42 protein-coding genes and 1 tRNA gene are annotated in these 48,861 nt (G+C 64.3%); 12 read left to right on the top strand and 31 right to left on the bottom strand.

Annotated elements, in window-relative coordinates; translation table 11 throughout:
- Nucleotides 1–171 precede the first annotated feature (171 nt).
- Both VIN30_RS10475 and VIN30_RS10470 read left to right on the top strand, forming a co-directional pair.
- A complete protein-coding gene (locus VIN30_RS10475) occupies nucleotides 172–552 on the top strand; it encodes a nucleotidyltransferase domain-containing protein (protein ID WP_326424344.1) in 381 nt (126 codons plus the stop codon).
- A complete protein-coding gene (locus VIN30_RS10470; protein ID WP_326424345.1) occupies nucleotides 545–997 on the top strand; it encodes a HEPN domain-containing protein in 453 nt (150 codons plus the stop codon). The genes VIN30_RS10475 and VIN30_RS10470 overlap by 8 nt, the downstream gene beginning before the upstream one ends.
- On the opposite strand, the gene VIN30_RS10465 is transcribed toward VIN30_RS10470, so the two are convergent.
- Nucleotides 973–1,158, bottom strand: coding sequence for a DUF4357 domain-containing protein (locus VIN30_RS10465; protein WP_338211419.1), 186 nt, complete (start codon nucleotides 1,156–1,158; stop codon nucleotides 973–975). The genes VIN30_RS10470 and VIN30_RS10465 overlap by 25 nt on opposite strands.
- Before the next feature lie 203 nt (nucleotides 1,159–1,361).
- On the opposite strand from VIN30_RS10465, the gene VIN30_RS10460 reads away from it, so the two are divergent.
- The gene (locus VIN30_RS10460) at nucleotides 1,362–1,766 is read left to right on the top strand and encodes a restriction endonuclease subunit S domain-containing protein (protein WP_338211416.1); all 405 of its coding nucleotides are present in this window, start codon (nucleotides 1,362–1,364) and stop codon (nucleotides 1,764–1,766) included.
- Here the strand turns inward: VIN30_RS10460 and VIN30_RS10455 are convergent.
- From VIN30_RS10455 to VIN30_RS10430, 6 genes are all read right to left on the bottom strand, one after another.
- Nucleotides 1,729–2,649, bottom strand: a complete 921-nt coding sequence (locus VIN30_RS10455) for a Fic family protein (protein ID WP_338211414.1) — start codon at nucleotides 2,647–2,649, stop codon at nucleotides 1,729–1,731. The two genes, VIN30_RS10460 and VIN30_RS10455, sit on opposite strands and share 38 nt — an antisense overlap.
- 235 nt (nucleotides 2,650–2,884) lie before the next feature.
- Nucleotides 2,885–5,521 (bottom strand): alanine--tRNA ligase, encoded by a 2,637-nt coding sequence (gene alaS / locus VIN30_RS10450; RefSeq protein WP_338211412.1) that lies wholly within the window; start codon nucleotides 5,519–5,521, stop codon nucleotides 2,885–2,887.
- A gap of 61 nt (nucleotides 5,522–5,582) precedes the next feature.
- Nucleotides 5,583–6,971, bottom strand: coding sequence for an AI-2E family transporter (locus VIN30_RS10445; protein ID WP_338211410.1), 1,389 nt, complete (start codon nucleotides 6,969–6,971; stop codon nucleotides 5,583–5,585).
- 31 nt (nucleotides 6,972–7,002) lie between these two features.
- On the bottom strand, nucleotides 7,003–7,851 hold the full coding sequence (locus tag VIN30_RS10440; RefSeq protein WP_338211408.1) for a DUF948 domain-containing protein: 849 nt from the start codon (nucleotides 7,849–7,851) through the stop codon (nucleotides 7,003–7,005).
- Nucleotides 7,852–7,979: 128 nt separating this feature from the next.
- A complete protein-coding gene (locus VIN30_RS10435) occupies nucleotides 7,980–9,290 on the bottom strand; it encodes a replication-associated recombination protein A (RefSeq protein WP_338211406.1) in 1,311 nt (436 codons plus the stop codon).
- 617 nt (nucleotides 9,291–9,907) lie between these two features.
- Entirely contained in the window at nucleotides 9,908–10,720 is an 813-nt protein-coding gene (locus tag VIN30_RS10430) for a UTP--glucose-1-phosphate uridylyltransferase (protein WP_338211404.1), read from the bottom strand.
- Between the two features lie 358 nt (nucleotides 10,721–11,078).
- Here VIN30_RS10430 and VIN30_RS10425 point away from each other — a divergent pair, with 358 nt between their 5' ends.
- Both VIN30_RS10425 and VIN30_RS10420 read left to right on the top strand, forming a co-directional pair.
- Nucleotides 11,079–12,062 (top strand): FAD:protein FMN transferase, encoded by a 984-nt coding sequence (locus VIN30_RS10425; protein WP_338211402.1) that lies wholly within the window; start codon nucleotides 11,079–11,081, stop codon nucleotides 12,060–12,062.
- A 300-nt stretch (nucleotides 12,063–12,362) separates the two neighbouring features.
- Nucleotides 12,363–13,292 carry a MarR family transcriptional regulator gene (locus VIN30_RS10420; protein WP_338211400.1) on the top strand — a complete coding sequence of 310 codons (930 nt, stop codon included), beginning with the start codon at nucleotides 12,363–12,365 and terminating at the stop codon, nucleotides 13,290–13,292.
- A gap of 42 nt (nucleotides 13,293–13,334) precedes the next feature.
- Here VIN30_RS10420 and VIN30_RS10415 read toward each other — a convergent pair whose 3' ends face one another.
- Genes VIN30_RS10415 through VIN30_RS10405 form a run of 3 tightly spaced genes read right to left on the bottom strand, consistent with a single transcriptional unit; the run spans nucleotide 13,335 to nucleotide 16,468 of the window.
- Nucleotides 13,335–14,096: a hypothetical protein gene (locus VIN30_RS10415; protein ID WP_338211398.1), complete on the bottom strand. Its 762-nt coding sequence runs from the start codon at nucleotides 14,094–14,096 to the stop codon at nucleotides 13,335–13,337.
- A gap of 1 nt (nucleotide 14,097) precedes the next feature.
- Nucleotides 14,098–15,939, bottom strand: a complete 1,842-nt coding sequence (locus VIN30_RS10410) for an FAD-dependent oxidoreductase (protein WP_326424363.1) — start codon at nucleotides 15,937–15,939, stop codon at nucleotides 14,098–14,100.
- Entirely contained in the window at nucleotides 15,932–16,468 is a 537-nt protein-coding gene (locus tag VIN30_RS10405) for an FMN-binding protein (RefSeq protein ID WP_326424364.1), read from the bottom strand. Before VIN30_RS10405 ends, VIN30_RS10410 begins: the two co-directional genes overlap by 8 nt.
- A 347-nt stretch (nucleotides 16,469–16,815) precedes the next feature.
- On the opposite strand from VIN30_RS10405, the gene VIN30_RS10400 reads away from it, so the two are divergent.
- The gene (locus VIN30_RS10400) at nucleotides 16,816–17,937 is read left to right on the top strand and encodes a DUF5692 family protein (protein ID WP_326424365.1); all 1,122 of its coding nucleotides are present in this window, start codon (nucleotides 16,816–16,818) and stop codon (nucleotides 17,935–17,937) included.
- 74 nt (nucleotides 17,938–18,011) lie between these two features.
- On the opposite strand, the gene VIN30_RS10395 is transcribed toward VIN30_RS10400, so the two are convergent.
- Complete coding sequence (locus VIN30_RS10395) at nucleotides 18,012–18,944, bottom strand: radical SAM protein (protein WP_338211395.1); 933 nt, start codon at nucleotides 18,942–18,944, stop codon at nucleotides 18,012–18,014.
- Between the two features lie 198 nt (nucleotides 18,945–19,142).
- Between VIN30_RS10395 and VIN30_RS10390 the strand changes: the two genes are divergently transcribed.
- Nucleotides 19,143–19,475 carry a winged helix-turn-helix transcriptional regulator gene (locus VIN30_RS10390; protein WP_338211393.1) on the top strand — a complete coding sequence of 111 codons (333 nt, stop codon included), beginning with the start codon at nucleotides 19,143–19,145 and terminating at the stop codon, nucleotides 19,473–19,475.
- Nucleotides 19,476–20,447: 972 nt separating this feature from the next.
- On the opposite strand, the gene VIN30_RS10385 is transcribed toward VIN30_RS10390, so the two are convergent.
- The 11 genes from VIN30_RS10385 to VIN30_RS10335 all read right to left on the bottom strand — a co-directional run bounded on the left by VIN30_RS10385 (nucleotide 20,448) and on the right by VIN30_RS10335 (nucleotide 31,487).
- Nucleotides 20,448–20,639 carry a CcmD family protein gene (locus VIN30_RS10385; protein WP_326424371.1) on the bottom strand — a complete coding sequence of 64 codons (192 nt, stop codon included), beginning with the start codon at nucleotides 20,637–20,639 and terminating at the stop codon, nucleotides 20,448–20,450.
- A gap of 151 nt (nucleotides 20,640–20,790) precedes the next feature.
- Nucleotides 20,791–21,558 (bottom strand): cytochrome c biogenesis protein CcsA, encoded by a 768-nt coding sequence (gene ccsA, locus VIN30_RS10380; protein ID WP_326424373.1) that lies wholly within the window; start codon nucleotides 21,556–21,558, stop codon nucleotides 20,791–20,793.
- A gap of 181 nt (nucleotides 21,559–21,739) precedes the next feature.
- Entirely contained in the window at nucleotides 21,740–22,420 is a 681-nt protein-coding gene (locus VIN30_RS10375) for a heme exporter protein CcmB (protein WP_326424374.1), read from the bottom strand.
- Nucleotides 22,421–22,618: 198 nt separating this feature from the next.
- Nucleotides 22,619–23,356, bottom strand: coding sequence for an ABC transporter ATP-binding protein (locus VIN30_RS10370; protein ID WP_338211389.1), 738 nt, complete (start codon nucleotides 23,354–23,356; stop codon nucleotides 22,619–22,621).
- On the bottom strand, nucleotides 23,337–25,637 hold the full coding sequence (locus VIN30_RS10365; RefSeq protein ID WP_338211387.1) for a heme lyase CcmF/NrfE family subunit: 2,301 nt from the start codon (nucleotides 25,635–25,637) through the stop codon (nucleotides 23,337–23,339). The genes VIN30_RS10370 and VIN30_RS10365 overlap by 20 nt, the downstream gene beginning before the upstream one ends.
- 3 nt (nucleotides 25,638–25,640) lie before the next feature.
- Nucleotides 25,641–26,306, bottom strand: coding sequence for a cytochrome c maturation protein CcmE domain-containing protein (locus tag VIN30_RS10360; RefSeq protein ID WP_326424378.1), 666 nt, complete (start codon nucleotides 26,304–26,306; stop codon nucleotides 25,641–25,643).
- A 216-nt stretch (nucleotides 26,307–26,522) separates the two neighbouring features.
- The gene (locus tag VIN30_RS10355) at nucleotides 26,523–27,425 is read right to left on the bottom strand and encodes a 4Fe-4S binding protein (protein WP_338211384.1); all 903 of its coding nucleotides are present in this window, start codon (nucleotides 27,423–27,425) and stop codon (nucleotides 26,523–26,525) included.
- 209 nt (nucleotides 27,426–27,634) lie between these two features.
- Nucleotides 27,635–27,886 carry a chaperone NapD gene (locus VIN30_RS10350; protein ID WP_326424380.1) on the bottom strand — a complete coding sequence of 84 codons (252 nt, stop codon included), beginning with the start codon at nucleotides 27,884–27,886 and terminating at the stop codon, nucleotides 27,635–27,637.
- 2 nt (nucleotides 27,887–27,888) lie between these two features.
- Nucleotides 27,889–28,221 carry a hypothetical protein gene (locus tag VIN30_RS10345; protein WP_338211382.1) on the bottom strand — a complete coding sequence of 111 codons (333 nt, stop codon included), beginning with the start codon at nucleotides 28,219–28,221 and terminating at the stop codon, nucleotides 27,889–27,891.
- Between the two features lie 9 nt (nucleotides 28,222–28,230).
- Entirely contained in the window at nucleotides 28,231–30,771 is a 2,541-nt protein-coding gene (locus VIN30_RS10340; RefSeq protein ID WP_338211380.1) for a molybdopterin-dependent oxidoreductase, read from the bottom strand.
- Nucleotides 30,772–30,866: 95 nt separating this feature from the next.
- Nucleotides 30,867–31,487 (bottom strand): 4Fe-4S dicluster domain-containing protein, encoded by a 621-nt coding sequence (locus tag VIN30_RS10335; protein WP_326424383.1) that lies wholly within the window; start codon nucleotides 31,485–31,487, stop codon nucleotides 30,867–30,869.
- Between the two features lie 249 nt (nucleotides 31,488–31,736).
- Here VIN30_RS10335 and pdxR point away from each other — a divergent pair, with 249 nt between their 5' ends.
- Nucleotides 31,737–33,134, top strand: coding sequence for a MocR-like pyridoxine biosynthesis transcription factor PdxR (gene pdxR, locus VIN30_RS10330; protein WP_338211377.1), 1,398 nt, complete (start codon nucleotides 31,737–31,739; stop codon nucleotides 33,132–33,134).
- Between the two features lie 3 nt (nucleotides 33,135–33,137).
- Here the strand turns inward: pdxR and VIN30_RS10325 are convergent, their stop codons facing one another.
- The 4 genes from VIN30_RS10325 to VIN30_RS10310 all read right to left on the bottom strand — a co-directional run bounded on the left by VIN30_RS10325 (nucleotide 33,138) and on the right by VIN30_RS10310 (nucleotide 35,164).
- Nucleotides 33,138–33,710 (bottom strand): 5-formyltetrahydrofolate cyclo-ligase, encoded by a 573-nt coding sequence (locus VIN30_RS10325; protein ID WP_338211375.1) that lies wholly within the window; start codon nucleotides 33,708–33,710, stop codon nucleotides 33,138–33,140.
- A gap of 79 nt (nucleotides 33,711–33,789) precedes the next feature.
- Nucleotides 33,790–33,865 (bottom strand) — tRNA-Ala (locus VIN30_RS10320).
- Nucleotides 33,866–33,933: 68 nt separating this feature from the next.
- Entirely contained in the window at nucleotides 33,934–34,260 is a 327-nt protein-coding gene (locus tag VIN30_RS10315) for a Veg family protein (protein ID WP_326424388.1), read from the bottom strand.
- A 151-nt stretch (nucleotides 34,261–34,411) separates the two neighbouring features.
- A complete protein-coding gene (locus tag VIN30_RS10310; RefSeq protein WP_326424389.1) occupies nucleotides 34,412–35,164 on the bottom strand; it encodes an SDR family NAD(P)-dependent oxidoreductase in 753 nt (250 codons plus the stop codon).
- A gap of 276 nt (nucleotides 35,165–35,440) precedes the next feature.
- Between VIN30_RS10310 and VIN30_RS10305 the strand changes: the two genes are divergently transcribed.
- The 3 genes from VIN30_RS10305 to VIN30_RS10295 all read left to right on the top strand — a co-directional run bounded on the left by VIN30_RS10305 (nucleotide 35,441) and on the right by VIN30_RS10295 (nucleotide 39,019).
- Complete coding sequence (locus tag VIN30_RS10305) at nucleotides 35,441–36,430, top strand: C-terminal binding protein (protein ID WP_326424391.1); 990 nt, start codon at nucleotides 35,441–35,443, stop codon at nucleotides 36,428–36,430.
- A 710-nt stretch (nucleotides 36,431–37,140) separates the two neighbouring features.
- Nucleotides 37,141–38,229, top strand: coding sequence for a hypothetical protein (locus tag VIN30_RS10300; RefSeq protein ID WP_338211371.1), 1,089 nt, complete (start codon nucleotides 37,141–37,143; stop codon nucleotides 38,227–38,229).
- Between the two features lie 337 nt (nucleotides 38,230–38,566).
- Entirely contained in the window at nucleotides 38,567–39,019 is a 453-nt protein-coding gene (locus tag VIN30_RS10295) for an NUDIX domain-containing protein (RefSeq protein ID WP_338211369.1), read from the top strand.
- Between the two features lie 351 nt (nucleotides 39,020–39,370).
- On the opposite strand, the gene VIN30_RS10290 is transcribed toward VIN30_RS10295, so the two are convergent.
- Together VIN30_RS10290 and VIN30_RS10285 are read right to left on the bottom strand one after the other, a co-directional pair.
- Nucleotides 39,371–40,051 (bottom strand): cytochrome c3 family protein, encoded by a 681-nt coding sequence (locus VIN30_RS10290; protein WP_338211367.1) that lies wholly within the window; start codon nucleotides 40,049–40,051, stop codon nucleotides 39,371–39,373.
- 132 nt (nucleotides 40,052–40,183) lie between these two features.
- The gene (locus tag VIN30_RS10285; protein WP_338211365.1) at nucleotides 40,184–41,854 is read right to left on the bottom strand and encodes an FAD-dependent oxidoreductase; all 1,671 of its coding nucleotides are present in this window, start codon (nucleotides 41,852–41,854) and stop codon (nucleotides 40,184–40,186) included.
- Nucleotides 41,855–42,200: 346 nt separating this feature from the next.
- On the opposite strand from VIN30_RS10285, the gene VIN30_RS10280 reads away from it, so the two are divergent.
- Entirely contained in the window at nucleotides 42,201–43,907 is a 1,707-nt protein-coding gene (locus VIN30_RS10280) for a LuxR C-terminal-related transcriptional regulator (RefSeq protein ID WP_338211363.1), read from the top strand.
- A 167-nt stretch (nucleotides 43,908–44,074) separates the two neighbouring features.
- Here VIN30_RS10280 and VIN30_RS10275 read toward each other — a convergent pair whose 3' ends face one another.
- The 3 genes from VIN30_RS10275 to recQ form a co-directional block, all read right to left on the bottom strand.
- Nucleotides 44,075–44,761 (bottom strand): peptidylprolyl isomerase, encoded by a 687-nt coding sequence (locus tag VIN30_RS10275; RefSeq protein ID WP_338211361.1) that lies wholly within the window; start codon nucleotides 44,759–44,761, stop codon nucleotides 44,075–44,077.
- Nucleotides 44,762–45,151: 390 nt separating this feature from the next.
- Complete coding sequence (locus VIN30_RS10270) at nucleotides 45,152–46,354, bottom strand: NADP-dependent isocitrate dehydrogenase (RefSeq protein WP_338211359.1); 1,203 nt, start codon at nucleotides 46,352–46,354, stop codon at nucleotides 45,152–45,154.
- Nucleotides 46,355–46,510: 156 nt separating this feature from the next.
- Complete coding sequence (gene recQ, locus VIN30_RS10265; RefSeq protein WP_338211356.1) at nucleotides 46,511–48,406, bottom strand: DNA helicase RecQ; 1,896 nt, start codon at nucleotides 48,404–48,406, stop codon at nucleotides 46,511–46,513.
- Between the last annotated feature and the right edge of the window lie 455 nt (nucleotides 48,407–48,861).

Raw genomic sequence — 48,861 nt, 5'->3', positions numbered from 1 at the left:
CTGTTCCGCATCTGGAAAGCCGACGCCAGATTGGGCATGCCCCACATCCCCCAGCTTACGCTGTTCCCAAGTTATTTTCTTCCCGCGCAACGGCTTGTGCACTATCGGGCTTCCCTAGACACAACACTGCCCTTTCCATGCTAGAATCTTCGAGAGACGAAAGGATGCCGGATGCCACGAAGCGCAGGAGCAAATACCAAGATCAATTCCGATGCCGCCAAGCTGCGCATCCCGGTAACTGTGCTTGAGTCAATGATAGACGCCATTACAGATGCGGTGCCCACTGACAGCATTTACATTTTCGGCAGTTACGCACGTCGCGAGGAGCGTCCTTCGAGTGATGTCGACATCATGGTCATTACCGAAAATGACAATGAGAGGCCCATCCGATATGCCACCAAGGCATCGATGTCAATCTCGCGGTTGATGTACGACGCCGGTTTCGACTACGATCTGCTGGCTCGCTTTCGTGATGACTATCTAGATCGTAAAATCCGCCGCACAACAGTGGACTACGCCATCGCCAACGAGGGCGTGAAGATCTATGGCTAAAGAGCTCCGCGGCCTTCTCTATGCAGCATCCGTAGATGTCGAGACCATCGATGCCCTCGCCTCGTTGGGAGTCGCGAGCTACGCAGAGAGCATCGGATACCATGCGCAGCAAGCTGCCGAGAAACTGGTGAAGTCGGTGTTCGAGAAGAACAACGAAGCTTTCCCTTTTACGCATAATATCTCGTCGTTGTTGAACCGAGCCAATGATTTGGGCTTCCTCGACTTCGACGACGAGACCCTCGAACAGGCCTCTTACCTCTCGAGCCTCATATCGCTTACACGTTATGCGGACGCGCCGGATTTTCAGGAGGGTGAAGCTTTGGATGCCATGCGCGCCTTCGAGGCCATCTCCCGGATGATTTCCGACAATGGGTATGAATCCCTTGCCTTGTCGCCCTGTAAGGACGAGCCCAAAGAGGGTCAGTCCGTCCGAGAGTCCCTGTAGACAAAGGAAAGCGTTCTTCCGCTTTCGTCCACCCATTCGGTCCATCCATTGCAGCTTCCGACAAGGACGAAAACGGCGGCAGCGCTCGGACTATCGAAATGCAGCGTGCAGCCGAGTTCGTGCAGCCCTTTCTCCGTCGGGGCAAGCTCGCCTGAATCAATGAGCTTGCGCCTCAGCGACTCCAGCTTGTTGTTGGGATTCCGCTTGGGAACAGCGTAAGCTGGGGGAGCTGTACGCCGTCAACAACGAGCGCAATGACGACTGCGCACTTGGTTACGACAGGACGTTGTCTATCGCCACGATGACCTTCAATGGAGGGAATGGGGCCTCCGATGCATCGCTTAGCAACTACAAGATAATCCGTGTGGGTGACATCGCGTTTGAGGGTCATACGAATAAAGAGCACGCTTTTGGCCGCTTCGTCCTCAATGACGCAGGTGACGGTCTTATGTCTCCTCGGTTTTCCTGCTTCAGGCCCATCGTGGAGCAGCGATTTGAATTCTGGAAGTATTTTATTCCGCATGAAAGAACGATGCGCCCTATCCTGGTGAACGCCACGAAGAGCGGGACCATGATGAATGAATTGGTCCCGAGCGATCTGGCTCAAGAGCCAATTCTGGTTCCAGATTTACCGGAGCAATCTCGCATCGGTGCCCTCTTCCAGAAGCTCGACTCGCTCATCACCCTTCATCAGCGTGAGTTAGATCGGCAAAGAGCCGGGCGCGTTTGCCTCAAGGACGAACATCGAACATCGACATCAGCCTCTTAAATGCGTCTTGCCCGTCCAGGCAGGTGTCCGTTAGATACCCCTTCTCCCGATCCCATTCGGAAAGGCCTCGGTAGTAGAACATCTTCTTAGAGTCCTCGATAATGAACGGAACAAGCTCAAAGCGCAGGCACTCCTTCAACACGATAAGCCTTCCGACCCTTCCATTCCCGTCCTGGAACGGGTGGATGCGCTCGAACTCGCAATGAAACCAGACGATATCGTCAATCGTAACGTCGACAATCTGGTCGTACTCGGAAAGCAGCGAACCCATACGGAAGGCAACCTCTTCCGGCTTGACCGTCTCGCGACCGCCGACCACGTTGGGCCGCCTCTTATAGTCCCCGACGGCAAACCATGCAAGCGTGGAATCCCTCGTGCCCTGCTTCAGCATGCGATGCAGCTGCTTGACGATGTCTTCAGTAAGCGGCTCCTCCGCTGTGTCGATGCAGTAATCTATGGCCCGGAAGTGATTGACCGTCTCAATAATGTCATCAACGGGAACGCCTTCGCCAACATCCACGGTGTTCGTCTCGAAGATCATTCTGGTTTGATCTTCACTGAGCCTGCTTCCCTCGATATGGTTGGAGTTGTAGGTCATCCGCACCTGAAGTTCGTGGTACAGGCCGCCTGAAATTTGGGCGTATTTCTCATCCCTGAGCGTTTGCAGCAAGTTATTGCTCGAAATAGCTCGGCACAACTCGCCTACTGGGCAGCAAAGGAAGGTCGCCATCCTTTCAAGAACACGGTCCGAGACTTTCTCCCCTCGACCAATCTTCGCCATGGTACGGGAAGAGATGCCCAGCTCCTTCGCCAATGCGGTCCTCGTCAGACCCCTCTCATTCAGTTTTTGCGACAAGCCGGAATACGAAATCACAATATTCACCTCATTCCTTTACTTTTTATAGCACAGTACGCTCCCAAGTAAAGGTTTCAGGGTGAAAAGGTAAAGTTTGCACAACGCAATCTGCAGGCCGAAGCCGTCTTCTCCTACCTCAAGCACAGGCTTTCTCATATTCTTTAAGATTTCCAGCCCGCACTGATAGGGAAAGGACGGCGCGGGGCCGTCCTTTCTTGGGGTCGTTTGGAATAATGCGAGGCGACCGGTACTCCTGGTGCCCCTACAGAATCATGTTGCGGGCGATTTCCAGGGCGTCGTCGATGCCGTCGGGGTTCTTACCGCCGGCCTGGGCCATGGTGGGCTTGCCGCCGCCACCGCCCTGGATGGCCGGGCCCATGGCCTTGATGATGACCCCAGCGTTGAACCCAGCGGCCACGGCCTCGTCGGTGCCGGCGGCCATGAGCACGGGCTTGCCGTCGTTCACCGCGGCCACCACCATCGCGCCCGGGGCGCTCATGCGGCTGCGGACGATATCCCACATGTTGCGCATCTGGCCGCCGTCGCGTACCTCGGTGCGGGCGATAATGACCGGGTAGCCCGCCGGCGCGTCCTGCACCTGGGCAAGCAGCGCGGCGAACATGTCGTCGCCCACCATCTCCTTGGCGCGCTTGGCCTTGGCGCGCATCTCCTTCATGGCCTTCTGATCGGCGGCCACGCGCTCGGACACGTCGAACATGGGCACGCGCAGGGTGCCGGCGGCCTCCTTCAGCTCGGCCTCCACCTTGTTCACGTAGGCGAGCGCGCCATAGCTTGTCACGGCCTCGATGCGGCGCACATTGGCGCCCACGCTCGACTCACTCGTGATCTTCAAAAAGCCGATCTCGGCGGTGTTGGACACATGGCAGCCGCCGCAGAGCTCGCGGCTGAAGTCGCCCGCCTCTACCACGCGAACCACATCGCCGTACTTCTCGCCGAACAGACCGGTGATACCGGCGGCGCGGGCCTCTTCCAGGGAAGTCTCGTAAATGGTGGTGGGCGTGGCGCTCATGATGTGCTCGTTGGCCTCGCGCTCCACGTCCGCCAGCTGCTCGGCCGTGCAGGCCTCGAAGTGGGTGAAGTCGAAGCGCAGACGATCGGGGCCCACGTAGGAGCCGGCCTGCTTCACGTGATCGCCCAGCACGCGGCGCAGGGCGGCGTGCAGGATGTGGGTGGCGGTGTGGTTGCGCTCGATGGCGGCGCGGCGGTTGGCGTCCACGCGGGCCACCACGGCATCGCCCTCGGCCAGACCGGCCTCATCGGCGCGCACGGCGTGCACCACGAGGCCCTTCTCGGGAGCCTTCGTGTCCAGCACGTAGATGTGCGCGTCCCCGTTCTCGATGACGCCGGTGTCGCCCACCTCGCCGCCCATCTCGGCGTAGAACGGCGTGGCGGCAAGCACCACCTCGCCGGACTGCCCGGCAGCCAGAGTGCCCACGCGCTCGCCGTCCACCACCACGGCCAGCACGCGCGTGGCGGCCGCGGTGGCGCTATAGCCCACGAAGTCGGTGGGGCCGAGCTCGCGCAGCAGGTCGGCGTAGATGCCGCCATAGGTGGACCAGGCGGCCTCGGCGTCCTTGGCACCGGCGGCGCGGGCGCGCTCGCGCTGGGCCTCCATGGCGGCCTCGAAGCCGGTCATGTCCACGGTGATGCCGCGGCCCTCGGCGATCTCCTGGGTCACTTCCACGGGGAAGCCGTAGGTGTCGTGCAGGGTGAAGGCCTCCTCACCCGAGAGCACGTTGCCCTCAAGGGCCGAAAGCGCATCTTCCAGATAGGCCTGGCCTTGGCGCAGGGTGGCGCCGAAGCGATCCTCCTCGGCCATGATGAGGCCGCGCTCCAGCTCGCGGTTCTCCACGATCTCGGGGTACACATCACCCATGAGGCGCACGATCTCATCCACATACTCGTTCAGGAAGTGGCCCTCGATGCCGATGAGCTGGGCCTTCATGATGGCGCGACGCAGCAGGCGGCGCAGCACGTAGCCGCGGCCCTCGTTGCCCGGCAGGATACCGTCGGCGATCATGAAGGTGACCGAGCGGGAGTGGTCGGCGATGATGCGCAGGGCCAGGTCCACCTCGGCGTCCTCGCCGTAGGTGTGGCCGGAAAGCCGCTCGCCCACGGCCACCAGGCTGCGCAGCACGTCGGTCTCGTAGTTGCTTTGCACGCCCTGCATGATGGCGGCCATACGTTCCAGGCCCATACCCGTGTCGATGTTCTTCTTGGGCAGCGGCAGAAGCGTGCCGTCCTCCTGGCCGTCGTACTGGGTGAACACGCAGTTCCAGTACTCCAGGAAGCGGTCGCAGTCGCAGCCCGGCGCGCAGTCGGGGCTGCCGCAGCCGAACGCGGGGCCCTGGTCGTAGTAGATCTCCGAGCAGGGTCCGCACGGGCCGGTGGGGCCGGCGCGCCAGAAGTTGTCGTCCTCGCCGAGGCGCGAGATGTGGTCCTCGGGCACGCCGAGCTTCTTCCAAATCTCGATGGTCTCGTCGTCGTCCTCGAACACGGTGAAGTACAGGCGCTCGGGCGGCAGCCCCAGCACGTTCACGGAGAAGTCGTAGGCCCAGGCGCACATCTCGTCCTTGAAGTACTCGCCGAAGGAGAAGTTGCCGAGCATCTCGAAGAAGCTCAGGTGGCGCCCCGTGGTGCCGATGATGTCGATGTCGTTGGTGCGCACGCACTTCTGCACGCTGGTAGTGCCAATATAGGGCGCCTCCAGCTGCTTCTGCTGCAGGAAGTAGGGCTTGAACTGCACCATGCCGGCGCTCGTCAGCAGAAGCGACGGATCGTCGGGGATGAGCGAAGAGGACGGCACCAGCTTGCAGCCCTTCTCCTGGAAGTAGTTCAGGTACTTCTCGCGAATCTCAGCGGTTGTCATGTACTGCATAGGTATCCTGTCCGTCCTTTGCGGATTGCCGAAAATATCCAGCCGATGATTATAGTACAAGTTACCTGCGCGGGTCGTCCTCGTCGTGGGAATGGCGCGGGCCGACCTTCCCGTGGCGCTGCAGATGCAGCTTTGGCAGACGCCCGGTAATACCGGCCACGTCCTCGAGCCGAATGGGACGCAACGAGCCGGTGGTGGTTGGCGCCGTGGCGTCGGCAATGGGGTTCACCTTTTCAGCGTCCTCGGGCGTGCCCTTGAAGAACACGCCGTCCTCGGCCACCAGGTGGCGCCCGGTCTTCTTCTCGAAGTAGTACACGAACACCGACTTTGCCACGGCCACCAGCGGAATGGAGGCCAACATGCCCACGAGCGATCCCAAAAGTCCGCTCATGGCGCCGCCCAGGGCCGAGCCCACCATCAAGGCGAACAAGGTCAGCGCCGGGTGGATGTCCACCGAGTTCGCCATGATCTTCGGCGAGACGAAGGTGTAGACGAGCTGCTGAATGACAATGGTGCCGATCAGCGCGATGGCCGCCGTAACAGGCCCGGCGAAGATGGCCACGATGGCAGCCAGAGCACCACCGATCCACGGGCCGATAATGGGGATGATGTTCATAACGCCGGTGATAAGCCCCAGCACCGCCGCGTTGGGCACGCCGGCAAACCCGAACAGCACGCCGCAGCCCACGCCGATGATGGCGCACTGCAGCAGCGTCCCTTTGATGTAGCCGCCCATCACACGTGTAAAGGTGGCATGGAAGAACTCCGCGTCGCCCGCGTGCTTAGGCCCGATGAGCCGACGCGTCTCGCGGCCGATGGCGGGCAGTTCCATCAGCACCCAGAACGCGATGACCAGGCCGAAGCCCAGGGCCATAAGGCCGTTGGCCAGCGTGGTGCCGAAGGCCATCACGCCGCTGCCGGCACCCGAGGCGATGCCCGCCGCCCACGAGGCGGCGGCCTTTTGGGCCTCGGCGATAAGGTTCTTCACCGTGTCGTCCTCGAAGAACTGGGCGTAGCGGCCGTACAGGTCGTTGCCCCAGGCCGTCACGGCGTCCACATAATGGGGCATGCTGGTGAGCAAGTCGTTGAACTGGGCGTTCAGGCCGAACATAGGCGAGAACAGCAGGAAGCCCACCGCCAAGATGACCACGGCCATCAGCAGGTAGGCCACGGTGGTGCCGATGGCGCGATTCACGTGATGCTTCTCCAGCCCGTTCACCACGCCGCGCAGGCAGAACACGATGATGAGCGTCCAGATGAGAATGGCAACGGGCACCGCGAGAATGCCCATGAGCCACACCACCACGCCCAGCAGCAGAATGGCGGCGATCACCGACCACAGGTCGAGAAACCGCACCCGGGCCTTGCGTTCCCCCGGTGTGAGGCCGACGGAGGACGTCTCCACGGCGCGGCGGCCGGAAGCGGGCGTGCGAATAGGGTCGCTGCTCATACAATCACCTGGGACTCTCGCGCAAACCGAACTACTGAACCGTGTAGGGACCCTTCTTGGCCGGCGCCGCCTCGGCGGCCGCGGCGTTCGGGGAAATGCTCGCAGAGGCCGCAGGCGCATCCGTGTCGGTGCCGGCGGCGGCCACCGCGGCGTTGGTCAGCGTGGCGGCGGTATCGCCCAGCTGGCTCTCGAAGGCGCCGGTGCGCGCATCGCGGGCGGCGGTGTCGGCCTTGCGGGCCGCACGACGCGCCTTCTGCTCGGACATCACGGCGCTGGCGGCATCGCCCATGGCGCTCACCGCGTCGGCCACCGTCGCCGAACGCTCCGGGGCCCGGTCGGCCGCGGAGGTTGCGGCGGCGCCCAGGCGCACCGACTCATCGGAGGCGTAACGCGGCTTGAACTTGCTGCGCAGCTTGCCGGTCAGGGTGTTCACCAGATCGATAGGAGCGCTCGTGACCGTATCCACGGCGCCGGCAGCCTTCGACACGGAATCGGTGATCTGCGTCACATCCTCCAGAATCTGGTCAACGCGCATCAGCTCCAGGTTGGCCGCATCCACCGTCAGGGCCAGGCGCTCCACCAGCGGGTCGACGCGGCCCACCGCCGGACGCGCTTCCTCGGCCAAGGCGTTGGCCTTCTCCATCAGCGGGTTCACCTGCTCGGTGATCAGCGTGTTCACGTTGCCGACCAACGGCTCAACCTGGGCAGTGATCTTCTCCACGTTCTGCAGCGTGGGCGTCAGCTCCTTGTGAGCATCGTCGATGGTCGAACGAGTCGAGCGAATGGTCAGCGCCAGCTCCACGACGAACCAGACCAGCACCGCGCCCACAAGCACATAGACGATCGGCAGAGCCACGTCCACAACAGCAGCGAAATCCATGATGAGCCTCCTTATATTTGCGAAGACCTGACTATACTATTACCGCGCCCATTCTAATAAGCCCACCAGCAATTTCACAGAAGGCCGTCACACAAGTAGCCATTCCGTAAACGGCCGTAGACGCCCCGTCAATTCTGGCGGTCGCGGGAAGCGGCGTCAGTGCGGTAGGCCTCCCAGCCGCGTTCGCTGGGCTGGTAGAAGCAACCGCGCTCCAAACCTTCCGGCAGGTAACGCTGGTCCACCCAGCCGCCCGGATAGCTGTGCGGGTATTTGTACTGGCCGTAGTTCTCGGAACCGGGACGGTGGCGGTCGCGCAGGTAGTCGGGCACCTTGCGCGCCGGACCGTTGCGCACTTCGCGCAGGGCCGCATCGATGGCGGCCTCGGCGGCGTTCGACTTCGGGGCCAGGGCCAGATAGATGGCGGCCTGGGCCAGATTGATGCGGCATTCGGGATAGCCGATGACCTCGGCGGCGCGGAAAGCAGCTTCAGCCACCAACAGCGCCTGGGGGTCGGCGTTACCGATGTCCTCGGAAGCGGCGATGTACATGCGCCGGGCGATGAACTTCGGGTCCTCTCCCCCGTCGATCATACGGGCGAGCCAGTACACCGCGGCATCGGGGTCGCTGCCGCGCATGCTCTTGATGAACGCGGAGATGATGTCGTAGTGCATGTCCTTGTTCTTGTCGTAGGGCAGCACGCGATGGGGCGTGGCGGTGCGCACCATGTCCTCGGTGATGGCCACCGGCGCTTCGCGTGTGCCAGGCGGCACCAGGCCCGCGGCCAGTTCCAAGGTGGTGAGGGCCCCGCGCCCGTCGCCCCCGGCCAAGGTGACGATGGCCTTGCACGCATCGTCCTCCAACACGTAGGCGCCCCCCAGGCCGCGCTCGTCGCTCACGGCCCGCTGCACCAGCTGCACGATCTCCTCGTCGGACAGCGCATGCAGCTCCACCACGCGCGAGCGCGAGATAAGGGCCGAGTTCACCTCGAAAAACGGGTTCTCGGTGGTGGCGCCTACCAGCACCAGCAGCCGATCCTCCACCGCATGCAGCAACGTGTCCTGCTGGCTGCGGTTGAAGCGGTGAATCTCGTCCACGAACAGAATCGTGCGCAAGCCGTTCATAACGAGCCGCTTCTCGGCCGCATCGATCTCGCGGCGCAGATCGGACACCGTGCCCCCGATGGCCGACACCTCCACGAACGTGGCCTTGGTGGACTCGGCGATCACATGGGCCAGCGACGTTTTCCCCGTACCCGCCGGACCGAAGAGAATGACCGAGCTCAAGCTGTCGTTCTGAATAGCGGCGCGCAGCCAGCTGCCCTCGCCCACGGCTTCGGTCTGGCCGACCACCTCGTCAAGCGCGCGCGGTCGCATGCGCACAGCCAGCGGGGCCACCGCGTTGCGCTGTGCGTTGTCCATTGCAGTAAATAAAGTATCCATGGCTCGTAATGGTACCACGCGAAGCCGCCAAATAATAGAACAAATGTTAGTTTTCTGCAGCAATGAAAATCGGCAATGGCCCGAAGGGCCGAGCCTCGGGATGCGCCCAAGGAAGTCAGCGAGCGGCAGCGAGGCGCCTGCAATCGTGCCGAAAGGCGGCTGAGCGTACCTCGTTACGCGAAGGAAAGCCTTGAGGCGCGAGGGCAGGTGCATCGCCGTCGCGCAGCGTCGAGAAAAGAAGCGGCCCGGCGGAGGGGGCCGCCGGGCCAGAAGGAGGGGGGATGCGACTCTCTCGGGAGTCGCTTTCTGCTTTTCAGAGACAAAGCAGGCAAGTGATCGGAGGGGGTTGTCTCACTTGCTGGCATCAGTATAACAAGCAGCCTTGAATTCCCTATGACGTGAAGGTGGGGAACTTGTGGATTCAAAGGGTCATCTTTAAGCAATTCTTCAGAAATAAGAAGCATTGCGACCAGCGAGAACGTGACGGCAATTTCTTATAATAGCACCGTTGCTGACACGTTGTCGAGCCTTGTATCCAAGCCTTTCACGGCAGAAAACGGCCCCGTTCCACGACCGCGGCGCAGTCTGGGAAAGCGGGGGCGAAATTCGGGAGTTGCCTAACCGTTCTTGCGCTGGAACAAGATGTTGTTCGTCTCCAGCCAGCTTTCCACGGTGCCCGTATCGAAGCCGTCGGCAGGATCCACCACCAGAGCGTACATCTCCTCCTCAGCCAGCACCGCATCCAGCGCGTCGGTCAGCTGGATCTCGCCGCCCACGCCCGGCTCCACATCGGCCAGAAGCTCCATCACGCGCGGCGACAGCAGATAGCGACCGAACACGGCCAGATTGCTGGGGGCGTCCTCCAGGGCCGGCTTCTCCACCAGCGCGTCCACCTTCCACACGTCGTCGGCCACCGGCGCCCCGGCGATGACGCCGAAGCGGCTCACCTGGTCGTCGGGCACGGGCATGACCGCGATGACGCTCGCACCACCATGGGCGTCGGAGACCGCCCGCATGGCCGGCAGCATCTGGTTGTCGGGCACGAGCACGTCGCCCAGCAGCACGTAGAAGGCCTCGTCGCCGGTCTTCTCGGCCGCGCAGCGCACCGCATGGCCCAAACCTAACGCCTCTTCCTGGTACACATAGCTCACCGGGTAGTTGCCCACGGCCTCCACGGCATCGGCGTAGGCGTCCTTGCCGCGCTCGCGCAGCAGCGCCACCAGCTCGGGATTGGGAGCGAAATGGTCCTCGATGGCCTTCTTGTCGTGGCTGTTGATGATGACCACCTCGTCGGCCGCCGACGCGAGCCCCTCCTCCACCACATACTGGATAGCGGGCCGGTCCACCACGAGCAGCATTTCCTTGGGCTGGGCCTTTGTGGCCGGCAGAAAGCGGGTACCGAGCCCCGCTGCGGGAATGAGAGCCTTCATCAATCGCCTTTCTCTTCATTGAGCCATCGCTGAAACCTGAAATCAGGCGAAAACCGTCTCCCAGGCGAAAACACCGAGGAGCTCGCGTTCGCGCATTCAACGGCCATGATACTACACCGCATCGCGGCGGCGCGCGGCCATCGATCTGCTTTCCGCGCGAGATAACGCTCGTTTTGGCTCGGAAATCGCTACTTTGTTACCGCCGGGGCCGCAAGGCACCTCGCGTGTAATACGCCAACTGCGAAAACAGTGGATATACCGTACAGCAGAGGGCCCATTTCGCAACCGTACGTCACAAACTCGTGATTTCCAAGCCAAAACGAGCGCAAACAGTTCTCATTCGCCGTATACTGGCCCCATGGAAACCGTCAGTGGACAAAATATCGACCCCATCCCCGACGAGGACTTCGTGCAGTGGCACGAAGCCGAAGGCGGCAAGCCCGCAGGCATGCGCTTCCTCGCATTCAACACCATCATCGACATCGAGGCCTACGGTGACGCGGCCGCATGTCGCACGGCCTTCGAAGAGGCCCGAGCGCTCTGCCGCACCTTCGAGCGCCTGTTCAGCCGCACCCTGCCCCATTCCGACATCGCACGCATCAACAGCGCGAAGGGCGCGGCGGTGCCCATCGATCCCCTCACCCACGACTTGCTCACCCGCGCGCGCGCCTACTGCGAGGCCAGCGAGGGCACCTTCGACATCACCGTGGGACCGGCCGTGCTCCTGTGGAACTTCCACGAGGGCACCGTGCCCGACCGTGCCGCCCTGGCCGAAGCCGTCACCCACGTGGACTGGCGCGCGCTGAGGCTGTGGAAGGAGGGGGAAACCTGCTGCGCCCAGCTGGCCGACCCCGCAGCAGCGGTGGACGCGGGCGGCATCGCCAAGGGATGGATCGCCGATGCGCTGGTGAGCGCAATGGCGGCCCACGGGCTTGCGGGCATCATCGTGAATCTCGGCGGCAACGTGGCCGTCAGCGGCGCCAAGCCCACCGGCGAGCCGTGGAACGTGGGCGTGCGCAACCCCGCCGAGCCGGAGAAGCTCATCGGCGCGGTACCGCTGGCCGGCGGCTCGGCGGTTACGAGCGGCATCTACGAGCGCTGCTTCACCGCGCCCGACGGCACCTTCTACCACCACATCCTGGATCCGCGCACGGGCATGCCCGCCGAAACCGACGTGGCCGGCGTCACCGTCATCTGCGAGAAGTCCATCGACGCCGAGGGCTTCTCCACCACGCTTCTGGCCCTGGGGTTGGAACGGGGACTCGCCCTGGCGCGGCGACGCCCCGAAATCCAGCAGGCCTTCTTCATCGACTGCGCGGGGCGCATCACCACCGCTCGCTAGCAATCTCGGAGCTCTGCCGCACGAAAAGAGCTCGAAAATGGTCAGAAAAGCGACTTTTGGCTTCGCGAAGACTCTGTTTTGCCTCTCTTGCGCCTCTTTGCTAGTCTATAATTATCGAATTATATATATTAACTGTCATTTTTATCCCATATCTTCCACCTATTAAACTCAACAGTGCACAAAAGTCGATTTTTTGACCAATTTATAAGCTCTTTTGTGTTCACCGCAACCTACGCCACCCCCTGGACGATACAATTATTGCAGCAGTGAACTATCTATGCAATCGAGAGTGGGGTACTGGTGCCAAGCACATCCGCCAAGGACAAATTCAACCTGGATTCCACGTACTTCGTGGCCTTCGAGATGGCCCACGAGACGCTGCGCCAGGGGCTGGCCGCTGCCAGCAGCCTGAACGTCACCCAGTACCGCATGCTTACAAAGCTTTTCCAGGCGACGAGGCCCGTGAACCAAGGCGAACTGGGGAAGCTGCTGGGCATGAAACCCAACGCCGTCACCCAGGCGGTGGATGCCCTGGTCGCACGCGACTACGTCACCCGCGAGGCTGGCGAAGTCGATGGCCGCACGCGCTTCCTATCCATCACCGAGGAGGGGCGCGCCCACATCGCAGCCGTGAACGAGTCGCTCGTCGCGAGCCTGTACGCGAACTTCCCCACCGGCAACCCCACCTACCGCACCATTCTGGAAGCCGCGGTGGCCGCCGGCGCCTCCATCGAGCCTCCGTTGAACGCCGAGGCGGCCTCGCGCTTCCCGGCCTCGCGGTCGCTCGTGTCCATCGAGCTCATCCGTGCTGAAACCGAGCGCACCCTGCGGGAGGCCACGGGCGCCTCGTTCAACGAGTGCCGCATCGTGCAGCGCCTGGGCGAGACCGACCGTCCCGAGCGGGTGGGCGCGCTGGCCGAGGCCCTGGCCATGTCGCCGGTGAACGCGGCGCGTGCCGTCGATCGGCTGGTGCAGCGCGGCTGGGTGCGCCGGTTGAAATCGCCCCGCGACAAGAAGGCCGTCTATGTGGCGCTCACCGACGAGGGCGTGTACGAGGGCTTCCTCATCGGCGCCACAGTGAACGAGCTGGCCGCCACCCGGCTGTGGAAGAACCTCACCCCCGGCCAGCGGGAGGCCATCGAGCAGGTGGGGCACGTGGTGGTGGCCGACCTGGACGCCCAGCGCCAAGCAAAGGAGCAGGCCGCCTACGACCTGCTCCAGGAAATCTAGCACTCTCTACGAAGCCGACGATAGGGCCGGCGGCGGCGCCCTTTAAGCGGCTGAGGCCTGCCGAGGGGCAGCCGTCGCAGCCGTCGCGCCTTCCAGCTTTCCCCTATAGGCCGCGGCACCGAAGAGCATGGCCAGATTCACGATCACATCCGCCGCCACCCAAGCGCCGAGCGCGGGCAGGCTCACGGCGGCCGCGTTCAGGGCCGAGAAGGTGCCCAGGGTGAGCGCCGCCACCACGGCCCCGCAGCCCGCGCACGCCACGAGCAGGGACGCCTCCAGGCTGCGGCCCGCACGAGCACGCGCCACGCAGGCGCTGATCACCATGGAGGCGGCGCCCAGAAGCGTGCCCAGGAAGGCCGCAAACACGATGACGCCCGCGATGATGACCGGCAGCCCCGGCAGCTTCGAGCTCATAGAGCCCACCTGCACCGCCGACAGGATGCCGAGCACCACGAGCGCCAGGCACACGATGGCCACAAGCGCCGTGGCCCAACCCCACAGAAACGCCGTAAGCGGGCGCGGGCGTGCCGTACCGCGGGCGGCCAGCACGCCGTAGAGCACCGCCCCGGCCGTGGAGACCACAAGCGCGAGTCCTGCCGCGAACAGGAAGGCCACGAAGGCCGACCCCGTGAGGATAGAGCAGATCACGTCCAGAATGGGCACCCCCGACGCGGAGATGTAGTCGAAGGCGAGCACGCCGGTGCCGCCGGCTACCGTCAGGGCGATGCGTCCGAGAAGCGCGATAATCGCCGCGAGCGCGTACAGGGTGAGGAAGGGACGCGCCATCGCTTTCATATCGTTCATGTTAGTCTCCCATCTCGTTTTCCACGGCAGAGGTGCCGCAGAGGTAGCCGCCGCAGAAGGCGAGCCCCACGTCTCCCATGAGCGAGCCCAGAATGGGATCGCCGATGTAGCTGTTCTCGCCGCAGGCGCCGCCGGCGGTGTGCCAGCCGGCGTACAGGCCCGGAATAGGGCGCCCGTTCACGCCCATCACCTGCATCTGGTCGTTGATGAGCAGGCCGGCCTTCGTGCCGTACAGGTTGCCGCCGATGCGGCAACCGTAGAAGGGCGGCGTGGTGATGGCATGCAGCCACTCAGGCGGCATAGGATACATGAAGTCGTCCTCGCCGCGCTCGCACGCCTCGTTCCATTTCGCCACGGCCTCGGTGAGCACGCCCTCGGCAAGCCCCAAGTCGCGCTCCAGCTCCTCCAGGGTGTCGCGGCGCTTCAGCACGTCGGCATCGATGGCGTCCTGCACGCCGTGGTGCCAGTCGCGGTAGTGCTCGGGCACCTTCTCGATCTGCTCCAGATCGGGGGTGATGAGCTTGCGGCAGTGCTCCTGGGCGAACCCGGCCAGATGATCCTCGTAGTTCGCGTCGAAGATGATGTAGGAGCGATGCCCCGGAGGGGTCATCTGGATGGTGGCCAAGTCCCCCAAAGCGTAGATGGCGTTCGCGCCGTCCTCGCCCACGCGGGAGTCCATGTAGCGCAGGCGGTTGCCGCACCGATCGATGGTCAGCCACGGCTGACGCGAGAGCTGGGTCATGCCGTCGTAGAGGAAGCGCGCCCAGGTGCCGCCCTCGGCCTGCCAGTCCACGCCGCCGTCGAAGGAGGCCGAGCTGTTGAAGCCGGACACGTCGGCACCGGCGCCGAGGCCCATGCGGAAGCACTCGCCGGTCTCGCCGGCGGTGAGGTAGCTGGAGGCGCAGCCCATGGCCGCCGTGGGAATGTACTTGTCGAGCAGCGCCTTGTTGTTGCAGAAGCCGCCCGCGGTGAGGATGACGGCGCGCCGCGCGTGGATGTACTTCTCGTCGCCGTAGTCCTCGTTCACCACCACGCCCACGATGCGGCCGTCCCCGTCGCGCACGAGCGCGGCGGCGGGGCTCTGGAAGTGGAAGTCAACGCCGTGCTTGTTGCCGTAGTTGTACATGGCGTCGGTGGCGTCCTTCATCTTCAGCACGTGGTGGTCCAGCGTCGAGCGCTTCGGCGCCACGTACACCGGCACCTCGCCCAAACGCCATTGCACGCCGCATTCGGCCATCCAGTCCAAGCTGTGGCCGCCCTCTTCGGCGATCTTGTAGATGAGCTTGGGGTCGGCCGCGTAATGGTACTCGTCCATGGCCCAGTCGGTGAGCGCCTGGGGATCAAAGGGGTAGCTCGGGAAGGCAAACTGCTTGTCCTCCTGGCCGGAGTAACCGCCCAGGATACCGCACATGCCCGCTTCCTGGGCGTTGCCACCGGGAAGCCCCATGGCCTCCACGCAGATGACGTCAGCGCCCAGCTGCACGGCGCGGGCCGCGGCGTTCAGGCCGCCTCCGCCGGCCCCCACCACGCAGATATCGCACTCGTAGTCCCACGCGGCGGGCACGTCCCGTGGCGGAATGGGCGTGGCGTCGTTGGCCGGGAAACTCGCGGCGTTGTGTTCGCGGTAAGTGCCGTCGACGGCGCTTGCGTTCGTGGCGTCGCTCGGGGCGTCGGCCGCCACCGGGTCGCCCTCGCGCGTCCAGTCGCCGCGGCGCTCGGTGCTCGCGGCGAGGGCCGCCTCGGGAGCAAGAAGCCCCGCTGCGGCAGCGCCGGCAGCCGCCAGGGCCGAACCGGTCAGAAAGTCGCGGCGCGAAAGGCCGCTCGTGCGGATCGACTTACTCATGGCTCTCCCCTTCCTGCGCAGCTGCGGCTGCGGCACCAGCGGCGGCAACATCGGTAGCCACCTCGGCACCGGCCTGGGCCAGGGCGTCATCCACTGCCTGCTTTACGCCGGCGGTGGTAATGGTGGCACCCGCGATGGCATCGATATCGGAGCCCTGGGCCGCCTCGATCATCTGCGCGTAGCGACCGTCGCGGATGGCCTCGTAGCCCCCGCGGCTCTGGCTCTCGCCGTCCTGGGCGGTTTCCAGGCACGTCAGGCGCCCGTCGTCCACCAGCAGCGTCACGCTGATCCAACCCTCCATACCGCGGCCGTAACCGGTGTACACCCCATCGCGCAGGTTGCCCTCGGCCCGGGCCGCGTCATCGGCCACCACCTCCGCGGCCCATGGGTCGTCGGTGCGCTGGGCCAGCTGCTCGGCCGAAGCCGCATCCTTCGAGCCCGAGCCCTCGTAGGAGGCCCCGCAGCCCGCAAGCCCCAGGGCAAGCGCCGTGGCGCACCCCAGGGCCGCTGTCGTCTTAACGCCGTTCATGTTCCCTCCGATCATTCCGACATGTTTGACCGATATTTCTTCATGAAAGTTTTCTTTTATTTTCACTCATGAAGTTATTTGAGCGGAGCATAACAGCATTTTTCCCGTGTATCAAGGCAATATTGACGATTTTTTGCATAGCGTCAATTACAACCAAACTGATAATTTATGGATATTGACTGAAGATGAGAAGCCGAGTATGGTGATTTCCAACGACCGCAGGAACCCCTGCGCAGCCGTCGCGGCTGGCCCCGTGGAAAAGAGCGCCACGCGCGGGGCGAGCACTTCCGCCACCGGCCCAACCGCGACGAGCTTGACCTGTCCGCATCTGTTAAGGAGGGATCCCCATGCTCTTCGACGTGTACGGCCCGAACGCCGTCTACCAATGGCTGGGTTTGGCCATGGTGCTCGTCCTGCTCATCGTGCTGAACGAATTCGCCCGACGCACGAAAGGCGGCGGCATATTCATGTTCTTCGGCGTATGCGGGTTCATGACCGTGTACTGCCTGGCCGTGGAAATCGGCGCGGCCATGGGTGCCGAGTGGGCGCTGACCAATCCCACCCACACCGACATGAACAGCTGGTTCCACTACGCGAAGGTGTATGCCGCCACCGCCGGCTGCATCGGCTTCATGGCCATCAAGTACTCCTGGGGCAAGATCGGCCGCTCCCACTGGTTCAAGGCCTTCCCCTTCATCATCGTGGCCATCAACATCCTCATCGCCGTGGTGAGCGACTTCGAGAGCGCCATCCGCGCCTTCGGCACCACCTGGGTGTCCTCCGAGGGCGTGACGCTGTACGGCGGCTGGCACAACGTGTTCAACGGTGTGGCCGGCATCATCAACATCGCCTGCATGACCGGCTGGTTCGGCATCTACATCTCCAAGAAGCGCCAGGACATGCTGTGGCCCGACATGACGTGGGTGTTCATCATCTCCTACGATTTGTGGAACTTCTGCTACACCTACAACAACCTGCCCACCCACTCCTGGTACTGCGGCGTGGCACTGCTTCTGGCCCCCACCATCGCCGGCCTTATCTGGAACAAGGGCGGCTGGATTCAGAACCGCGCCTTCACCCTTTCCATGTGGTGCATGTTCTGCCAGATGGTGCCCATGTTCGCCAACGACTCCATCTTCGCCGCCAACTCGGTGAACAACCCGAACGTGAACCTGGTGGTGTCGCTTTTGGCCCTGGGCGCGAACATCGCCGCCTTCGCCTACATCATGTATCGTGCCAAGAAGCTGGGCGTGAACCCCTACAAGCAGGAAGTGTTCGTGGGCACCAAGGACTTCCGCGAAGCCATGGAGCGCCGCGCCGATACCGCCTACCTGCTTGAGACCGAGCCCGCCAGCGCCACGCCGGCCGAGATCGCCGAGATGGTGGCCTACAACGAGCTGCCCGCCGAGGGCACTCCGGGCTTCGTGTACGTGGCCGTAGAGGAAACGAATCCGCCCCAGCGCAAATAGGCGCTTCGGGAAACCAAGCCTCCCCAAGGGGATCCGCAACCGCGCGGATCCCCTCTTTTTTGCTTTGCCCGCTCTCACAGATGACGCAAGTTGGCGCGATAGCTGCGCAGGCGATCCTCGCCGATATCGGAGATGACGGCATCGAGGGCCGCGATGACTTCCTCCCGTTGCTCGGGTAAGCGGCCACGCAGCATCACCGGGTTCGACGCGCCCAACATGGCGAACTCCACGGGAACGGAGAGCCGCGAGATCAGCTCCTTCACCTCCTCGTACTTCTCCACCTCGCGCGCCTCGCGCCACCGTCCGGCCGCGATCTCCGCATGCAACGCCGAGTTGCGGTAAACGGTGAGCATGTTCGCGCCGATGAGCCAGGGACTCGTCCGATTGCAGATAGCCGCCGTTGCCCGTGCGCCTTCGATGCCGCGCCCGGCACCCGATATGCCGGCCAGGTAGAAGAACGCGTACGAGATGCCCGCAGCGTCGAGTCGCGCGCACTGCTCGACGATATCCTCGGCCCCGTAGCCCTTGTCCATGAACGCAAGGGCCACCTCATCGCCGGTCTCCACGCCGATGGTAAGGCCGTCGAACCCCGCCGCCGCGAGGTCGGCCAACTCGCCATCGGTCTTCGCCGCAACGTCGGTTATCCGCGAGAAGCACCCGACGCTCTCACATTGCGGAAAGTAGGCGCGCACCAGCTCGGCAATCCGCAGCAGATGGCGCGCCTTCAGCCCGAAGGGGTTCGCGCCCGCCAAAAATATCCGGCTCGTGCGCGCGCCGGGCAACGCGAACAGGCGCTCCTCTGCTTTTCGGAGCGGGTCGTGATACCACGTCTGCGCCTCCAGGAGATCCGCCTCGATGTCCTCCAGGGGCGAGGGACGGAACTTGAACGGCAGGTCCTCGTACAGCGTGCAGAACTTGCATCGATGGTGCGTGCACCCCGCCGTCGCCTCGATGATGAGCGAGTCCGCCTCGTAAGGCGGCCGCCAGATCGTTCCCGTGTAATGCATGGTTTCTCCTCTCTTACACTCGCTGCGACTGGGCAGCCGCCGGTGCCAAGCTCTTTGCCGGCCCCGGTCCCCTCCCAACGCAGCCGTCGCCGATTTCGCCCCGGTCCCGTCGCCCTCGGCTCCATCGGCTTCATCATGCTAAGATTGGTGCTAAATTTGAAGTACTGTCTTTTTCTGGAGTAGATGGGAGAACGGCCCATGGCACGCAGACGGGGCGATGAGGTGGAGCGCTGCAAGTCCGTTTCCACCATCCAGCGTATGATCGGCGGAAAATGGAAGATCGAGATCCTCTTCTACGTCGCCCTCAAGGAGGTACGGCATTTCGGACAGCTCAAACGCTGCATCGGGAACATATCGGAGTCAACTCTCTCCAAGCAGCTTAAAGAGCTGGTAGACGACGGCTTTCTCACACGCACCGATTTCGGCGAGGTGCCCCCGCGCGTGGAATACGCCCTCACCCCTCGCGGCGAGAGCTTCGTGCCCATCCTCCTCGCCATGAAGCAGTGGGGCGAAGACGAGCTGGGGCTTTAAGACAACTGCTCGAATCAACCCTGGGCAAAACCCTTTCACCACGCTTGTTCTGCTTTGAAAATGACGGGTAGCGTAGTTTTTGGAAGTCGGAATGCGCTATGACAATTAGTCTGCCCTCAAAAACCCCAGGTCAGCGATTTGTACCCAAAAGCATCCCCATCGGCAGACTACGCTACCCGTCATTTTCAAAGCAAAACAGCCACACCAGGGCGTGCGGCCTGCTCTGTTTTCAGCAGCGTAGACAAGCACGGTATCCGTCACATTGGCAAGCGGCCAGCTGTATGCTGGACAGCTTCTGGCCAGCGGCTGCACGACGTTCAGATAGCCCAGAACCGGCGAACACAGCGTCAATGTTGCTTGAGATAGCTTCTCGAAATCTTTGGGAAGTTGGTTATTCGGAGGAAGCCACAAACAACATTGCGGCCCTTGCGGCGGGGGCGCACGAGCAGCTCCCTCCGAATTTTACTCCGCACTCGGAGATCATCCGCGAGCTCGCCGAGCCTTGCGCCCCCATCCAGGTAACGGCATCCATGGCCTCCCCGTGTACCCGTGAACGGGAGGCGGATTCCCTCGTTGCCGCTATGGAGGCGACGGGCATCAAGAACGAAACCATCGTGACACTGGGGAATACGAGCGCATGGAAACCGACGCCAGTGCCATCGACGTCGTTCCTGCATAAAGATGGCTCCTGGGGCAAAGGCCACTCGCAAAAAACATCGCGCAAAGCAAAAGGCGGCCGATCCGGGGAGGGCGGCCGCCTTGCGTACGTCTCGGTCACCGCTGGAAGGAAGGAGGAGGAAGGGCGGCTCCGAGGAAGATTTCGAGCTGTGCTCTGCAACCATAATACAAAGAAGCCCGTCCGGGTGTATCACCTAAACGGGCTATATTGCTTTCGATTTCACTGCGGCAGAAACTGCGGCCCGCCGTTGCGACGCGCGCTTCGCGAAAAAGTCGCGGACGGGCAAAGGCACGCTACTCGGCCTTCGCCTGCTGGTCGGCCACGGCCTCCTCCAAAAGCATCAGCTGGCGCTCGGCCTTCTTCGTGCCGCGGAAGATCATGAGCACGTACACGAGCAGGGCCACCCACAGAAGCGCGTAGGCCGCGATGATGTAGGGGGCGGAGGGCAGGATGGTGGAATAGATATCGGCAAGAATGGGATTCATGGTTCGGCCTTTCTCGTTGATTGGCGGCTCGGGCGGGATCCTTCGACTCGCTTCGCTCGCTCAGGATGACACGGGACAACTTCGCTGCGCGGGATGGCGCGGGCAGCTTCGCTTGCTTAAGGATGCTGCGAAGCAGGTTCCGACACGGCGCTTAGCGCTCGTCGTCGATGGTTTCCTTCAGCGCCTCCACGCGCTGGGTGAGGCGCACTTGGTTGAAGCGGGCGCGGTACAGGGCGAAGCCCACGAGCATCATGCCCAGCGCGCACAGGCCCACGCACAGGCCCATCTCCGGGCTCATGCCGCCCTCGCGCAGCACCACCGGGTGGATGGACGAAGGAATGAGGCGCGTGATCATGAAGCAGATGGGCACGTCGATGGTGGCAATGATGGCCACCACGGCGGCGAAGGTGGCGCGGCGCTCGGGCTCGTCCACCGAGCTGCGCAGCACGAAGTACGCGATCACGATGAGCATGAGGATGAGGTAGGTGGTCAGGCGCGGCTCCCAGCTCCACCACACGCCCCACTCAAAGCGCGTCCACATCTCGCCGGTGATCATGGTGAGCACCACGAACAAGAGCGCGATTTCCAGGCAGATGCGCGAGCAGGTGTCGAAGCGCTGGTTCTTCGTCATGAGGAAGCGCACGGCATAGTAGCAGCCGAAGCCCAGGGCCACAAACGAGGTGATGGCCACAGGCATGTGGAAGTAGAAGATCTTCTGCGAGAGCAGCATCTTCTGGGACACCATCACGTCCCCGATGAGCTCGGCGCCGTTCACGGCCGCGCCACCCACCGGCGCCACGATGAAGAACGCCATGAGGAACCCGATGGTGGTGAGCACCGCGCCGGCGATGAGCGCAGGCGCCGTCAGCTTATCGGGCCACTGCCCCACCTCAGGCAGCTTTAACGTTTTATTCGACACACATTCTCCTCTCCGTAAAATGCATTTCTAATAGTACAGGTTGAGCATAAGTCAGCGAGGTTGCGACAGGTGCCTGCAATTGCCTTGAAGCGCGGCCGAGCGGCCTTTGCGCCGTGAGGGAAAGCGCTGAATGGCAAGGGCAGGTGCAATCGCAACCGCAGCATCAGGTCGTCTCCCTCGGTTAGTTGACCACGAAGTCGTAGAGCACCCAGCTGGCCAAGATCATCACCACGTCGTAACCGGCGCCGAGCGCGAGCGACGTGAGGAAGCCGTCGGCGAATACGTCGCCGCCCACCAGCGCGCAGGTGGTGGCCGACACGCAGGCGTACAGCAGCGGGAAGATCACCGGCACGAACAGCAGCGCCAGCATGACGTCCTTGCCGCGCGTGGAGGCCGTGATGGTGGACAACAACGTGCCGATGCCGGCGATGCCGATACTGCCCAGCAGCAGCGGTATCACGATCATCCAGCCCGTTTCGGCCGGCGTGGCGAAGCTCGCGAAGAACAGCCAGTACAGCGGCACGGCGATCACTTCCACCACAGCCAGAAACACCAGGTTCGAGGTGGCCTTGGCCAGGAATATCACGCCGCGGTCGAGCGGTGCCAGCAGAAGCCCTTCCAGGCAGCCGTTCTCGGTCTCCTTGGCAAACGACCGGTTCAGGCCCAGAAGCGACGTGAACACCACGAGCGCCCACAAAAGGCCGCCGGACACTTCCAAAAACTCCGAGCCGGGACGGGCGAAGGACAGCGCTACACCGAACACCACGATGACCAGAAAGGCGTAGATGCCCATGGACACGATCATGTCCTTGGTGCGGAACTCCGCCTTCAAATCCTTCACGAGCAGCGTCTTGTACTGCATCCAGGTCGACGGCGGCTTGCAGAGAGCGCTGCGGGTTCCTCCGCGATCAGCCGCAGAAAACGCACTGGAAGGCTCCGGGTGTTCCGACCGAGCGAGTTCCGCAGCGACTGAAACAGCCCGGTGGGCTGTTTCACCAAGCGAGGACTGTTTGAGCGAATCGGAATTCCCGGAGGCTTCCGCTCCGTGGCGGTCTTCCATCTAACTCACCCCCAATCCCACGGTAGAGCGGTAGAGCTCGCGGAATTCGTCAGGTGCGAGCTCGTCTTTCTCGCCGAAGTGCACCACGCGGCCGCGGGCGAGCACCAGCACGTGGCTCGCGAGCGCGAGGCCCTTGTCCAAGTCGTGGCTCACCATGACGAAGGTGCGGTTCTCGCGCACCGAGGCGATGAGCTCGTCGAAGATCTCGATGGCGTGGGGGTCGAGCCCGGAATAGGGCTCGTCCAGAAGCACCAGCGACGGGTCGTTGATAAGCGCCCGGGCGATGGAGGTGCGCTGGGTCATGCCGCGGGAAAAGGTGCGCACCCGATCGAAACGGCGGTGCTTGAGGCCCACCGCCTCCAACAGCTCCATCACGCGGCGCTGCGACGCGCCTACGCCGTAAAGCTTCGCGAACAGCAGCAGGTTCTCCTCGGCCGTAAGGTCAGGGTACAGCATGGGGTTGTGCGAGATGAGCCCGATGGCCTCGCGCGCCCGCTCCGGTTCCTCCTTCAGGCTGATGCCCGAAAGCGTGACGGAACCTTCAGTGGGCCGCGACAACGTGGCCAGCATGCGCAGAAGGGTCGTCTTGCCGGCGCCGTTGGGTCCGAACACCGACAGGAACGCGCCCTGCGGCAAGGTAAACGACACGTCGTCGACGGCCTTGCGGCCGCCGAACGACTTCGTCAGATGATCGACCTTGAGAGCCGTGTCCACGGGACTACTCCCCCGCCTTGGCATCAGTCGCGCCCGCAGCCGCATCGCCCCCATCGGCACCGGCGGCCGCATCGCCCTCGGCGTCTTCCACCAAGGCCACCTCCTCGGCCACGACGGCCTCCACCACGCCGGAGCGCTGCGGGGCAGCTTCAGGCTGCTCGTCGGCCGCCAACGCGCGCACCAGCGCATCGGCGGGATCGGCGTCCTCGCGTTTGGTGGCGCGCTTGGCGAACAGTGGAATAAGGCAGCCCACCATCAGCAAGCCGAAGCCCACCCACACGAGCGAGATGAGCGGGTTCACCCGCACGTCCATGGAGAAGTCGCCTTCGTCGTTCACGCCGCGGTACACCACGAACAGGTCTTCCAGCGGGAAGCCGATCACGCTGGCCTCCAGCTTCTGCTGCTGGGTGGTGGCCACCAGCTGCACGGCCGGGTTCACCTCGCCCACGAACTGGCCGTCGCGGTACACGTCGAAGGTGAGCGAATAGCGCACGTTGCCGTTGCCCAGCTCGTCGATGGCGTTGTCCTTGTACACCAGCTCGAAGTCCTGGATGGTAAAGGACTCGGTGGTTCCGCCGGTCTCCTCGTCATAGGGCAGATAACCCGTTATTTCCGTCACGTACATGGACGAGCCGATAAGGCCCACCAGGATGATGCCCATGGCCCCGTGGGCCACCGAGCCGCCGAACAGCGACAGGCGGCGGCGCAGCGTGGCACCAGTCGCGCGCTTCAGCGAGCGCACGGCCATGAACAGCGCATTGAAGATGAGCAGGCTGGCCACAGCGAAGCCCACCACGGTGATGCCGTTGTAGTAGACCGGCGCGCCCTGCTCCAGCAAGCCCTCGGCCGTCGCACCGCCCATGGCGATCATGGCGTCGTAGCTGGGCAGCAGATAGGTGGCGAAATACACCATCAGCACAATGAACAGCACCAGCGCGCACAGGGCGGGCACCCGGGCAGCGCGCAGAAACGCCTGCTTGTCGGTGCGACGCCAACCCAGAAGCGGGCAGATGGCCAGCACGGCCAGATAGGCGATGCCCAGCGGCCGGGCAATAGCGTTGTAGGTGCCGGCCAACAGCGACTGGCCGCCGAAGGGCAGCCAGCTGGGCAGGGCCGACGACACGGTCATATAAGCCAGCAGCACCGCGAACACCACCATGATGAGGTTGTTCACGTAATAGGCCGCTTCCTTCGACACCATGGACTCGATATCGTCGTCGGCCGCATCAACGGCCCCGAAGCTCTTGCGGCGCACGAGCAGCCCCACCACGCCCGCCAGAAGCGAGAGCACGATGAGCGCGCCGAACATCACCAGCGACACTGGGTCGCCCTCGAAGGCGTGCACCGATTGCACCAGACCCGAGCGCGTGATGAAAGTGCCCAGCACCACGAAGCAGAAGGTGAGGCACGCGCAGAACACGCTCCAGCGCTTGAAGGCACCGCGCTGGCGGTACACGGTGAACGAGTGAATGAGCGCCACGCCCACGAGCCACGGCAGCAGGCTCGCGTTCTCCACCGGGTCCCAGCCCCAATAGCCGCCCCAGCCGAGCACCACGTAGGCCCACACGGCGCCCAGGCCGATGCCGATACCCAGCAGCAGCCACGAGAACATCAGATAGCCCGTGGAGCGGTTCACCCACAGCGGCGAGTCGTCGTTCACGATAAGGGCCGCCACGGCGTAGGCGAAGGGAATGGTCAGACCCGCATAGCCGATGAACAACGTGGGCGGATGGATGGCCATGGCCCAGTGCTCCAAAAGCGCGTTCATCGAGCGCACCGAGGCCGCCGCGTTCAGCTGGCCGTCGGCGAAGTAGCGCGGATCGGTCACGATGAAGGGCATGTTGTCCTCGGAGAACAGCAGCACCGCCACGAAGGCCGTCAGCACCAGCTGGGAAATGCACAGCGCGCCGTTGTCGAGCGGGCGCGCGTTCTTGCGGGTGGCGAACACCAGCACAGTGTTGAACACGGCGATGAGCCATGCCCAGAACAGCAGCGAGCCCTGGCGACCGGCCCACAGGCCCGCCAGCTTGTACAGCCATGCCTCGGGGGCAGTGGAGGTGGATCGGTTATCCAACACGTACTGGATGGTGTTGTCTCCGGTGAAGAAGCACCACACCAGCACCGCGCAGCACACGGTCAGCGCCACCGCGCCCAGCACCGTGGCCACCCGGCCGCCCCAGGCGAGGGTCTCGGCGCGCTCGAAGGAGCGCCGCTTGTGCAGCAGATGCGCCACGCCCAGGCACAGGATGGAGATGGCGCAGCCAGCGAAGGCGACGAGCAGTCCCAGAAGTCCGATCATCGACATGGCCTAACCCTCCAATGCGACATCGGTGGCGGCGAACTTGCCGTCGGCGCCGATGGAGCCGGTCAGCACCACCGTCGAACCGTCGGCCACTTCATCGGACAACGCGCCGTCGAAGGTCACGGGCAGCTCGCTGCCGTCCTCGGCATCCACGACCACGAAGCGGTCGCCCATGCCGGCGGCGGTCAGCGTGCCGGCCTTCACCGTGCCGGCCACCTTCACCACGTTGCCCACCACGCCATCGCCGTAGCCCAAAAGCTGGGACACGGTCAGGGCGCTGTCGGCGTTCTCGTACTTCGAGGGGCACTTAGTCACCAGCTCGGAGCATTGCAGCACGCCCGCGTCGTCGATCTTGCCGGTGCAGATGGCGGTCACGTCGTTGCCGAACGTGGAAGACGCCGCGCCGTCGTAGCGCACTTCCAGCTGCGTGGCCGGATCGCCCTCGGGGTCGTAGATCTTGAAGGTGAGCACGTTGCCCGAGGTGGAGAACGAGTCCTGCACCACGTTGCCCGACACCTGCACCTTCTGGCCGGCCTGCGGGTTCTCGGCGGCCTCGGCCACCGATACCGTCTGGGCGGCCGTGTTGCCGCCCACAAAGGCCAGCACCAAAATGAGCACGATAATGATGACGCCGGACACGGCGATCATCCGCTTTTTCATCTTCGCGTTCATAATCCTCCTGTTTCCATCGGCGGGCCAGACCGGCCTCCCCGACGGTCTGAAAAATTACCATCGGAAAGTATCGCCGAACCCAGAGGGCGAAGATGCGAAAAAGCAACCGAAACCAGCAGATCAGCGCAAACGCAACACTTCCGCAATAACCCGCTTCGCGGTCATCGATCGGCCGCACCGAGCCAACGCGTGGAAACGAGGCTAACGTCCTCGCCTTCAGCGGCTCGAGGGGCACGCGGCGACAGGGGCGCTGTCGGCTTTACCGCGAGACGCGCCACGAGGACGGCCCAGGCGGAAACGCAGAGCCGCAGCGGGGCACGCGTCCACGCAGGCGCCGCAGGCCATGCAGTCGCCGGCGCGCACGATGGTGTCCTCCCCCGCCAGCACCGGCGTAAGGATTGCGGGATCGGCAAGGCACGCCTCGGCGCACTTATCGCAGTGGATGCAGGCATCGTGATCGATAGCAACGTTCACCTGGCCCACGCGGCCAAGCACCTGGAAAACGCCCCCGAGCGGGCAGAGCGCGCGGCACCAGACGCGCCGGCTGACGAGCAACTCGGCGATAACGATGGCCACAAGGGTGCCGGCTCCCGCGAAACCGCCGAAAGCGAGCCCCTTGTTCACCGCGCCGATGGGCGAGACGGCCTCGAAGACGGGAAATCCCACGAGCGCCGATGCTGCCACCACGGCCGCGGCCACGGCGATCTTGGCCCGCCGGTCCACCGTGCGCTCCGGCACGGCGATGCCAACGCGCCGGCGCACTGCATCCACGCCCTCGCCGATAAGGTTTACCGGGCACACCCACGCGCAGAAGGCGCGGCCGCGCACGAGCCCGTAGACCAGCACCACGAGCAGGGCCCCCACCAGCACCGAGGCCGTCAGAAGGCTGCGCGAGGCCGCCATCGCCTCCAGGGTCGCCAGCGGGTCGAGCAGCGTGATGCCGGCGACACTGGAGGAGGACAAGCTGCCGAACAGGACGCCCTCGGCCGGCGTGGCCACTTCCCCATCGCCGCCCGCGAACAACCCCGCCAGGCCCCATCCGGCCAACAGCGGCGGCAGGCAGAACAGCACCAGCATGGCCACCTGCACCACCCGCCGCACCACCGTTATCTTTCCCATAGACCGATCACAACCTTCTCTTCAATAATGGCAATGCGCAGAGGGAACACGGGGTGTTCTGACCGAGCGAGTTCCGCAGCGAACGAAACAGCCCAGTGGGCTGTTTCGCCGAGCGAGGACTGTCCGAGCGAATCGGAATACCCCGTGGTCCCGACCAGCGGAGAGCCGCAGCGTCGGCAGGTCCGTTCGTCCCGTAGGGCGAACGGAACCTAAAGTGTCTCGTCCTCGAAGTTCACGTACACCAGGTTCACGTTCAGCACGCCGGGAATGGCCACGATACGGCTCGACACCGCGTGGGAGGCGCCCGTGGAGGGAGCCTCGATGGTGATGACGATCTTGTAGCCGCTCACCTCGTGCACCTCCACGCCTTCCATGGCCTCAAGCGCCCGGCATACCGCATCCACCGCCTCCGGCCGCGCCTCCACCACCAGCGACGAGATGACCACCTTCTCCGCTTCCATGGCTACGCCTGATCCACGGGATGGCAGGTGATGCACTCGGCGCGGGGGCCGTCCACCGTGCGGGTGGACACATCCCCGCCCGCGTAATGGTCGGCGGGCAGCGCCGGTGCCTCGGCCAGGAACACCTCGGCCGCGTCACTCGAGCCGTGGCAGCCGTAGCAGCCGTTGGCACCCAGGCGCTCGTAGCGGCCCTCGTGGCTCGCCGTCATGAGCGGCGGCTCGCCAGGATTGTAGGCAGCGCCGGTGTCGGCCATGGGCGCAGAGCACCCCGCCAGGGCGGCGGCGCCCAGAGCACCCGCGAGCACGAGCGCGGCAAGGCAATTCGACTTCTTCATGTCATCCCCCTAGATCTTCTCGATGCGAACGCAGGTCTTCTTGAAATCGGGCTCCTTGGAAAGCGGGCAGTAAGTGTCCTGCACCACCAGGTTCACCAACGTCTCCTCGGCGAAGAAGGGCGCGAACACCATGCCCTCGGGCGGCCGCGTGCGCCCGGCGGTGGACACCGTGATATCGCAGGTGCCGAACCGCGAGGTCACCCGCACGCGGTCGCCGTCGGTCACGCCGAGCCGCTCGCAGTCGGCCGGGTTCATGTCCAGCAGCGCCTCGGGCAGCGCCCGGGCGAGCTCGGGCACGCGCCGGGTCATGGAGCCGGTATGCCAGTGCTCCAGCAGACGGCCCGTGGAGAACCAGAACGGGTATTCCTCGCTCGGCTCCTCCGCCGGCGGCTCGTAGGGACGGAACACCACGGAGGGCTTCTGGCCGGCCGACTTGTAGAAGCTCACGCCACCGGCCTTGTCGTGCTCGCCGTAGACCTCCACGCCCAGCTCGTCGAAGCCGTCGGTCTGGGGGCCGTCGCAGAAGCGCCACAGGGTGGGCAGCCACTTCCCGTCCACCTCGCGCACCGGCCAGGTAAGGCCGTGGTTGTGGATGTACTCCTCGTAGGGAGCCAGCTGCTTGGCCTCCATCTTCAGCTTCGCCTCGGCGTTGATGGCCGCCGCGTCGGGGTTCAGGTCGGGGTTGGAGAACGTGCGGTACTCCTCCCAGATGCTTGCGCACACCTCGCGGTCGGTGCCCTTGAAGGCGGCCGCGTCGGCATCGTACCAGGCGCCGAACAGGTGCTCGAAGGCGTCCTCGCCGCCGATCTGCTCGCCGGCCAGCACCCGCTTGGCAATCTCCATGAGCATCCACAGGTCCCACTTCGCCTCGCCGGGCGCGTCCACGGCCTTCTCGAACACGGCCGTGCGACGCTCGCCGTTGCCGAAGGCACCCTCGCGTTCCACCCACATGGCCGCGGGCAGCACCACATCGGCGTACTGGCACGACAGCGTCGGGTACACCTCGGCCACGCAGATGAAGGCGTCGTTGATGCCGGTCAGCTCGCCTTTCCCGAGGAAGCGGGTGAGGTTGGGCATCGACACGGCCCAGTTGTTATGAGCGGTCCACAGAAAGTCGATGTTGCCCTTGGACAGTTCGCGGAACATCTTCACCGTGTGGAAGCCCGGCGTCTCAATGGCGTCCAGATACCCGTTAGGCAAATCCCAGATGGCCTCGGTGTAGCGACGATGGTCCGGGTTCTTCACCACCAGATCGGCAGGCAGGCGGTGCGAGAAGGTACCCACCTCGCGGGCCGTGCCGCAGGCTGTGGGCTGGCCGGTCAGCGAGAAAGCGCCGTCGCCGGGACGAGCGTAGCGACCGGTCAGCAGGTGGATGTTGTAGATGCAGTGGTTCATCCAGGTGCCGCGGTTGTGCTGGTTCACGCCCATAGTCCACAGGCTCAGCACCTTGCGACTCTTGTCGGCGAACACCTCGGCCAGCTCCTGGATATCCTCGGCCGGCACGCCGGAGATCTCGGAGGCGTACTCCAGCGTGTAGGGCGCCAGCCGCGCGGCGAAGGCGTCGAAGTCGATGGGCTCCACGTTGTCCACCGCCTGGCCGATGTCGCTCTTGTCGTAGCCGTCGTCGGTGGCGTTGCCGATGTTTTCCGTACCCTGCTTGAACTGCACGTGGTCGGCGACGAAGTCGTGGTCGTACTTGTCGTTCACGATAAGGTAGTTGGCGATGGCGTTCGCGATGGCGATGTCGGAGCCGGGGCGGAAGGTGAGCACCTTGTCGGCCGAGGCCGAGGTGCGCGTGGTCATGGTGGTCACATCGTAGTGGCGCACCGCGTCGTCGGCGAGCTTGCGGGCCGTCAGGCGCGAGTACAGCATGGGGTGCGCCTCGGCCATGTTCGCGCCCCAGGTGACGAACACGTCGGTCTCGTCGATGTCGGCGTAGCAGCCAGCCGGCTCGTCGGTCTGGAACACGTTCATGAAGCCCACGACGGCGCTGGCCATGCACAGGCGCGCATTCGGGTCGATGTTGTTGGAGAGCAGCCCTGCCTTCCAGAACTTCGCCGTGCAGTAGCCCTCCACGATGGGCTGCTGGCCGCTGCCCCAGAAGGCCAGGCGGCTCTTGTCGGCCTTCCACGTATCGCGGAGCTTACCCGCCACCAAATCGAGCGCCTCGTCCCAGGTGGCCTCGCGCAGGCCGCCGTCGGTTCCCTTGGTGGATTTGTCGTCGCGGATGAGCGGGGTGGTCAGGCGATCCTCGCCGTACAGGGCGCGGGCCAGGTAGTAGCCCTTCACGCAGTTCAGACCGCGGCTCGAGCCGTTCTCCGGATCGCCCGTGACCGAGATCACTTTGCCGTCCTTGGCTTCCACGATCACGCCGCAGCCGCAGCCGCAGAAGCGGCACACGCCCACGGTCTTCACGGTGTCGCCCGCACCGGCATCGCCCGCAGCACCGGTGCCCGCCAGCGACGAGCAGCCTGCCATGGTGCCGGCAGCGGCAGCCGAGGCGAGGGCCACAGCCGTGGTCTTCACGAAATTGCGTCGGGTCAAATCCATTGATTCCCTCCCTTATGACAGGGGGCTCAGCTGCCCCGGGTTACCGAAATGCCTTCCACAGAGATGCGAGTGCAAACCGCCCCGCAGCGCCGCCGCTACCCCGCCCCTTCCCGCAGGGCCACATAGGCGCCCTCGTCGGCGCCGGCGGGCACCACCACGATGGCCGGCGCCGGATCGTCCACCGGGCAACGTTGCTCGCACAGACCGCAGCCCGGGCACCGGTCGCCCACCACCTGGGGCGCGAACACGGCGTGAATGGCGTCGCCCTCGCGCGATCGGTAGTCGATGCGAATGGCCTCGTCGATGAGCGGACAAGCGCGATAGCATACCTCGCAGCGCATGCCCTGGAAGGAAAGGCACGTCTCCTCGTTGATGCGCGCCACGCCCATGCCTGCAGCCGCCCGTTCGGAAGGCGGCGTGAGCGCGCCCGTCGGACATGCCGCGGCGCAGGGGAAGTCCTGGCAAAGGCGGCAGGCCTGGGTCCGCGCGTTCACGTAGGGAGTGGAAGCCTCGCGCCCGGCGTTCAACGGAGCCGCGTGCACGGCCTGATACGGGCACGCCTCCAAACAGCGGCCGCAGCGGATGCAGCGGGCCATGAAATCGGTCGGCTGTCCGGCTCCGGGCGGGCGCAGCAGGGGCACGGGCGACGGAGCGGCGGCCCAGGCGGCGCCGGCGGCGAAAACGAGGGCAGCCCCCGCAGCGGCAACGACGTTCACGACCGACCCTCCCTTCCGAATGGGGACGATCTCAGGCCGTCCCCTGTGGTGGCCTCAGCATACAATGGGGACAATTGGCCGAGAAAGGGACGGCGCAACGCGAATATATGGGGACAATCGCCCGTTTTGGGGACGGTTTTTCCCGTAGTGATGGGGACGGTTGGGCAACTATTGGGGACGCATTCACCTTATGTCCTCATTTTGCTACTATGGGCGCCAAGCCACACCCCTGCACGGAAAGGGAACCCCATGCATCTCGACGATCGTCTCGCCACGCCCCTTTACCAGCAGCTCTTCGATCAGCTGCGCTGCGACATCGAAGAGGGCGCGCGGCCCGAGGGATCGCGCCTGCCCCCCATTCGCTCGCTGGCCGCCGATCTGGGCTGCGCGCGCAACACCGTGGAAAACGCCTACGCCCTGCTTTCCCAGGAAGGCTATGTGCGAAGCCGCCCCGGATCGGGCTACATCGTGCAGAACGTGGCCTACCTGCAGGCCGACCCCGACCGCGCCGCGCAGCCACCGGAGTCCCTGCTGGGCGCCGACGCCGGGCGCGTACGCTACGACTTCACCTACGGAAACCTGGAGCCGGGCACCTTCCCCGCCGCGGCCTGGCGAGCCATCACCGACGACATTCTGCTGTCGGTGGAGGCCGTCGGCTGCGATGCCTACAACGACCCCTTCGGGGAGGAGGGCCTGCGGGCGGCCATCGCCTGGCGGCTCACCACCCAGCGGGGCATCGACTGCACGCCAAGCCAGATCGTCGTGCAGGGCGGCACCCAGACGAGCGTCCAGAACCTGCTCGCGCTTTTCGATGCGTCCCGCGACCGGGTTGCCATGGAAGACCCGGGCTACGACGGCGTGCGCACGGTCGTGGAGCGGGCGCGCTTCTCGCTGGCGCCCTGCCGCGTGGGCCTGGGAACCGACACGTTCGTAGCCGACCTGGAGGCCTCGGGCGCGCGCTTGGCCTACCTCACGCCCTCCAGTCAGTTCCCCACCTGCCGCGCCATGCCCACCGACACCCGCGAAGCCGTGCTGCGCTGGGCCGAGCGCACCGACGCCTACCTGCTGGAAGACGACTACTGCCGCGATTTCCGCTACCGTGAGCGGTCGCTGCCGCCGCTCGCCTCCATGGACACCCGAGGACGTGTGGTGTACATGGGCACGTTCTCGAAGTCGCTCTCACCGGCACTGCGCATGAACTACCTCGTGCTGCCTGAGCCGCTGCTCGAACGCTGGCGCGAGGCCTTCGCGAACTCGTACTCGCCGGTGCCGTGGCTCAACCAACAGGTGCTCGCCCGCTTCATGACCGACGGCTCGTGGGACCGCCACCTGCGTCGGGTGCAGGCGAAGAACCGCCGCAAGTACGAGACGCTCACCCGCGTGCTGCGCGCCACCATGGGCAACGACGTGGAAATGATGGAAAACGGCACGGGGCTGCACCTGCTCGTGCGCGTGCGCGACGGGCGCCCCCAGGACGAGCTGGTGCGCATCGCCGCCGAGGCCGGCGTGGCGGTGTACCCCACCAAGAAGTACTGGATGGACCCGGCGGGGCATCTCAGCTCCACCGTGCTCGTAGGCTTCTCGTCCATTCGGGAAGAGGACATCGGCCCCGGTATAGAGGCCCTCGCCCGCGCCTGGTTCGAATAGGGGCTAACGCCGGAGAACGCCCTGGTCGGTAGCGATCAGGGCGACGGGCACATCGTGGGCATCGCGGGGCAGGGCCTCCTCGCTCAGCTGCGCGGCGCGGCACAGCCCCACGGACACGCCGGGAAAATCGGCCAGGAACCCATCGTAGAAGCCACCGCCGTAGCCTAAACGATAACCCTCGCGGTCGAAGGAGAAGCCGGGTACCAGGGCAAGGGGGCGACGCATATCGCCGGGCACCACCTCGCGGGAAGGGTCAGCCGCCGGTTCGTCCACGCCGAAGGAGCTGCGCTCGAGGCCGTCCAGAGAGTCCACCGCATACCAGCGCATCTGCCGCGTGCCGGGCACGACGCGCGGCAGCGCCACAGTCTTCCCAGCCGCCCAAGTGCGCTTAATCAGCGCCCGCGTGTCCACCTCGGCCCCGAAGCTCAGATAGGTAAACACCGCATCGGCCCCCGCAAACGCCGGCAGCCCTCCCACCTGCGCCGCTATAGCCTCGTCGGCAGCTGCCCGGGCAGCCGAAGGCATGGCGGCCCGAAGCGCCCGATACCGCTCACGCAGCCGGTTCTTCTCCGCCATGGCGTTCTCCATCCTCTGCGCCTCTCTTCGGCTTGTAACGCAAAACGGGTCCCGGTTTCCCGAGACCCGTTGGTTTTCGTGGTGGAGATGAAGGGATTCGAACCCTCGGCCCCCACGTTGCGAACGTGATGCTCTCCCAGCTGAGCTACATCCCCACGAAGGTAAGCGCTCATCGCGCAAGGCAGTAGTTTGCCCGAATTCGAAGGAGTTGTCAACCTCCCCGTTAGGAGACGACGCGCTCCTCCACAACGTAGTCGATGAGCTCCATGGACTCATCCACAAACGGGGCGAACAGAGGCTCGCCGTTCTGGGACAGCTCCACCATGCCGGTAAGCACATCGACGTACTGGTAGGACTGACGGGCGGTGCGTCCGCGCTTGCGGTCCACCTCCATAATGAACAACTGCGGGTGAACCTGGGTGAGCACGCCCTCGCTTTCCACAATCTTCGAGCGACCCATGTTGGCGCGCACCTTCAGTCGTTGACCGACGAAATCATTCAAGGTATCATGAATGCCATCGACGATCTTTGCCTGCTTGGCCAAATCCATTGACGAACTTCCTCACGTGTGCTGACGATACAAGTACAGCCCCATATCATACCACGATTGTCAACCCCCGCAACTTTTTTCGGTTGCGGGAACGACGAAGCCCCCCAGCGGAGCCCTCGCTTGAAGTGCGCTCCAACAGGCGTTACGACGCCTACGAGTGCTTGTGGATACCGCCGTCCACCATGTAGGACTGGCCGGTGAAATACCCGCCCTCGTCGCTGACGAGCAGCACGATGAGCGGGGCGCAGTCCTTCTCGGTGGTGCCGATGTAGCCCAGCGGCGTCTTCGACTCCAGATTCTTCAGAGCCTCGGGCTGGGTCTCGCGGAAGAAGTCGGTGGCGATGATGGGCAGAAACACGTTCACGGTGATGCCGTAGCGGCCCCACTCGTTGGCCGCCGTGCGCGTGATGGCGCGGATGGCCTCCTTGGCCATGCCGTAGGCGCCGAAGCCCGCATTGCCGTCGTAGCCGGCCGCCGAAGCGGTGTTGATGATGCGACCGTGACCGCTCTCCTTCAGGTAGGGGAAGCACGCCTTCATGAACATCATGGAAGCGAGCGGGCCGCTTTCGAAGGCCTCCAGCGCGTAAGCCTCATCCACGTCGTTGATCTCGCGGTACTGCATGGCGCCCTGGGCGCAGTTGATGAGGATGTCGATGCCGCCGAAGCGCTCGACGCACTGGGCCACCACGTTGCCGACCTGGTCGGCGTCGGTCACGTCGCACGCCACCGGCAACACTTCACCGCCGAAGGCCTCCACCTCAGCCTTCAGCTCTTCCAGCTTCTCGACGCGGCGGGCGCAGGCGCAGATCTTCGCGCCGTTCTCGGCGAGCACCTTGGCAAGCCCGCGACCCACGCCGGAGCTGGCCCCGGTCACAATGGCGACGCGTCCCTCGAGTTTCTTCATATTCGACTCCGTTCTATTCGAATGAATGACCTTGGTCGATCCTCAGTATAGGACAAATGGGCTCCCCTGGCCGCGAAGCGTTTTCAAGCCGCCCATCCTGCCATTCGAGGGGGACGGGGGGCCCTCTATACACCGCGGCGACCGACGCCCCTCCCGAACCCTTCCGAAACTCGGCCTCTTCGATAACAGCTTGCCGACCGGCCCGACGCCCTGGCGAGCGCGGAACAGCCCATTGCCTACAATGACCTCAGCAGAACAACTGGATGGGAGGAACGTATGGCAACGATCGTGATGGCAGACTTCGACTTCGACGACTGCGACTTCGAGCGCAAGATGGTAGAAGCGGCCGGTATCCGCTTCCTCAGTTACAACGACAAGGGTGCCCGCACTCCCGGCGAGATTATCGAGCACCTGCGCGGGGCCGACGGGGCCATCACCTCCTACGGGAGCTTCACGGCCGAGGTGTTCCAGGCGCTGCCCCAGCTGAAGGTGGTGGCGAAGACCGGCACCGGCGTGGACAATATCGACGTGGCCGCCGCCACAGCCGACAAATGCGCCGTGTGCAACGTGGTAGGCTACGGCACCGAGGTGGTGAGCGATCACGCCATCGCCCTTGCGCTCGCTTGCCTGCGACGCGTAAACGAGATCGACGCCGACATGCGCGCAGGGGTATGGGACTTCCACCGCCGCCAGCCCCTGGGCCAAGTGCGCGGACGCACCTTCGGCGTGGCGGGCTACGGGCACATCGGGCGCGCGGCGGCGCGCAAGGCGCGCGGGCTCGGCTTCAAGGTGGTCGTATGGGATCACGAAGGCACGCCCGGCCGCTTCACGCCCGAGGGATTCCCCTACGTCGCCTTCGAGGATCTGCTGAAGGAGTCGGACGTGGTCAGCTTCCACACGGCGCTCGTACCGGCCACCCGCCACTTGCTGAACGCCGAGAACATCCAGCTCATGAAGGACGACGCCATCGTGGTGAACACCTCGCGCGGCGCGGTCATCGACAACGACGCCGTGGCCGCCGCCTTGCGTGCGGGCAAGTTGTGGGGCGCCGGCATCGACGTGTTCGAGCACGAGCCCGTCTCGCCTAACGCCCCCATCATGCACGCGCCCCGCACGGTGCTCACCTCGCATGCGGCCTACTGGTCGGAGGAATCGGCCGCCGAGCTGCGGTGCCGCTGCACTCAGAACGCCATCGATGTAGTGCTGGGCCGCGCGCCGGAGAACTGCGTGAACCCCGAGGTGCTTCCCCAGGCGCTCGCGAAGTAGTTGGCGGACTTGCAGGACAGAGCAGCCAAGTGACTTGCAGGATGGACTAGTCGGACGGGCTTGCGACCTTTCCTGATGAGACACGCTTTTGCCAAAATCGAGCACAATTTCCCAACCACAGAACACGCGCAACCAGTCTGGAAGACCAGAGGCTGCAAACGGCGCCGCATGCTCGGTCAGCGAAACCCCCTCTTTCTGCACGAGATCGCCCGCTATGAGCGTCTGAGGGCGGGGCCATCGGCCACATGCAATAGAGTCGCCTTTCACATAGCGATCTGACCTGGTGTTTTACGAAGGGTGCTTCAGGATGCATCCTTCCATGCCCCCTAGACGCTCATAGCGGGCGATCTCGTGCAGAATAAGACATCTTCGCCGACCGGCCCTGCCGTTAGATGCCCTCAAGAGGAACCCACGCCAACCGGCCCCGCCACCCCGCGCATCCCGGCGAAATCATCGTTGGTCGATCTCGTCGCCGGGCGCTTTCTAGTGTGTGCCATTGCTTCAGGAAGAGACCTCGTGCGCTATCGCTCCCGCGAGCAACAGCATTGGCCGCAAGCTGGAACACGCCGAGAAGGCGAGGCGACTCGTCCGCAGCTCAGTATGCGCACCACCAAGAGACTCAAAGAATACCTTTTGGGTCATGAATGACGGTTAAATAGATTTGCAGCGCTCACCATCGGCAGCAATCGAAGCCTGATATCTTGAAAAGCATGAAGTTGATTTTTAGCCACACAACCGCTTTGGACCTCCTCAGGACATGGTCGCGCAACCACCCTCTGACTTTGCGCTCTTTTCACGACCTGCGCCTTCGCGACGTGAAACACTTCCCCTCGTCCCACCTAAAAGGCCTCAGCTCGCTTTCCCGCGCAGCGGACACCGAAAGCGCCGTGCGCACGGCAATCACGAGCGTGAAAAAGCCCAGTCTGAAGCGAATACTCGACGAGCTATGGGCTGGCGCCACCGCCGAGCGTCCGCTCCACGTCCTCGCTCAACCCAAAGAGGGACGCCATCGCACGAAGCGCGTCTGCTTCCATCAACTCGCCGTATCGCTACCACGCGGAGCCCTTCTCGAAATCGCTCCCGACATCGCCGTATGCTCCCCCGAGCTCGTACTCGTCCAGATGGCTGAAACCCTCCCCGCAGGCGGGCTCATCGCCTTAGGTTACGAGCTTTGCGGATGCTACCCCCTGGGTTCAGACCAGCCGAGCACCCTCGTGAGGGCCCAACTCACAACGCCAGGCCGACTCGCTGTATTCATCAACCGCACCGAGCGCATCAGGGGCCTGAAGAGAGCGCGCTCGGTCATCCCGTTCATCTGCGCGAAGTCTGCCTCCGTGAAAGAGACGGAAATGAACGTACTGCTCCTGACGCCGATGCGCCGCGGTGGCCTGGGCCTGCCGCCAGCACTCGCCAATGAACCGGTTGCGCTCTCAGAAGAAGCGGCCCGCATCGCACGGAGCAACCGAGCGGTGTGCGATCTGCTGTGGCCGCAAGCACGTGTCGCGGCAGAGTACGACGGGCTCGCGTATCATGCAGAGCGGCACCAGCGAGCGCGCGACTCCCGGCGGCGCGACGCTCTTCTCGCCGACGGCTTCGACGTCGTGACGGTCACGTCATCGCAGATCGACAGCGTTTCCGAATTCATCGAGATAGCCGATGCGCTCTCACGCAAAACGAGAGGCAGAGCCCCCGTGCGTCCCGCAACTTTCCATAGCCGCCACCTGCAGCTTCGCCATGAGCTGAGGGCGTATCACCACAGGCACTTCCCGCCGCCCGCCTCAAACACAAGCGACACCTGATCTCCCTCTCTTTAGCGACCGGCCGTCTTTCGCTTCCAAAGTCGCAACCTCTCTCTTCCGCAAATGCGCCAAGCACCGAACTCCCCCGAGGTGTTCTCGCGTGCTGCTCGAGCGATTAAGCCAAACGGCGTCTTCTACGCACCGTTCAAACTCGGCGGCTTCGAGGGGATCAGAAATGGACGATGATTCACCTTCATGAACGAGGATCGCTTTAACTCCGCCTTGGAAAAGCCCCGGCGCTCTCCCTTGGTGAAACCAGAGTCACCGAAGTCGCCCGAGAAGAGCGGACGAGAGAGCTCTGGCCGAACTGCCTCGTGAAACGCGGAATGGTTGCCCCGTGAGCCGCACGCCGTTTCAAGTGCTCGTTCTTTTGAGAAGACTCGACGCCGGGCAAACCGAGTACCTGGCGCCGAAGCGTTCCGGCACGGGAGTTTGGCAGGGCATCGCCGGAGGTGGCAAGAACGACGGGTCGCCCCGCGAGGCGACAGCGAGGGAAACCTTGGAGAAGACAGGCATAGCCACAGAGAAACTGGCCGCCCTTCAATCAGTTTCCATGGCCCCCGTTCTTGGGGTGGCAGGCTGCTATCAGCGGGGCGATTTTGTTCCAGAAATCCCCGAACATGTCTTTTGTGCCGACATCGACGCGAACGCCAATGTTCGGTTCAGCGAAGAGCACGCGGACTACCGACGAAGTTCGGCTCGGGAAGCCTTCGATCTGCCGGAGCGGGAATCGAGCAGAAAAGCGCTTCGCGCTTCCGAGCTAGTGGCACGGCTTTGGCGCCTCGGTTAACGAACAGTCCTGAAATTGCACGAGATCGCCGATTATGAGCGTCTGAAAGAAGATACAGCGCGATCCCGAGAAGAAAGTCGCAAATCATAAGACTCTGAACTGGTGTTATTCGAGACCCTTTTCAAAGCACGTCCCTTCAAGCAACTCGAGACGCTCGTATACGGCGATCTCATGCAGAAAAGGGAGGGTTCAGTTACCGAACGACGGCATCTCATTGCTATGCACGCATCAGGCGCGGCGCAGCAACCAAAAAGCCCGACCGCGGGATGGGGGGGGGAGGCGGTCGGGCCGATAATGCCGGGGAAGCGGGAGGGAGGTGCCGCCCCGGCGCGGGAAAAGCGAGGGTTGCCGTTAGGCCACTTCGCGGTCGCGCAGCTCGTGGCACGTGCCGCACTCGAACACGCCGCGGTGGTGGCACTGGGCGCAGTACTTCATGGCGTCCTTCGGCAGATCCTTCGAATGGTTGTTGTGGCAATCGGTGCACGTGGCGGGGAACTCCTCGTGCTTGGCACCGGCCGGACGCTCATGCGGGTTCACTGTGGTGCCCTTGTCGTCGGTCAGCGCCGTGGACTCCGCCGTCAGCGCCGCCACCTCGGCCAGATCGCCGTGGCAGCTGATGCACGTGGCCGGATCCACCGTGTCCACCGTGGCCTTGGTGGCCGGCTTGTCGCCGAACTTCACGTCGGCATGCTCACCGGACAGCGTCGTCTCGTCGGTATGGCACTGCACGCAGGTGATTCCCTCGGCCTCGTGAGCCACGCCCTGCGGGCAGGCCGTATCAACGGCCGACTCGGCCTCGGAGGTGTGGCAGGTGGCGCACTCGGACTCCATGGTCCAGTTCACCGGCTGCCCCGCCATGGGGTCGTCGGCGGCCTCCTCGGCGGCCGCCCCCGAACCCGAGCCCGTATCGGCGGCCTTCTGCTGCGGCGCGCAGCCCATAAGACCGGCCGTCAGCGCCGCCAGCGCGAGCACCGCAACGAGAACGGCCGCCAAGGTGCGACCACGGTTGATAGCGAACGTTTCGCGTTCCATCACTTCGTTCCTCTCTTCTCGACGCGGTTGAGGACACGGCCTCGCATAAGGCCGGGGCGCCGCCGGCAGGGCACGGGCACGAAGCGCCGCACCCTGCCGAATCGGCATCAAGCCGCGTGTTTCACCTGCGGGCTACTCGGCGTCCCAAGCGTCCAGGCCAGCGGCGTGGCGGGCGGCGATGCGACCCCACACCTGGTTCTCGGCGTTGTTGCCGCCGGTGATACCGTAGGTGTGGCTCTGGAAGTTGCCGAAGCAGCCGGCCGCGTACAGACGCGGGATGGGGTTCTGGGCCGGATCGAGCACCTGAGCGTTCTCGTTCTTCATGGGGCCGCCCAGAGTGGAGCAGGAGCCGGGATAGATGGACACGGCGTAGTAGGGGCCGGCATCAAGCGGCACCAGGGTGTCCTCGGAGCGGTCGAAGCGCGCGTCCTTCTTGGCGGCGCAGAAGCCCTGGTACTCATCGAAGGTGGCCTTCAGGGCGTCCACGTCCATCAGCGGGTCGAACTCCTTGATCTTCTGGCCCAGCTCCTCGATGGTGGCGCCGGTGAGAATCCAGCCGCGCTCCAGCTCGGCCTTGTTGTCCTGGCTCCAGCCGTCCCAAGCGCGGATGGAATCCGGCAGGTCGCTGGCGAAGTTGCCGCACTCGAAGAAGTCGCCCTGGCTGGTGGACAGCTTGCCGGCGTCGAAGCAGCTCTGGTCGAAAATGCCCCACGACGGGATGCGGTCGAAGTCGGCGATGCCGTCGTCGAAGGACAGCAGGGTGTGCCAGCCGTTGTGCGGCGAGCCCATGTTGTTCTCGTTCACGAAGCGGCGGCCCAGACGATTCACGTTGAAGTAGCTGAAGCCGGGCATGAAGTACAGAATGGAGAAGTCGTACTCGGGATCGCGGGTCCACATGGAGTACATAGAAATGGCCATGTCCATGTGCCACAGCTTGGCCCCCACGTCCTCCACCATCTTGATGCCGTCGCCGGTGTTGTACTGCCAGCCCTCGAACTTGAAAGGCGAGCACTTCAGGTACTGGTTCTTCAGCTCCTCGTTGAACTCGAAGCCGCCGATGGTCATGATGACGCCCTTGCGCGCCTTCACGGTCTTCTCCTCGTTGCCGATCATGGTGTAGGCGCCCACGATCTCCTTGGTGGCCGGGTTCTGGATGAGGCGCTCGTCATGGCAGTCGAACAGCACCTGCACGCCCAGGGCCTCGCGCTGCGCGTCCAGCTCATGGAAGGACAGCATGCCGAAGCCGTCGACGGAGGACAGCTTGCAAGAGCCCTCGTAGGCGTTGTCGTCCAGGAAGTAGTACTCGGGGATGGCGCCGGCCAGGGCCTGCTCCACCACTTCGTAGGTCATGCCGTACTTGTCGGCGTACTCGGTGTTGCGGGCACACTCCTCAACCCAGGCCTCGATCATGGCATCGGGCGTCTTGCCCTTGGTGAAGGCGCGGATGTAGTCCTTGAAGCGCTCCTTCTCGGACTCCTCCACGATGGTCCACTCGCCGTTGTTGATGGAGCTGTTTCCGCCGCCGCGCTCGGGAGCCTTCTCCAGCACCAGCACTTCCTGGCCGCACTCGTCGGCGCCGATGAGCGACGCCCACATGCCCGCACCGCCGTAGCCGATGACCAGCAGGTCGCACTCGTAGTCCCAGTTGGCCGGCATCCAGTCGCCGGTGTCGGCCAACGCGCCGGCGCCGCCCTCGTTGGAGCAGCCGGCCAGCGCCGCCGTGCCCGCCATGGCGGCCGCGGCCAGACCCGCGCCCTTCAGGAACGAGCGGCGGGAAACGCCGAGGTTCGCATCCTTGTTCATGATGTTCCTTCCTCCTGTGATCGTGCGGAACGCCGGAGCCTCTCCGCTCCGGGCCTCTTCCAAGGGCCGCCCGCCGCACCGGCGCCGGGCCCCTCCCCTTGCGGCTCTCGTCCGCTCTTACGGTTCCCTAGATTACGGTTCGGCGGCAAAGGGCACATCTGAGCATCCGTCGGATTTCAGAAATATTTTTTCGTAGACCCGCAGAGAAACCCCTGGTCAGAGCTTCTACGATTCTCGATCCGATAGGCGTAAAAGCCCCGTTTGCCTATGATAGAAGGCCAATAGAACGCCCGTTACGCTACTATACCGATCTTGAGAGCACGCACCTTGGGGGAGGGGATCAGCTGTGCCACTGAATACGCGCATGCCCGACCATGCCACCGCAACTGCGAGCGATGCCGCTGAAACGGCGGCCGCTGCCGCACCGCCCAAGAGCGCGAGCGAGCCGGCGCCGCAACCGACGGCGGTAGCAGGCGCCCCTGCGCCCCTCGGCGCCGCCGGCGATACGCTCGTGCTCGACTTCCTCATTATCGTATTGGGCTTCGGCCTTTGCCGCGCATGGATCGTGTTCTGCTTGGGCGCGCCGTTGGTGCTTCCCGCCGCCATGCCCACCCACTGGGTGTACTTGGCCTGCGGGGCGGTATGCGCCGCGGTAGTGGCACTGCTCTGCCGCAAGGGAGGCACCGCCGTCGCCCCCGTGCGCCGGACGCTGTTCCGCGTCACCCCGTTCGCGCTGCTGGCCAGCGGCCTGCTTATCCCCTTGGCCATCTACCTGAATAACAACCTGCTGATGGTCTGCGGATTCGCAACCGGCGGCTTGGGGGCAGGTCCCCTGCAGGTGCTGTGGGGCGACCGGTTCTCCCATCACTCAGTGCAGTTCGCCGCCTTCGCCTCGCCGGCCGCGGCGGTAGTCACGGCGGTGGCCGTGGCCCTGGCGGGAAGCCAGACGAGCTTCATGGGCTTCGTGGCGGTGCCGTTGCTCTCCTTCGCCCTGCTCGCCTTCCACGCCGGTCGCACGGGGCATTCGATGGGCGAGCTTTTCGGGCGCGCCGTCGGGCGCGCGCAGGAGCCGGCACCGCGTGACGGGGCCGAAGCCGTTCCCTGCGCCGATGCCAACGAGGTCGCGGGCCAGCCCGCCCCCGAAAGTCGCCGCACCGCGCGCAACGTGCCCCTGGGCTTGGGCAAGCTCATGTTCTCCATCATGACCTTCTCGCTGCTCTGCCGTATGTTCGACACTCTGAACACCGGCACCGATCCCTTGGCCTTTTTGGGCGGCAGCCCGGTGTTCTCGCTCGTAGTCGTGGGCATTGCGTTCTTCGCCATCGTGGCGAAGGTGCGCGACCGATTCAACGCCACGTTCATCTATCGGCTCTCGCTGCCCATCATGGTAGCCGGCTACGTGGCCATCGCGCTGCTGTTCGACTCCCATGCCGCCATTTCGCTGCTCATCATCAACGTGGGCTACGAGTTCTTCGACATTCTCACCTGGGTGCTGTTCGTGGACGCCGCCCGCCGGCGCAACGAGAACGCCCTGTACATCTTCGGGCTGGGCGTGGCCTTCATGTTCTGCGGCATGGCCCTGGGCAACGTCGCGAGCCATATCGTGGACGCGCTCGTCATCAGCGGCGAGGTGCACGCCACCGTGGTGGCCATGGCGGCCATCCTGTGCCTGGTGGTGGTTGCATTCCTGGTGCTGCCCGAGGGAACAGTGGCCCAGCTGTCCGAGTCGCTGCGGGAAGGCCGGCGCGAGAATGCCGATGCGGCAAACGCCGAGCATCAGCGGAGGGATGCCGAGGGCGAGACGAGCGACGCCGACCAACCAGGGCGCATCGAGCGACACTGCGCCGCCGTGGCCCGCGACTTCGGCCTTACCCCGCGCGAGAGCGAGGTCATTGTGCTTCTGGCCTACGGGCGCACCCTGGCGATCATCGCCCGCGACCTGCACATCGCCCAGGGCACGGCGCGTACCCATATCGAGAACATCTACCGCAAGCTGGACGTGCACAAGCAGCAGGAACTGATTGACCTCGTGGAGAACCACGAAGGCGTGTAGGATGTCGTAAGCAAACCATGATCAAACGAGCGGTCCCGGCAGGAGCAATTCCCGCCGGGACCGCTTCGCATACGGGTGTATTCCGGGCGTCCCCTTCGGTCTTGGCCAGCTCCGGGCGGCCTGAAGGCCGCCCCTACGGCATTATTCCCCGCAAAAGGGCTTACCCGCTATTCCGCCGTCTCGGCTGCGGCAGCCGATGCAGCCGCCTCGCGTTCGGCGCGCTGGCGCTCCAGCTCGGCCATAGCCTCACGCGGCGTGGGCGGCCGGGGCGTTTCCTGCTGGATGGCCCGAGCCAGCGCGTCCTCGTCGGCCCCCTCGATGACGATGCCCCTGATGGCATCCCCGATGGCCAGGCTCTCGACCACTTCGATACCCTCGATCGTACGACCGAACACTGTGTACTGATCGTCGAATTCGGGCTGGGTGCCCAGCGAGAAATAGAACTGGCAGCTGCCCGAGTTCGGTGCCGACTTATGAGCCAGGCACAAGCTGCCCAGCTCGTGCTTGTTCAGCGGATTGCCCTCCCACTCGTCGATGATGGTGTAGCGCGCATCGCCCGTGCCAGGATGCATGCCGCGGATGACGCCCTTCACGGCCGCCAGCACCTGGGCCGGCCCCATCGACCGTGTGACCGGGCAGCCGCCCAGCACCACCGAGCCTTCCTTGCGCGCGTGGAACTTCAGGTTGTCGTAGAAGCCCTTGGCGGCCAGCTCCACGAAATTCCCCACCGTTACCGGAGTCTCGCGACCGAACAGCTGCACGCGCACCACACCCTTCGAAGTGTCGATGACGGCCACCTCGTTGCCCGTCGGCACGTAATGCGGCGTGTAAATTTCCAACTCGATGCGTCCCATACGCTCCCCTTCCCTGTGCCGGCGCACCTTCGAAGAGGAGGTGCACCGGTGATCCTTTCGGCAAAACAGCCCTCCCATCTTAAGGCAGGAGGGCTGCGTGCGCGTCCGATGGAGCATCCTATTTTGCGCGAAACCTGGAACCCAAGGCCTCTTTCCACTTCTCGGTCAGCGAACTGCCTCGAATTGCACGAAATATCGAGTTATAAGCGTCTCGAAGAGGCAAAGCGACCGATTCCGCGCCCTGTCTTTCGCAAAACACCAGGTCGCGAGCGTTCGAGACCCATTCGAGAAATCAAACGGACTCGCTCAGACGCTCATAAGTCGCGATCTCGTGCAAAAACCGGGCCCGTTCTTGACCGGAACCGGCCCGGGAGGCAGAACATCCCGTCCCTAAGCAGCGAGGCGACGCGCGATGGCTTTGATGAAGTCGCCCGTGGAAAGGGTCACAGGGTTCGGGAGCGTGGTGATGCGAGCCAAGTCGCCGGTCATCTCGCCGGCCTCGATGGTGTCGATCGTGGCCTTCTCCAGGCGGTCGGCGAAGGCCGCAAGCTCGGGCAGCTCGTCCAGCTCACCGCGCTTGCGCAAAGCGCCCGACCAGGCGAAGATGGTGGCCACGGAGTTCGTGGAGGTCTCTTTCCCCTCCAGGTGCTTGTAGTAGTGGCGCTGCACGGTGCCATGCGCCGCCTCGTACTCGTAGACGCCCGCCGGGCTCACGAGCACCGAGGTCATCATGGCCAGCGAGCCGAAGGCCGACGACACCATGTCGCTCATCACGTCGCCGTCGTAGTTCTTGCAGGCCCAGATGAAGCCGCCGTCGGCCTTCATGACGCGGGCCACGGCGTCGTCGATGAGCGTGTAGAAGTACTCGATACCGGCCTCCTCGAAGCGGGCGGCGTACTGGTCGTCATAGATCTCCTGGAAGACGTCCTTGAAGCGGTGGTCGTACTTCTTGGAAATGGTGTCCTTGGTGGCGAACCACAAATCCTGCTTGGTGTCGAGCGCGTACTCGAAGCAGCTAGTGGCGAAGCTGGCGATGGAGGCGTCCAGGTTGTGCATGCCCTGGGCCACGCCGGGACCTTCGAACTGGAACACCAGATCGCGAATCTCGGTGCCGTCGTCGCCGGTGTAGACGAGTTCCACCTTGCCGGGGCCGGGCACGCGAATCTCGGTGTTCTTGTACACATCGCCGTAGGCGTGGCGGGCGATGGTGATGGGCTTGACCCAGTTGCGCACGCAGGGCTCGATGCCCTTCACGATGATGGGGGTGCGGAACACCGTGCCGTCCAGCATGGCGCGGATGGTGCCGTTGGGGCTCTTCCACATCTCCTTCAGGTCGTACTCGTCCATGCGCGCGGCATTCGGCGTGATGGTGGCGCACTTCACGGCCACACCGAGACGCTGAGTGGCCTCGGCCGACTCGATGGTGACCATGTCATCGGTGGCGTTGCGATTCTCCAGGCCCAGATCGTAGTACTCGGTCTTGAGGTCCACGAAGGGGCAGATCAGCTCGTCCTTGATCATCTGCCAGATGATGCGGGTCATCTCGTCGCCGTCCATCTCCACCAGCGGCGTGGTCATCTGAATTTTCGTCATGGTGCTCCTTAGGGTCGAACGTGCATGGCACCATGCTACCGCGAATCATGAGCCGCACGCGCCGCAATTCGCCCAGAAACAAGGATGTAACGGGGAAGCGCGCGAGCACGGCGCCGGGAATCGGAAGCTGCCGAGGCTATCCGCGCGCATAGCGCACTACGGCACTTCTTCTTCGGCGACAAATGTAGCGATCTCCTCTAGGAAAGACTCGCCGTAAGAGGCCAGCTTCTTCTCGCCCACGCCGGGCACCTCCAGAAACGCCGTGCGGGTAGTCGGACGCTGACGAGCCATGGCCATCAGGGCCGTGTTGGGGAACACCACATAGGGCGGCACGTCCGCCTCGTCGGCCAGCCGTTTGCGCAAATCGCGCAAACGGTCGAACAGCGCCTGATCGGATGGGGAAAGTTCCGCCGGCGCCGTGGCTTTCGGCACTGCAGCCCGGGCGGTCTTCGCCGGCAGGCGCTTCATGAGCAGCCGGAAGTCATCGCGCGCCGCCTCGCGATAGCGGCCGCCAGCGCACACCACGGGGTACTTCCCCTCGGTGATGGTCAGGTAGTCGCCCGCGGCCAGCAGCTCCACTACTTCCATGAGCAGCGGACGCGCGGCTTTGCAGCTGCCGTAAGCCGCAGCCCGGGAAAGGCCCCGGGAGCGGATGGCCTCGGTATCGGCGCCGCGCAGCACGTCCACCACCACGGTCTTGCCGAAGCGACCGCGCAGCTCGTGCACGCAGCGCATGACCGCCCGCGCCTCGGCCGTCACGTCGACCACCTCCATCTCCCCCGCGCAATTCGAACAACAGCGCTCGCCACCGGAGAGGGTGACCTCCTGGGGCGCGCCGGTTGTACCCACCCCTTCCCCGAAGTAGCGCAACAGGTAGCGGCGCAGGCAGTCGGTGGTATAGCAGTAGCCCACCATGGCCTCCAGCATGCGGCGTCGACCGGCGCGCACCACTTCGGCCTCCTCGGGTGTAAGCGCCTCGTTGGACGACTCCTGCTCGATGAAGAAGCGGCCCGTGGCGATGTCGGCATCGCACCACAGAAGCAGGCAGTCGGCCGGCGAGCCGTCGCGGCCAGCACGGCCCGCCTCCTGGTAGTAGGCCTCCACCGAGCCGGGCATGTTGTAGTGCACCACGTAGCTCACGTTCGACTTGTCGATACCCATGCCGAAAGCGTTGGTGGCCACCATCACCGGCGCGTTATCGGCCACAAAGGCACGCTGGTTGCGCTCGCGTTCCGCTGCGGACAGCCCCGCGTGGTAGCGCGTGACGGCAATGCCCCGTTCGCGCAAATGGTCGCACACCTCTTCCACGGTGGCGCGCTTGGCGCAGTACACGATGCCGCTTTCTGCCTGACGCTCATCGATGAAGGCATCCAGCCGCGCCGTCTTCCGCCTGGCCTCGCAGCGCTCTACCGCGAAGCGCAGGTTCGGGCGGTCGAAGCCGGTCACGGTGAGGGCCGGCTCGCGCAGGCCGAGGAGCCGCACAATGTCGGCGCGCACGCGCTCGGTGGCCGTCGCCGTCAGAGCCGCCACCACAGGACGGGTGGGCAGCGCGGCGATGAAGTCGCCGACAGCCAAATAGGAAGGACGGAAGTCCTGTCCCCACTGGGACACGCAGTGGGCCTCGTCCACCGCCACGAAGGGAATGGCCGCCTCAGCGGCGAACTGAACGAAGCGCGGGTCAGCCAGACGCTCGGGAGCCACGTACATCACATCGTAGGCGCCGGCTCGCGCCCGGGCCAACACCTCGGACTGCTGAGCGGGCGTCAGCGTGGAGTTCAGGTACGAACCCCGCACCCCCGCTTCTTTCAACGAACGCACTTGGTCGGCCATGAGTGACACCAACGGGCTCACCACCACCGTCAGACCCGGCAGCACCACGGCCGGCACCTGGTAGCAAATGGACTTACCCGCACCCGTGGGCATCACAGCCAACGCATCGCGCCCCGCCAGCACCGCGCGCACGACCGCCTCCTGGCCCGGCCGAAACCGATCGTAGCCGAAGTGCGTTCTCAGAATCTCCTGCGCCGCTTCAAGCGACCCGCGATCTGCCATGCCTCGCCCCAATCTGTCTGCGCGCAGTGCTTCGCCGCACCCGCCAAAGGCGGCGTTGCAGCCATCGTCGCGCCTGTGCTACAATGCGAAACGAACGATGCCCCGCCTTGTCGGGCAGCATTGTTTGGTGATTAAACCCCGCTAAGCCTGCAAACTCCGCGGGGTTTTCTCTTTTCCAATCTCAGCTGTTCGTCATTCCCTCCTCACCAGCATAAGGCCGATGATGCCAATCATGACTAAGAGGATTTCGCACGTGGCCGTAACCGTCTGTGGTTCCATAAGCAGCTCCTTTCGCGAAGCTGCCCGAATGGCGAAGCACCGTGCGGGCATTGTATCACAATCGTTTTGCGATAAATAATCAACAAGTTTGGTAGATATAAGTCAACCTTGCATCCTCTTCCCCGCGGCCATTCCAGATATCAACCCCCGTAGGGGCGGGCTTCAGCCCGCCCGCC

The organism is Adlercreutzia wanghongyangiae (assembly GCF_035989245.1).
Taxonomy (GTDB): Bacteria; Actinomycetota; Coriobacteriia; order Coriobacteriales; family Eggerthellaceae; genus Adlercreutzia; species Adlercreutzia wanghongyangiae.
This window is presented reverse-complemented; position numbering and strand designations above follow the sequence as displayed.

Bases quoted from the DNA above. Each gene is read 5' to 3' on its own strand.
- VIN30_RS10370 (WP_338211389.1), bottom strand. From the start codon at position 23,356: ATGCCAAGGCGGGGGAGTAGTCCCGTGGACACGGCTCTCAAGGTCGAT.
- VIN30_RS10390 (WP_338211393.1), top strand. From the start codon at position 19,143: ATGGCACGCAGACGGGGCGATGAGGTGGAGCGCTGCAAGTCCGTTTCC.
- VIN30_RS10365 (WP_338211387.1), bottom strand. From the start codon at position 25,637: ATGTCGATGATCGGACTTCTGGGACTGCTCGTCGCCTTCGCTGGCTGC.
- VIN30_RS10355 (WP_338211384.1), bottom strand. From the start codon at position 27,425: ATGGGAAAGATAACGGTGGTGCGGCGGGTGGTGCAGGTGGCCATGCTG.
- VIN30_RS10340 (WP_338211380.1), bottom strand. From the start codon at position 30,771: ATGGATTTGACCCGACGCAATTTCGTGAAGACCACGGCTGTGGCCCTC.
- VIN30_RS10410 (WP_326424363.1), bottom strand. From the start codon at position 15,939: ATGAGTAAGTCGATCCGCACGAGCGGCCTTTCGCGCCGCGACTTTCTG.
- VIN30_RS10345 (WP_338211382.1), bottom strand. From the start codon at position 28,221: ATGAAGAAGTCGAATTGCCTTGCCGCGCTCGTGCTCGCGGGTGCTCTG.
- VIN30_RS10315 (WP_326424388.1), bottom strand. From the start codon at position 34,260: ATGGATTTGGCCAAGCAGGCAAAGATCGTCGATGGCATTCATGATACC.
- VIN30_RS10445 (WP_338211410.1), bottom strand. From the start codon at position 6,971: ATGAGCAGCGACCCTATTCGCACGCCCGCTTCCGGCCGCCGCGCCGTG.
- VIN30_RS10385 (WP_326424371.1), bottom strand. From the start codon at position 20,639: ATGAATCCCATTCTTGCCGATATCTATTCCACCATCCTGCCCTCCGCC.
- VIN30_RS10325 (WP_338211375.1), bottom strand. From the start codon at position 33,710: ATGGCGGAGAAGAACCGGCTGCGTGAGCGGTATCGGGCGCTTCGGGCC.
- VIN30_RS10270 (WP_338211359.1), bottom strand. From the start codon at position 46,354: ATGACGAAAATTCAGATGACCACGCCGCTGGTGGAGATGGACGGCGAC.
- VIN30_RS10275 (WP_338211361.1), bottom strand. From the start codon at position 44,761: ATGGGACGCATCGAGTTGGAAATTTACACGCCGCATTACGTGCCGACG.
- VIN30_RS10415 (WP_338211398.1), bottom strand. From the start codon at position 14,096: ATGAACGATATGAAAGCGATGGCGCGTCCCTTCCTCACCCTGTACGCG.
- VIN30_RS10375 (WP_326424374.1), bottom strand. From the start codon at position 22,420: ATGCAGTACAAGACGCTGCTCGTGAAGGATTTGAAGGCGGAGTTCCGC.
- VIN30_RS10405 (WP_326424364.1), bottom strand. From the start codon at position 16,468: ATGAACGGCGTTAAGACGACAGCGGCCCTGGGGTGCGCCACGGCGCTT.
- VIN30_RS10305 (WP_326424391.1), top strand. From the start codon at position 35,441: ATGGCAACGATCGTGATGGCAGACTTCGACTTCGACGACTGCGACTTC.
- recQ (WP_338211356.1), bottom strand. From the start codon at position 48,406: ATGGCAGATCGCGGGTCGCTTGAAGCGGCGCAGGAGATTCTGAGAACG.
- VIN30_RS10310 (WP_326424389.1), bottom strand. From the start codon at position 35,164: ATGAAGAAACTCGAGGGACGCGTCGCCATTGTGACCGGGGCCAGCTCC.
- VIN30_RS10425 (WP_338211402.1), top strand. From the start codon at position 11,079: ATGGAAACCGTCAGTGGACAAAATATCGACCCCATCCCCGACGAGGAC.
- VIN30_RS10395 (WP_338211395.1), bottom strand. From the start codon at position 18,944: ATGCATTACACGGGAACGATCTGGCGGCCGCCTTACGAGGCGGACTCG.
- pdxR (WP_338211377.1), top strand. From the start codon at position 31,737: ATGCATCTCGACGATCGTCTCGCCACGCCCCTTTACCAGCAGCTCTTC.
- VIN30_RS10440 (WP_338211408.1), bottom strand. From the start codon at position 7,851: ATGGATTTCGCTGCTGTTGTGGACGTGGCTCTGCCGATCGTCTATGTG.
- VIN30_RS10435 (WP_338211406.1), bottom strand. From the start codon at position 9,290: ATGGATACTTTATTTACTGCAATGGACAACGCACAGCGCAACGCGGTG.
- VIN30_RS10285 (WP_338211365.1), bottom strand. From the start codon at position 41,854: ATGAACAAGGATGCGAACCTCGGCGTTTCCCGCCGCTCGTTCCTGAAG.
- alaS (WP_338211412.1), bottom strand. From the start codon at position 5,521: ATGCAGTACATGACAACCGCTGAGATTCGCGAGAAGTACCTGAACTAC.
- VIN30_RS10400 (WP_326424365.1), top strand. From the start codon at position 16,816: ATGCTCTTCGACGTGTACGGCCCGAACGCCGTCTACCAATGGCTGGGT.
- VIN30_RS10470 (WP_326424345.1), top strand. From the start codon at position 545: ATGGCTAAAGAGCTCCGCGGCCTTCTCTATGCAGCATCCGTAGATGTC.
- VIN30_RS10360 (WP_326424378.1), bottom strand. From the start codon at position 26,306: ATGAACGCGAAGATGAAAAAGCGGATGATCGCCGTGTCCGGCGTCATC.
- VIN30_RS10430 (WP_338211404.1), bottom strand. From the start codon at position 10,720: ATGAAGGCTCTCATTCCCGCAGCGGGGCTCGGTACCCGCTTTCTGCCG.
- VIN30_RS10475 (WP_326424344.1), top strand. From the start codon at position 172: ATGCCACGAAGCGCAGGAGCAAATACCAAGATCAATTCCGATGCCGCC.
- VIN30_RS10350 (WP_326424380.1), bottom strand. From the start codon at position 27,886: ATGGAAGCGGAGAAGGTGGTCATCTCGTCGCTGGTGGTGGAGGCGCGG.
- VIN30_RS10290 (WP_338211367.1), bottom strand. From the start codon at position 40,051: ATGGAACGCGAAACGTTCGCTATCAACCGTGGTCGCACCTTGGCGGCC.
- VIN30_RS10300 (WP_338211371.1), top strand. From the start codon at position 37,141: ATGAAGTTGATTTTTAGCCACACAACCGCTTTGGACCTCCTCAGGACA.